Origin of the sequence: Pseudomonas huaxiensis (genome assembly GCF_003231275.1) — a bacterium.
Lineage (GTDB): Bacteria > Pseudomonadota > Gammaproteobacteria > Pseudomonadales > Pseudomonadaceae > Aquipseudomonas > Aquipseudomonas huaxiensis.
Window position 1 is genome coordinate 230,687 of sequence record NZ_QKVL01000002.1, and the last position, 57,671, is coordinate 288,357.

41 protein-coding genes and 2 pseudogenes (2 of these 43 running past the window's edge) are annotated in these 57,671 nt (G+C 64.1%); 29 read left to right on the forward strand and 14 right to left on the reverse strand.

All coding sequences use genetic code 11. The features are described 5' to 3' along the window. The 5 genes in view from DM374_RS04295 to DM374_RS04315 are tightly spaced (at most 14 nt apart) and all read left to right on the forward strand, a layout consistent with a single transcriptional unit that may run on beyond the window. A protein-coding gene (locus DM374_RS04295; protein WP_110968760.1) for a DUF6603 domain-containing protein crosses the window boundary here: on the forward strand, nt 1-1,110 show its 3' end. 3,441 nt of this gene lie to the left of the window's left edge; 1,110 of the gene's 4,551 nt are visible here — the last part of the coding sequence; its start codon lies off the left edge, out of view; it ends in the stop codon at nt 1,108-1,110. Then, nucleotides 1,107-2,624 carry a hypothetical protein gene (locus DM374_RS04300; protein ID WP_110968761.1) on the forward strand — a complete coding sequence of 506 codons (1,518 nt, stop codon included), beginning with the start codon at nt 1,107-1,109 and terminating at the stop codon, nt 2,622-2,624. The genes DM374_RS04295 and DM374_RS04300 overlap by 4 nt, the downstream gene beginning before the upstream one ends. Continuing rightward, complete coding sequence (locus tag DM374_RS04305) at nt 2,621-3,478, forward strand: hypothetical protein (RefSeq protein WP_110968762.1); 858 nt, start codon at nt 2,621-2,623, stop codon at nt 3,476-3,478. The genes DM374_RS04300 and DM374_RS04305 overlap by 4 nt, the downstream gene beginning before the upstream one ends. Further along, nucleotides 3,475-7,152, forward strand: a complete 3,678-nt coding sequence (locus tag DM374_RS04310; protein WP_110968763.1) for a hypothetical protein — start codon at nt 3,475-3,477, stop codon at nt 7,150-7,152. The genes DM374_RS04305 and DM374_RS04310 overlap by 4 nt, the downstream gene beginning before the upstream one ends. A gap of 14 nt (nt 7,153-7,166) precedes the next feature. Beyond that, nucleotides 7,167-8,999, forward strand: a complete 1,833-nt coding sequence (locus DM374_RS04315) for a hypothetical protein (RefSeq protein WP_110968764.1) — start codon at nt 7,167-7,169, stop codon at nt 8,997-8,999. A 493-nt stretch (nt 9,000-9,492) separates the two neighbouring features. Here DM374_RS04315 and DM374_RS04320 read toward each other — a convergent pair whose 3' ends face one another. Next, on the reverse strand, nt 9,493-10,578 hold the full coding sequence (locus DM374_RS04320; RefSeq protein ID WP_225422442.1) for a GlxA family transcriptional regulator: 1,086 nt from the start codon (nt 10,576-10,578) through the stop codon (nt 9,493-9,495). An 85-nt stretch (nt 10,579-10,663) separates the two neighbouring features. Between DM374_RS04320 and DM374_RS04325 the strand changes: the two genes are divergently transcribed. The 4 genes from DM374_RS04325 to DM374_RS04340 all read left to right on the forward strand — a co-directional run bounded on the left by DM374_RS04325 (nt 10,664) and on the right by DM374_RS04340 (nt 16,425). Further along, nucleotides 10,664-11,641 (forward strand): ABC transporter substrate-binding protein, encoded by a 978-nt coding sequence (locus DM374_RS04325; RefSeq protein WP_110968766.1) that lies wholly within the window; start codon nt 10,664-10,666, stop codon nt 11,639-11,641. A gap of 61 nt (nt 11,642-11,702) precedes the next feature. Beyond that, a complete protein-coding gene (locus DM374_RS04330) occupies nt 11,703-12,821 on the forward strand; it encodes an aryl-sulfate sulfotransferase (RefSeq protein ID WP_110968767.1) in 1,119 nt (372 codons plus the stop codon). Nucleotides 12,822-12,899: 78 nt separating this feature from the next. After that, nucleotides 12,900-15,218 (forward strand): TonB-dependent receptor, encoded by a 2,319-nt coding sequence (locus tag DM374_RS04335; RefSeq protein ID WP_110968768.1) that lies wholly within the window; start codon nt 12,900-12,902, stop codon nt 15,216-15,218. Nucleotides 15,219-15,615: 397 nt separating this feature from the next. Then, on the forward strand, nt 15,616-16,425 hold the full coding sequence (locus tag DM374_RS04340) for a hypothetical protein (protein WP_110968769.1): 810 nt from the start codon (nt 15,616-15,618) through the stop codon (nt 16,423-16,425). Between the two features lie 122 nt (nt 16,426-16,547). Here the strand turns inward: DM374_RS04340 and DM374_RS04345 are convergent, their stop codons facing one another. Both DM374_RS04345 and yfcF read right to left on the reverse strand, forming a co-directional pair. Continuing rightward, nucleotides 16,548-17,264: a hypothetical protein gene (locus DM374_RS04345; RefSeq protein WP_110968770.1), complete on the reverse strand. Its 717-nt coding sequence runs from the start codon at nt 17,262-17,264 to the stop codon at nt 16,548-16,550. A 111-nt stretch (nt 17,265-17,375) separates the two neighbouring features. Then, nucleotides 17,376-18,008, reverse strand: coding sequence for a glutathione transferase (gene yfcF / locus DM374_RS04350; RefSeq protein ID WP_110968771.1), 633 nt, complete (start codon nt 18,006-18,008; stop codon nt 17,376-17,378). Between the two features lie 191 nt (nt 18,009-18,199). Here yfcF and DM374_RS04355 point away from each other — a divergent pair, with 191 nt between their 5' ends. Next, the gene (locus tag DM374_RS04355) at nt 18,200-18,631 is read left to right on the forward strand and encodes a hypothetical protein (RefSeq protein ID WP_110968772.1); all 432 of its coding nucleotides are present in this window, start codon (nt 18,200-18,202) and stop codon (nt 18,629-18,631) included. Here the strand turns inward: DM374_RS04355 and DM374_RS04360 are convergent, their stop codons facing one another. Together DM374_RS04360 and DM374_RS04365 are read right to left on the reverse strand one after the other, a co-directional pair. After that, nucleotides 18,632-19,441 (reverse strand): substrate-binding periplasmic protein, encoded by an 810-nt coding sequence (locus tag DM374_RS04360; protein WP_110968773.1) that lies wholly within the window; start codon nt 19,439-19,441, stop codon nt 18,632-18,634. Nucleotides 19,442-19,617: 176 nt separating this feature from the next. Then, nucleotides 19,618-21,822 (reverse strand): OsmC domain/YcaO domain-containing protein, encoded by a 2,205-nt coding sequence (locus tag DM374_RS04365; RefSeq protein WP_110968774.1) that lies wholly within the window; start codon nt 21,820-21,822, stop codon nt 19,618-19,620. 209 nt (nt 21,823-22,031) lie between these two features. Between DM374_RS04365 and DM374_RS04370 the strand changes: the two genes are divergently transcribed. From DM374_RS04370 to DM374_RS04380, 3 genes are all read left to right on the forward strand, one after another. After that, nucleotides 22,032-22,538, forward strand: coding sequence for a sigma-70 family RNA polymerase sigma factor (locus tag DM374_RS04370; RefSeq protein ID WP_110968775.1), 507 nt, complete (start codon nt 22,032-22,034; stop codon nt 22,536-22,538). Beyond that, nucleotides 22,535-23,503 carry a FecR family protein gene (locus DM374_RS04375; RefSeq protein ID WP_110968776.1) on the forward strand — a complete coding sequence of 323 codons (969 nt, stop codon included), beginning with the start codon at nt 22,535-22,537 and terminating at the stop codon, nt 23,501-23,503. The genes DM374_RS04370 and DM374_RS04375 overlap by 4 nt, the downstream gene beginning before the upstream one ends. Nucleotides 23,504-23,603: 100 nt before the next feature. Then, on the forward strand, nt 23,604-26,039 hold the full coding sequence (locus DM374_RS04380) for a TonB-dependent siderophore receptor (RefSeq protein ID WP_110968777.1): 2,436 nt from the start codon (nt 23,604-23,606) through the stop codon (nt 26,037-26,039). 110 nt (nt 26,040-26,149) lie between these two features. On the opposite strand, the pseudogene DM374_RS34250 reads toward DM374_RS04380, so the two are convergent. The 6 genes and pseudogenes from DM374_RS34250 to DM374_RS04405 all read right to left on the reverse strand — a co-directional run. Further along, nucleotides 26,150-26,509, reverse strand: a pseudogene (locus tag DM374_RS34250) (methyl-accepting chemotaxis protein); the annotation flags it as partial. A gap of 195 nt (nt 26,510-26,704) precedes the next feature. Continuing rightward, nucleotides 26,705-27,349 (reverse strand): annotated as a pseudogene (locus tag DM374_RS34255) (PAS domain S-box protein); the annotation flags it as partial. Nucleotides 27,350-27,444: 95 nt separating this feature from the next. Further along, entirely contained in the window at nt 27,445-28,488 is a 1,044-nt protein-coding gene (locus DM374_RS04390) for a GGDEF domain-containing protein (protein ID WP_110968779.1), read from the reverse strand. After that, complete coding sequence (locus DM374_RS04395) at nt 28,472-29,323, reverse strand: hypothetical protein (RefSeq protein ID WP_110968780.1); 852 nt, start codon at nt 29,321-29,323, stop codon at nt 28,472-28,474. Before DM374_RS04395 ends, DM374_RS04390 begins: the two co-directional genes overlap by 17 nt. A gap of 215 nt (nt 29,324-29,538) precedes the next feature. Next, nucleotides 29,539-31,215: a sulfate permease gene (locus tag DM374_RS04400; protein WP_225422447.1), complete on the reverse strand. Its 1,677-nt coding sequence runs from the start codon at nt 31,213-31,215 to the stop codon at nt 29,539-29,541. Between the two features lie 223 nt (nt 31,216-31,438). Beyond that, nucleotides 31,439-31,657 (reverse strand): hypothetical protein, encoded by a 219-nt coding sequence (locus DM374_RS04405; protein WP_110968782.1) that lies wholly within the window; start codon nt 31,655-31,657, stop codon nt 31,439-31,441. Nucleotides 31,658-31,860: 203 nt separating this feature from the next. Here DM374_RS04405 and DM374_RS04410 point away from each other — a divergent pair, with 203 nt between their 5' ends. The 9 genes from DM374_RS04410 (at nt 31,861) to DM374_RS04450 (ending at nt 48,628) form a co-directional block, all read left to right on the forward strand. Continuing rightward, nucleotides 31,861-40,488: a GH36-type glycosyl hydrolase domain-containing protein gene (locus DM374_RS04410; RefSeq protein ID WP_110968877.1), complete on the forward strand. Its 8,628-nt coding sequence runs from the start codon at nt 31,861-31,863 to the stop codon at nt 40,486-40,488. A gap of 82 nt (nt 40,489-40,570) precedes the next feature. Further along, on the forward strand, nt 40,571-41,290 hold the full coding sequence (locus DM374_RS04415; protein WP_110968783.1) for a Crp/Fnr family transcriptional regulator: 720 nt from the start codon (nt 40,571-40,573) through the stop codon (nt 41,288-41,290). A 119-nt stretch (nt 41,291-41,409) separates the two neighbouring features. Beyond that, nucleotides 41,410-42,090: a phytanoyl-CoA dioxygenase family protein gene (locus DM374_RS04420; protein ID WP_110968784.1), complete on the forward strand. Its 681-nt coding sequence runs from the start codon at nt 41,410-41,412 to the stop codon at nt 42,088-42,090. 161 nt (nt 42,091-42,251) lie between these two features. Then, nucleotides 42,252-42,734 carry a (R)-mandelonitrile lyase gene (locus DM374_RS04425; RefSeq protein WP_110968785.1) on the forward strand — a complete coding sequence of 161 codons (483 nt, stop codon included), beginning with the start codon at nt 42,252-42,254 and terminating at the stop codon, nt 42,732-42,734. Nucleotides 42,735-42,741: 7 nt separating this feature from the next. After that, complete coding sequence (locus DM374_RS04430) at nt 42,742-43,578, forward strand: SDR family oxidoreductase (RefSeq protein ID WP_110968786.1); 837 nt, start codon at nt 42,742-42,744, stop codon at nt 43,576-43,578. 81 nt (nt 43,579-43,659) lie between these two features. Beyond that, nucleotides 43,660-44,481: a hypothetical protein gene (locus DM374_RS04435; RefSeq protein ID WP_110968787.1), complete on the forward strand. Its 822-nt coding sequence runs from the start codon at nt 43,660-43,662 to the stop codon at nt 44,479-44,481. 71 nt (nt 44,482-44,552) lie between these two features. Then, nucleotides 44,553-45,098: a sigma-70 family RNA polymerase sigma factor gene (locus tag DM374_RS04440; protein ID WP_404821291.1), complete on the forward strand. Its 546-nt coding sequence runs from the start codon at nt 44,553-44,555 to the stop codon at nt 45,096-45,098. Next, nucleotides 45,098-46,039: a FecR domain-containing protein gene (locus DM374_RS04445; RefSeq protein WP_110968789.1), complete on the forward strand. Its 942-nt coding sequence runs from the start codon at nt 45,098-45,100 to the stop codon at nt 46,037-46,039. Before DM374_RS04440 ends, DM374_RS04445 begins: the two co-directional genes overlap by 1 nt. 75 nt (nt 46,040-46,114) lie before the next feature. Beyond that, a complete protein-coding gene (locus tag DM374_RS04450) occupies nt 46,115-48,628 on the forward strand; it encodes a TonB-dependent siderophore receptor (RefSeq protein ID WP_110968790.1) in 2,514 nt (837 codons plus the stop codon). Nucleotides 48,629-48,844: 216 nt separating this feature from the next. Here the strand turns inward: DM374_RS04450 and DM374_RS04455 are convergent, their stop codons facing one another. Together DM374_RS04455 and DM374_RS04460 are read right to left on the reverse strand one after the other, a co-directional pair. Then, nucleotides 48,845-49,291, reverse strand: coding sequence for a GNAT family N-acetyltransferase (locus tag DM374_RS04455; RefSeq protein ID WP_110968791.1), 447 nt, complete (start codon nt 49,289-49,291; stop codon nt 48,845-48,847). A gap of 69 nt (nt 49,292-49,360) precedes the next feature. Next, nucleotides 49,361-49,861, reverse strand: coding sequence for a hypothetical protein (locus DM374_RS04460; RefSeq protein WP_110968792.1), 501 nt, complete (start codon nt 49,859-49,861; stop codon nt 49,361-49,363). A gap of 122 nt (nt 49,862-49,983) precedes the next feature. Between DM374_RS04460 and DM374_RS04465 the strand changes: the two genes are divergently transcribed. The 5 genes from DM374_RS04465 (at nt 49,984) to DM374_RS04485 (ending at nt 54,611) form a co-directional block, all read left to right on the forward strand. After that, complete coding sequence (locus tag DM374_RS04465) at nt 49,984-50,145, forward strand: DUF2986 domain-containing protein (protein ID WP_110968793.1); 162 nt, start codon at nt 49,984-49,986, stop codon at nt 50,143-50,145. A gap of 118 nt (nt 50,146-50,263) precedes the next feature. Then, nucleotides 50,264-50,443 (forward strand): hypothetical protein, encoded by a 180-nt coding sequence (locus DM374_RS04470; RefSeq protein WP_110968794.1) that lies wholly within the window; start codon nt 50,264-50,266, stop codon nt 50,441-50,443. A 154-nt stretch (nt 50,444-50,597) separates the two neighbouring features. Continuing rightward, entirely contained in the window at nt 50,598-51,110 is a 513-nt protein-coding gene (locus tag DM374_RS04475) for an RNA polymerase sigma factor (RefSeq protein ID WP_110968795.1), read from the forward strand. Between the two features lie 3 nt (nt 51,111-51,113). Beyond that, nucleotides 51,114-52,067 carry a FecR family protein gene (locus DM374_RS04480; RefSeq protein WP_110968796.1) on the forward strand — a complete coding sequence of 318 codons (954 nt, stop codon included), beginning with the start codon at nt 51,114-51,116 and terminating at the stop codon, nt 52,065-52,067. A gap of 99 nt (nt 52,068-52,166) precedes the next feature. Then, nucleotides 52,167-54,611 carry a TonB-dependent siderophore receptor gene (locus DM374_RS04485; RefSeq protein WP_110968797.1) on the forward strand — a complete coding sequence of 815 codons (2,445 nt, stop codon included), beginning with the start codon at nt 52,167-52,169 and terminating at the stop codon, nt 54,609-54,611. Nucleotides 54,612-54,662: 51 nt separating this feature from the next. Here the strand turns inward: DM374_RS04485 and DM374_RS04490 are convergent, their stop codons facing one another. Next, complete coding sequence (locus tag DM374_RS04490; RefSeq protein WP_110968798.1) at nt 54,663-55,757, reverse strand: NAD(P)-dependent alcohol dehydrogenase; 1,095 nt, start codon at nt 55,755-55,757, stop codon at nt 54,663-54,665. 197 nt (nt 55,758-55,954) lie between these two features. Here DM374_RS04490 and DM374_RS04495 point away from each other — a divergent pair, with 197 nt between their 5' ends. Both DM374_RS04495 and DM374_RS04500 read left to right on the forward strand, forming a co-directional pair. After that, nucleotides 55,955-57,148 carry a GAF domain-containing sensor histidine kinase gene (locus DM374_RS04495; protein ID WP_110968799.1) on the forward strand — a complete coding sequence of 398 codons (1,194 nt, stop codon included), beginning with the start codon at nt 55,955-55,957 and terminating at the stop codon, nt 57,146-57,148. 201 nt (nt 57,149-57,349) lie between these two features. Then, on the forward strand, nt 57,350-57,671 hold the start of the coding sequence (locus DM374_RS04500) for an aldo/keto reductase (protein ID WP_110968800.1). It continues 668 nt past the right edge of the window; 322 of the gene's 990 nt are visible here — the first part of the coding sequence; it begins with the start codon at nt 57,350-57,352; the stop codon falls past the right edge of the window.

Genomic DNA, 57,671 nt, shown 5'->3' on the forward strand with positions numbered 1-57,671 from the left:
CACTATGACGCCAGCATCGGCATCAGCCTTGGCGCGTCGTACAAGGTCAACCTGGGCATCACCTCGTTCACCGTCAGCGTCAACGTCGGCGTGCAGGTTCACCTGTGGGGCCCGGTTTTCGCCGGCACCGCCACCGCCGACCTGTTTGTCATCAGCATCACCATCAGTTTCGGCGACAGCGCCAACAGCCAGGTCACGCCCATCGACTGGAGCGACTTCAAGAGTTCGTTCCTGCCCGGTGGCGGCGATGCCCCGCCGAAAAGCGCACCGCACCGCCTGCTGCTGGCCGATCTGCCACAAAGCCTGAACGACAGCACGCCGGTCAAACAGACCGACTCGGTGTGCCTGGTGCGGGTGGCCAACGGCATGCTGCAAGACCTCAAGGGCGTCGGCGGCATGGACTGGGTGCTCGACCCCGAGCGCTTCGAGCTGACCACCTGGTCCGCAGTGCCGAGCAAGCAGGCCAGCTACACCGGCTCCGGCGCGGTCCAGAACATCGCCGCGAGCAACACCGATTTCGGCGTTGGCCCGGTCGGCGTGAACAATGCCAACTTCGCCTCCAGCCACACCGTGGTGATCAGCAAGCTCGACGGCGAAATGAGCGCCGAAGACATCCGTGTGGACGTCAGCGCGGTACTGGAAAACCTGCCCTCGGCGACCTGGTCGACCACCGCCGCGCTGGACCCGAGCCTGGCCAACCTCAACGACACCGCGGCGCGCAGCGTGCCCAACGCCATGACCGGCCTGCGCATCGCCGCCAAGACCGACAACCCCGACGTGACGCCGCTGCCCATCGACCTCGGTGTGCTGCGCGAGGAAATCGAAGACCAGCGCAGCGTGGTCTGGCCGGTGCCCAGCGTGCCCACCGCCACCGGCTACCCGCAAACCGACACCCTGCCGGTGTTCACCAAGGCCCTGGTCGACCCGACCGTCAGCGCCGCGCGCTCGGCGATTCTCGCGCAACTGGCCGTCGATGGCCTGACCACCGCGACCAGCGTCGACGTCAGCGCGCTGGCTGCCAACGCCGCCAACACCTTGCTCCACGCACCGGTGCTGTCGGTGCTCGGCGCCCAACCTTCCTCGTCCACTTCTGGAGCAGCCCGCCCATGACCAGCGCCACGACCACGCCCCTGAGCGACGGCACCGTCCAGTTCGTCGCGCATTGGCTACCGCCCCTGATGGCCGGCGACTACAGCATCACCGTCACTCAACACCTGCAAAACACCGACCCCAAGGCCGGAGCCAAGGCGGCGTTCGATGAAGCCTTCGTCAACAGCCGGCGCTTCGCCGTGCGTGGCGAGCGCTTCAGCCTCAACCCCGATGAGCTGGTGTCGCGGTTTCCGCCTGCGGACAACCAGGGCGAATACCAGAATGTGCTGCCCCATGTGATCTTCGCCCGGCGCACCCTGCCCTGGGAGCGTTCGCCGGAACTTGAAGCCGACAACGCCTCGTGGCTGGCCCTGTTGCTGTTCGAAACCGACGAAGCGCCGACCCTGCAATCGGTGCAGGCCGGCGACCTGCAACGCAAGCCGTTCTATCGCAGCGCCGAAGACGCCGCGAGCCAGGGCACGCCGTCCACCAGCACCCTGCCGGCCACCGCCGCCAGCTACCCCGACGGCTACGCGCTGCTCAGCGGCGCCGATGGCAAGGCGCCGGCCTTCACCCTGTCCACCGGGGAAAACTGGTGGGACCTGTGCCAGGTCATCGATGTGCCGGCGGACCTGTTCGCCGCCATCGCGCCGACCCTCGACGAACTGGACTGGCTGGCCCATGCGCGCAGCGTATCGCTGACCAGCAAGCAGGCCGAAGATGAAGCCGAGCAGGAAGGTTCGTTCTCGGTGGTGGTGGGCAACCGCCTGCCGGCGCCGAACCGCCAGTGCGTGGTCCATCTGGTTTCGCTGGAAGGCCTGGCGCGCTTCCTGCCGACCGCCGATGGCGAAACCGCTGCGCCGCTGACCCTGGCCAGCGGCGGCACCGCGCAGACCCTGCGCCTGGTATCGCTGGCTAACTGGAAGTTCACCTCGCTGGACCCGCAGGAAACTTTCAGCGGCTACCTCGAAGCGGTGGACTGCGCGCCGCTGCGGCGTCCGGCCCCGGCCAGCAGCACCAGCCCCGTGCAACAGACCGTGGCCAACGCCTTCGCCATGGGCTACACGGCACTGAACCACCACACCCGCCTCGGCGACAACACGGTGTCGTGGCTACGCGGCCCGCTGCTGCCGTTTGCCTCGGTGCCGGTGATCGTGCCGCCGCCGGCGGCCACACCGCTGGTTGTCGCCGACCAGGCGGTGAGCTTCAATCCGGCCACCGGCCTGATGGACGTCACCTACGCCGCCGCCTGGCAGATCGGCCGCGGCCTCGGTCTGCAAAACAATCTCTACGCCAGCACGCTCTATGGGTGGAAACGCAATGAAGCCCGTGCCGAGGCGCAGCACAGCGAAACCCTGGCCCTGACCCAACGCCTGCACGCCTCGGTGCAGCCCAATTCGGCACTGCGCAGCGGCGCGGCAGCAGCGCCCGTCGGCCGCAGCGGACTGCGCGGCCTGGCCATCGGCCTGATCGCCGAATCCCTCAGCGCGCAGTGCGCCCGCTCTTCCAGCCCTTCTGCGGAGCAAGACCAATGACCCTGCTCGCCCAACGCAACAGCCAGCTGTTCTCGGTGCAATCGGTGACCAGCCGCGCCAACCTGATGGCCGCCCCGCCCGACAGCGCCCCGGTGCCCGGCGCGATTACCGAATGGCTGAGCAAACTCGCGGTGCTCAAGGGCGTGCCGTTCGGCTATCTGGTGCCGGATGAAGCCATGCTGCCGGCCGAATCAATCCGCTTCTTCGTGCTCGATCCCAACTGGATCAACGCGCTGTTCGAAGGCGCCACCAGCATCGGCCGCTCCAGCACCCGCGACGCTGCCCTCGATGCGCGGCTGGTGGCGCAGCTGTACGCAGCGGTCGCACCTGCCGGCACGGTGAGCGGCTTTGTCCTGCGCTCGAACGTGGTCGCCGGCTGGCCCGGCATCGAAGTCCGCGCCTATGACGCCAACCACAATCGCCTGACCGGCGTACTGCGCCAGGACGTGCTCTCGCCAACGGTGCTGCTGTACATGACCACCGGCCAGATCAGCTATGTGGACATCGGCGAGCCGTCCGAGGCAATGCACTTCGGCGTCGATATCGGCCAGACCAGCAAGTCGCTGCGCTACGTCACCGTACCGGCCGGCGCGCAGCCCAACACCCGGCCCGGCGATCAGGTGGACAAGGCCAGCGTAGCGGTGACCTACCGCAGCGCCGGTGGCGGCAAGCGCGTACTGAAAATCGCCGACCTGGCCAAGGCACTGGAAACCGCACTGGTCGCCAACAACGCCAACCTGGTGCCTGGCACCCAGCAGCAACGCCCCTTCACGCCTGCGGAATTCGCCCTTGAACTGGTCGAGGGCGTCCAGACGGTCCGCTTCAAAAACACCACCCAGGAGGCATCGGCATGAGCGGCAGCGGCCTGATCGTTCCCATCGACGTGACCGCGCTGGTCATCGGCGTGCCCGATGCTGCGACGGTAAACACCTTCGCCGCGGTGGCCAGCGACTTCTCGCTGATGCCCTGGTCCGGCGACGCCGGCCCTTACCTGGCCGAGCCCCTGCTGCCCCGGCCGTTCGACTCGGTCAATGGCACCGAGGCCATGCAGCCCGGCATCCACCTGCACTGGGCCTTGCCCGACAGCATCAACCGTGGCGGCACCGATGGCTCGGGCAAGGTCGAGTTTCTTCAGGCGCCCAACCTGTGGATGGTGACCCGTATCGCGGGTGCCGACGGCAGCACCCAGCAGAATGCCTGGGTGATCGAGAGCGACCAGTTGCAAACCCAGCGCGACGCCAGCCTGCCGCAAAACATCGCCTCACGGGCGGTGCCGATCACCCCGGACCCGAGCAGCCCGGGCAAACCGTTCATGTACCAGGGGCGGGTCTATCGCCAGGCCGACTGGGCCGGGCGCAAGGCCGCGACCTACGCCAGCAGCAACACCACGGTCGGCTACGGCACGCCGTCCTATGCAGCGGCGTATCCGCACTGCCCCAACGTGTTCTCGTTCTGGGACCCGCTGGACGATGCCCAGGCCCAGGGCTTCACCGCGGAAACCCCGCTGTCGTACTCGGTGGTTGGCTGGTACGCCGACAGCAGCGACGATCCGCTGGGCGCGCTGGTGTACCCGAAGGAAGCGACCAGCGTCGAAGACCGTCAGGCCTTTATCGCCCAGCGCCTGAACTGGAGCGTGAGCAACACCTCTGATGTACCGGACCGCACCGTCTGCAGCGGCCAGCTCGGCGGCCTGAGCTGGGACCCGGAGCGCGCCTGGCTGACCCCGCCGAGCGCCGGCGGCATCGACGTGGTCATCGCCGACAACACCGCCGAAGCGGTGGCGGCCCTGCTGCAAGCGCGCAACCCCGGTGTGGCCGACCTGGAAACCCTGCTCAACGTGTTCCAGCAAGGCATGCTCGCCGAACTGGGCAAGGTCGGCGGTGCTGCCGCCGCCGATGATGCCGTGCATCAATCGGGCTTCTCGGCGCTGCCGGGCGGCACCGTATGGGTGGCTCGCCAGATCACCGCGCCGGGCGCCACCCCCGCCGGCAGCAACGGCCAGTTGCCCGATGCCGCCGCCGCGCAACTGGAACAGATCAACCGCCTGCAACGCAGCCTCGATGGACAGAACGGCGACCTCGACGCGCTGCGCCAGCAACTGTTCATCGACTGGGCGAAGTTCATGCTGTTGCAGTTCAACCTGGCCAATCCGACCAACCTCAGCGCCGACCAGGCCCGCGCCTTTATCGGCAACTACGACCTGGCCGCGATCAAGACCCTGAGCGGCGCGCCGACCAGCCCCGGCAGCATCGACACCACGCAAACGCAGATCAACACGGCGCTGGCCACCCTGCGCACCAGCCTCGGCGCGGGGTGGGAGGTCAAGCCGTCTTCGGCGCCACGCTACTGGCAGCCGGCGGACCCGGTGATCCTGCTCGCCGGGCGCCCGACTACCCAGGCCTCGCCTCGCCACGGTGGCGACGGCCGTTTCCACCCCGAAGGCCTGCTGGCGTGCCGGGTCGGCAGCCAGTTGGTCAACAGCGTGAAACTGCGCGGCGCTACCGTGACCCCGCAGGTCAGCCTGGCAGCAGCGCCGAGCGGCGCCAGCTACCCGCCTGAACTGGACGCGCTGCTGGCCGAAACCCTGACCCTCGATCCGCTGCACGCGCCGGCCCTGGCGCGGCAACTGGTCAGCGCCAGCGGCCAGCAACCGGCCAACGCGCTGACCGCCCGCGCCCTGGAAGGACAGATCAGCGACGCCCAGCACGCCTTGCGCGGCGCCAGTAACGCCGACGACGCGAACGTCATCCTGCAAGGCACGGCGCCGTCTCCGGTGGGCCTGAAGACCTGGCAGCAACCGTGGCTGCCGACCTTCCTCAACTGGGAAGTGCAGTTCTCGCCGTACCAGCATGTCGGCCTCTCGGACGGCGGCGGCGACTACAGCGCCGATGCGGTCACCGGGTCCTTCACCCTCGACCCGGACGGCCTGGACTTCAATGCCAATCCCGGCCTGCAACCGTCATCGGCGCTACAGAGTTATTCCGGTACCGTGACCCTGGCCGGACGCACCGAGATCAACCTGCAATCGCAGCTCAAGACCTGGCTCGCCAACTACCCGGACGACCCCAACGCACCGGTGCTGGAAAGCATCCTCGGGCAACTCGACCTGCAAGCCATGGCGCAAAGCCTCAACGGCTTCAACCAAGGCCTGCTGATGTGCAGCCAGAGCCTGCAACTGCCGGTGATGGACGCCCTCAGCACCTCGCTGATCGTGCGCAACTTCACCAATAAACAGGTGGCGCCGCAGGTCGCCGAGGCCAACGTTGCCTCGCCAGCGCCCAACAACGGCTTCAACCCGCTGCGCACCGGTGAGCTGCGAATCAGCAAACTGCGCTTGGTGGATGCCTACGGCCAGGCGGTGGACCTGCCTGCGCCGACACCGATCATCGCCGAACGACTCAAGCAGCGCCTGGCCAACGGCGGCGTTGCCGACAACGGCAAGATCGTCCTGCCGCCCCGCCTTACTCAGCCGGCACGCCTGCAATTCCGCTGGCTGAGCGCCCTCGACGGCCAGGCCGAATGCGGCGACCAGGGCCACGCGCCGATCTCCGGCTGGGTGCTGTTCAACCACCTCGACGACGCGCTGGCGATCTATGACGCCAACGGCGCGCCGATCGGCTCGCTCAACACCCTCGGGCCGCGCTGGCAAGGCGCACCGGGCAGCGACAACTGGACCTTGCCGTTCACTCAGGTGATGGCCTCGATCAACCCGTACCTGGCCAACTTCGTCCGGGCACTCTACGACCAGCCGAAAGGCGTGTCGTTCCTCAACGCGCTGCTCGCCACGCTCGACAACGCCAGTGGTGCCAGCGGCCCGTCGGCGCCCACCGCCGACCCGAGCCTGAGCGTGCTGATCGGCCGTCCGCTGGCGGTGGTTCGCGCGTCCTTGCGCCTGGAGCTGCAAGGCCAGCCGGCCGCCGACGGCAGTTGGGATGCCTTCGCCGCCAGTGTCGCCCTGAAACCGGGTCAGCCACGGCCGAGTGCCGGCATCGGCAACATCAACTTCCCGGTGCGCCTCGGCGACTTCGGTCTGTATGACGACGGCATGGTCGGTTACTTCATCGAAGACGGCAGCGAGAGTCAGTGGACCACCTTTTATTCACCCGCCGCGCTCGGCGGCAACGGCGTGGTGCCGGTGGACATCGACAAGACCGCCGTCACGCCGGTGGCCGCCTCCAGCCCGGGCAACGGCCTGACATTGACCTTGCTGATCGACCCGCACGGCTCGGTCAACGCCACGTCCGGCATCCTTCCGGTGAAGACCATTTCGATTCCGCGGGCGCAATGGCAACCGGCGCTGGACCGCATCGCCGTGACCTTCCTGACCACGCCGATGGTCGGCGCCGGGAGGGTGATGCCGGTACCGACGCCGGAAGAAAACGGCTACTTGTGGCAATGGGTGACGCGCCCGGCCCCCGATAAGCCCTGGGCCAGCGACACGCCTGGCGCGGCGGTTCCGACCGCCACCCTGGTGTCGCCTCAACGCATCGAAGAAGGCTGGCTGCGGCTGGTGCGCACTAACGGTTAAGGGAGCAACAACCCATGTCAGGACTCGATTTCAACGTCGTCAACTCGGATGGCAAACCAGTCGTCTACCTCGGTCAGACCCAGACGCTGACGCTCACCGTGAGCAACACCAGCGGCGCCGACATGGCGCTAGCGGGCAGCCTGCCGCTGCCCGAAGACGACGCCAACAGCAACACCGCGCTGCTCTATCTCTTTCTCGGCAACCTGGTCGCCGACCCGGCCTCGGTGCAAGTGACCTGCGCCAGTTGGCGGGCGCAGTTCCAGAACACCGCGCAAGGGCCTGTGTGGTGCCTGGCGCTTGAAGCCGGCATGACCTTCAAGGCCGGCGCAAGCATTGCGGTGAGCCTCGCGGGGCTCAGCGTCAGCGGACTGCCCGGCGCGCGTCAATTGGGCATCGACGCCTACCTCGCCGACGGCGACGCGGTGCAGTTGCCAGTGTTGGCGCAGAACGACCCGGGCAAGCTGCTGCCGCTGAACATCGACTTCGCGGTGACCGGCGGCAACAGCGTCTACATCACCGAAAATATCAACGCGCCGATGGCCAGCTCCCTGGTGTTTCGCCTGAGCAACCCGTCGCCGAACACGCCGATCGTCCCCGTCGACGTGAGCTGGGGCAGCAAGACCCCGAGCTTCACCCTGTCCTTCGCCTACGCCAGCAAAGGCGGCGCCGGTGCCCTGACCTCGGCGGAAAAGGCCATCGCCTTCACCCGCGGAACGGTCCAGGACTACGGCAACCTCTGGTCGATCAGCGCCAACACCCAGGGCACGCCGAGCTGGACCCTGACCCCGGACCAGTTGAAGAACAAGCAGATCCTCGGTACCGGCGAGGCCGCCAGTTTCGAATTCATCCTGGGTAACATCATCACCCAACTGGACGTCGGCACCACCCTGGCGTACCTGCAATGGAGCAACATCCCCGGCTACCAGGACGGCTACAAGACCCTGGCGCTGGTCAAGGTCAAGCCGCAGCCGGGCATCTTGCGGCTGATCAGCCTATCGCCGAGCGTCATCAAGCAAGGCACACCGGTGCAACTGGTCTGGGAAACCTTCGCCCTCACCCGCCAGACCCTGAGCTGGGCGAAAAACGGCACGCCTTATTCGGTTCCCGTGGGCGCCAGCGCCAGCGCCTATCTACCTGATCCGCAACCGGACGACACCGTGACCTACACGCTGGATGGCTATGACAGCAAAGGTGCCAAGGTCGCCAGCCAGCAACAGACCATCACCGTGATCGCCAATGCGCCGGTGATCAGCGGCTTTACGGTGAAACCCCAGGTCGCCCCGTTCGAAGGCGCCAACCCCAATGTGCCGGTGACCTGCACCTGGACAGTGACCGACCCGGTGTCGCAGGCGGTCAATGGCCAGGTCGGGGTATCGGGGATGAAAGTCGGACTGAACACCCCCGGTACCGTCAACCTGCTGGTCACCGGCCACCAGAACCTGCAGGCATCCGCTTCGCAGCAGGTCTACAGCGTGCCGGGCTATGTGCAGACGTTTGTCTCCACCAGTCAAGTCAGCGGCGGCAGTGGCGGGCCGAAGATCAACAACGTGCTGAGCTTCAACCGCGTCAGCAACATCGGCACCTGGACGTTGAACCGCAGTGATTCGCTGTCGACCCGGACCATCGCCAGCCAGGGGTTTTCCTGGACCACCGACGGGCTGAACGTCTACCTGACCTTCAACGATAAAACCACCACCGCTACCCTCGCCTGCACCTACGGCGCCCTGACCCTGAGCCAACGCAGCGGCAAGGCCGACAGCCATGGTTTGCAACCGTTGGCGATGCTGGTGCAGAACGCGGGGGGGCAGAATTCGCCGGTGTTCAGTGCGCAGACGGTGGCGGTTTAGGGGGGCGTATTTTTATCGCCCGGCCTCATCGCTGGCTTGCCAGCGATGAGGCCGGGTATCTACACATCTTTCGGTCATGTGATGTCTGGAAGGCGCCAGTCAAAAACCGAGTAATGGCCACCAGGCGCATGTCGGGAGTTTTCCAGCGCTCCTGAGATCGAGCGCCGCCCGCGCGGCGCATCGCCGGCAAGCCGGCTCCCACATTTGCTGCAACGCGCCATGGCCTGTGGGATTGGCGTTGCCAGCCTTGGTGCATGGCTGGAGAGTGCGCGGCGGCTTAGACGCCAGCCTCGAAATCGGGCCGAACTAACAAGGCGATCAACCACGGCCTGACAGGCATAGGCGCGTTGCAGTAAATGTGGGAGCCGGCTTGCCGGCGATGCGCCGCGCGGGCGGCGCTCGATCTCAAGAGCGCTGAAGATTTGCCGGCATGCACATGGCGGCCACCACATAACCCAAAGATGTGTAGATACCCATGCAGCGATTAGGCCCATTACAACGCCAAATGATCCAACGCGATCGACACCCCATCCTCATACCGATACCCGGTCTGCCCCGCCACCGGGCTTTCTTCACCCCCGCCCTCGACCCGCGAACGTGACCGATACCCAAGCGGGCTCACCCCCAACTGCCGCTGAAAACTGCGGCGCATGCGCTCTTCATTGCCAAAACCGACCGTCTCGGCAATCCGCTTGATCGGCTCCTTGCTGGCTTCCAGCAACCGACAGGCCGCCTCCAGGCGCAAGGTCTCGACGGTCTGCGCCGGGGTGCCACCGGTGGCGGCGGTGTAGGCGCGGGCAAAATGCCGGGGGCTCATGCCGAACTTTTCCGCCAGCCGCTCCACGCGCAAATCACTGTCGAGGTTGCCGGCGATCCAGGCATGCAGACGCACCAAGCGCTGGTCACGGTCGCTGCGCAGGGCATCGCTCTGCGCCTTGAGCGGTGCGCTGAGCTGGGCCTGTTCCGCCGAGCGGCGCAGGAACAGGGTGAAATAACGCGCCAGGGTCAGCGCCGCATGCGGGCCAAGGTCCTGTTCCAGCAGGGCCAGCCCAAGGTCGATGCCCGCGCTCGCCCCACCGCAGGTCCACAGGTGGCCGTCGTGCAGGTACAGCGCCTCGCGCTCGACGATCAAGGCCGGATAACGCTGTTGCAGTTCTTCGGCAAAGCTCCAGTGGGTCACCACCCGCCGACCTTCCAGCAAACCGGCACCGGCCAGGGCGAAGGCGCCGGTGCCAATGGAACAGAGCCGCCGCGCCCGCGGCGCGTGACGCTGCAGCCAGGCGTTGACGTAGGGGTCGCTCTCCAGCTCCGACACGCCCGGCCCACCGATGACGATCAGCGTATCCAACTCCGCCTCGGCCTCGACGTCCGCCAGGGAGCGGGTCATCACCGCGATCCCGGAAATCGTCTCGATCTCGCCACCCAGCGGCGAGGCCAGCACGATCCGGTACGGCGGGCTCTGTTTCAGCTCGCCACCCAGAATCCGCGGCGCGGCGGCGAACACTTCCAGCGGGCCGGCGGCGTTGAGCAGCAATGCGCCGGGAAACGCCAGCACCAGCACGGTTCGCGGGGCCGACATGGCAGAAAACGAGGGGTGTTTGACATGGTGGCGTTGGACGGGCGTGGACATACTGGCAACACTTTCCGATTCAAGAGCCAAGACGATGCCCAGAAAGTCCTTCCCTGCCAAGCGCCTTCGTCGCCACCTGACGCCCTGGCTGCTACTCGCCTCGCTGCTCGGCGCCCTGCCCGTCCAGGCCGCGCCGGAGCTGGAAGTCGGTGACCAGAGCGGGCTGATCCAGGCGCTGCTGGGCGCCGCCGGTGAAGACCAGGGTCTCGGCTACACGCTTGACTGGCACCCGTTCGGCACCGGCACCGCGCTGATGGAAGCGCTGAGCGCCGCCGCAGTGGATGTCGGCGTGGTCGGCAATGCGCCGCCGGTGTTCGCCCAGGCGGGTGGTTTCGATGTGCGCGTGGTGGCCGCCGCCGAAGGCGCGCAGAACAACAATGCGTTGCTGGTCCAGGCCGACTCGGCCATCACCCGTCCCGCCGACCTCAAGGGCAAGCGCATCGCCGTGGCCAAGGGCACCAGCGGCCATTACCTGCTGCTCGCCGTCCTCGCCGAGGCCGGCCTGGGCATCAAGGATGTGAATGTGATCTACGCCAGCCCCATCGATGCGCAGAATGCCTTTGCCAGCGGCAAGCTCGATGCCTGGGCGGTCTGGTATCCCTTCGTCGGCCAGGCCACTTCCCGCGGCGCACGCAAACTGGTGGACGGTGCGCAATGGCCCGAGACCGGTCTGAACTTCACCGTCGCCAGCCTCGCGGCGCTCAACGATCCGCAAAAAGCCGAACTGCTCGGCGACTTTATCCAGCGCCTGGCCAGGGCTCAGGCCTGGGCCACTGCTCACCCAGACGCCTGGGCCGAGCGTCTGGGCCAGCTCACCCGCCTGCCGCTGCCGCTGTTGCAGGAAATGCTCGGCCAACAGCGCTTGCAGTACGTCGCCCTGGACGCCCGGGTCGCCGGCCTGCAACAACGCCTGGCCGACCGCTTCGCCGAGGCCCGGCTGATTCCCCGTCCGTTGAACGTCGCCGAAGCCTTCGACGACCGTTATAACCGCCTGCTGCCACAACACCCCTGATCTGAAACCTTCGCGCCATGCCGCAGTTGCCGGCAGGGCGCCGCTCATCTGGAGAAAAGTCATGCCTGCACTCGACCGCACCACCCTGCGTCGCCACGCCACCGGCCTGATCGCCGTCGATGCCGAACGTTCGGCCGGTGGCTACACCCTGTTCGCCCCGCAGACCGCGGGCGGCAACGTATTCCTCATCAACCTGCGCGGCGAGGAAGTGCACCGCTGGAAACTGCCGCAACGCCCCGGCCGCGACGCGGTGATCCTGGCCAACGGCAACCTCGGCTACAACGGTAATCACCCGGACTCGCCAGAGCTGTTTCCGGGCTGGTCGGTGTGGCACGGCGGTGCATTCAGCGAGGTGACGCCGGAGGGTGAAGTGGTCTGGGAATACACCGACCTGACCCACCACCACGACGCCCAGTGGCTGGACAACGGCAACCTGCTCTACACCACTGCCGAGCCGTTGCCGCTGGATATCGCCAGTCGCGTGCTCGGCGGGATTCCTGGCAGCGAGGCGCCGGGCGGGGTGATCTACGGCGACGTGGTCAAGGAAGTCGACCGCAGCGGTACGCTGGTCTGGGAATGGCGGAGCTGGGAACACCTGGCGCCGGAAGACTACCCGCTGCACGACTGCTTCGAGCGCTACCACTGGCCGATGACCAACTCGGTGACGCCGGGCCGCGACGGCAAGGTCATCCTCAGTTTGCGCAGCGTGTCCTCGGTGATCGCCGTCGACAAGGCCAGCGACCGCGTGCTCTGGCGCCTTGGCCACGACCTGGTAGCGCAGCAGCATTGCCCGAGCGAGCTGGAAGACGGGCGCATCCTGGTGTTCGACAACGGCATCTCGCGGCCTCATGTGTCCATGCCGCACTCGCGGGTGATCGAAGTCGATCCGCACGCTCAACGCATCGAGTGGCAGTACGCCGACACCCCCGGCTACGCCTTCTTCACTCCGTTCATGGGCGGCGCCCAGCGTCTGCACAACGGCAACACACTGATCACCGAAGCCAACTTCGGCCGGCTGTTCGAAGTGACCCGCGAAGGCGAAGTGGTCTGGGAATACATCAACCCGCATTTCGCCGCCTACCCGGACGCCGCCTCCCGCGCCTACCTGCCGGGCGAGAACAACGCGATCTTCCGCGCGCACCGCTATCAGGCCCATGAGCTGCCCTGGCTGCGCGACTGATTCATAACCCCCAACCCTTCCGATCACGCTTACGCAGACCACGCGCAGCGAGAGGTTCATTCATCACAGGAGTTCATGATGACCATGCCTTTGCAACGAAACAGCCGCGCGTGCGTCTGGCCCCGTTTTCTTCCCGGTTTGCTGGCCCTGGCCTGCTCGCCGGGCTACAGCGCCGAAACCGTCGAGGGCCAGCAGGCCGATGACGCGACCTTGCAGACCATCACCGTCAATGCCCGCCGCCGTGTGGAGGATGTCCAGTCGGTGCCCACCGCGATGACCGTGCTCTCGGCGCAGACCCTGGAAAACCAGCGCCTGTACCGCGTGCAAGACCTGCAACAGGCGCTGCCCAGCGTCAACGTGTCGTTCATGAACCCGCGCCAGTCCAGCCTGTCGATCCGCGGGCTGGGCAACAACCCGGCCAGCGACGGCCTGGAAGGCAGCGCCGGGATCTACCTCGACAACGTCTACCTCGGCCGCCCCGGCATGGCCGTGTTCGACCTGCTGGACATCGAGCAGCTCGAACTGCTGCGCGGCCCGCAAGGCACCTTGTTCGGCAAGAACACCACCGCCGGCGTGCTGAATATCAGTACCCGGCGGCCCTCGTTCACCTCGGAAGGCAGCGTCTCGACCTCGTTTGGCGAAGACGGCTACGTGCAGACCCACGCCAGTATCGGCGGGCCATTGACCAGCCAGTTGGCCGGGCGTTTCTCTGCCTACCGCACCCGGGAAAACGGCTACGTCGAGAACGACTACAACGGCCATACCCTCGGCGGCGGAACCCGCCAGGGCTTCCGTGGGCAACTGCTGTTCGAGCCCAATGAATCCTTCAACCTGCGCTGGATCGCCGACTACAACGAAGAGGACTCCAGCGCCGGCACCCGCTCGCTGTTCAGCACCGGCCCGACCATCAACGGCGTCAACCGCTACGAGCAGCGCGCCGCCGCGGTGGGCGCAAGCCTGGCCCAGGGGCGCCACGTCAACCTCGACGCCGACCAGAACGTCAAAGTGTTCCAGGGCGGCACCTCGCTGGAAGCCAACTGGAGCCTGCCCGGCGACTACACCCTGACCTCCGTCACCGCCTGGCGCTGGTGGGATTTCACCCCGCGCAACGACGACGAACTCAACGTCCCGGTGATGTACAACGTTGGCCAGTCGGCGCGGGACCAGCAATATTCCCAGGAGCTACGCCTGGCCTCGCCCACCGGCGATGTCTTCGACTATGTGCTCGGCGCGTATTACTTCCGCCAGGAAATGCGCAACGAAGTCTTCACCGACTACGGCCCGCTGGCCGACACCTGGAACGGCACGCCGCAGGGCGCACTGAACAACGTCTACAGCCTGGGCAAGGGCCGCATCGACACCGACAGCTTCGCCCTGTTCGCCCAGAGCACCTGGCACCTGACGCCACGCCTGGACCTTACCGCCGGCGTGCGCGGCACCTACGAGGTGAAGCAGGCGCGGGTCGGCCGCTATGCGCCAACCGGCGGCGCGGCAGTCACCGGTGCGGCGGCGAACGTGCGCCAGGGGCGTCTCGGTGCGTATGACTCGGGCGACCTAAGCGTCTACAGCTTCAGCCCGTCGGCGCTGGTCAGCCTGGCTTATCGCTTCAATGATCAGGTGATGGGCTATGCCTCGTTGTCCCACGGCGAGAAGTCGGGTGGGGTCAACCTCAGCGTCGCCAGTGCTCCGGTGGCCGGTGCCGACTCCCTGCTGATCGGCAGCGAACGGGCCAACGACGCCGAACTGGGGATCAAGACCACTCTGCTCGACCGGCGTCTGCTGCTCAACGCCAACCTGTTCTGGACCGAGGTTCACGGCTACCAGACCAACGCCTACGACGACGCCAACCTCACCAGCTACCTGACCAACGCCGGCGCCGTGCGCAGCCGCGGCGTCGAGTTCGAATCGACCCTGCTGCCGGTGCGCGGCCTGACCCTGAACCTCAACGGCTCGCTGAACGACGTGCGTTACCTCGACTACAGCAACGCCCCCTGCCCGGCCGAAGTCGCCTTGCGGCCTGGCGCCCCGGCGTCCTGCGACCTGACCGGACACACCGTGGTCGGCGCTTCGAAGTGGATCCTCAACGCCAGCGGCACCTATGAATGGGAAGCGGGTCCGGTGCGACCGTACGTGAACGCCAGCTACGCCTTCCGCGCCCATGCCGTCGGCACGGTGGACGACTCGGAACATGCGCAATTGCCGAGCTATGCGTTGGTCAATCTCTCGGCCGGGGTACGCGGCGATCTTGCGGATGGGCAGTGGGATGTTTCGCTGTGGGTGAAGAATGCGGCGGACAAGACCTACTACACCACGCTGTGGAACTCGCCAAATGGTGGGTATACGGGGGTGCTGGGAACGCCAAGGACGGTGGGGGTTACGGGGCGGTATGACTTTTAGCGGTTGTGTAGACCGAGTATTGGCCGCCAGGCGCATGCCGAGCGTTTTCCAGCGACCGTGAGATCGAGCGCCGCTTGCGCGGCGCATCGCCGGCAAGCCGGCTCCCACAGGGTCTTGAGCCATGGTTGACTGCCTTGGGGTTCGACGCGATTTCGACGTTGGCGCCTTAGCCGCCTCTCTCTAGCCATTTACCACACTGTGGGAGCCGGCTTGCCGGCGATGCGCCGCGCAAGCGGCGCTCGATCTCATGGGCGCTGACACTCTCCCGACCTGCAACCCAATGATGGGCGGCGACAGCATTCCATCAAATTGACATCACCTGGCAGACCTCTTCACCATTGCGGTTTTCAAACCGAGGGGCCATTTGGCCTCCGCCCCGCTTTTGGAATCGGCTGCAATGGATAGCACCCAACAAACCCTGATCCAGGCCTATCGCGAGATTCTTTCGGACTTGCCAACCCACTGGCTGGACCGCAGCCGTGCCCATGAGGCGGAGTTCGCGGGCCTTTCCGGCCTGTTTCTTCCCGGCACCTCTTCCGCGTACCTGAACGCCCCTCGGCGAATAATGGTGGTAGGGCGTGAAACCCGGCGCTGGAACGTGGTCACTGATACCAGTCCCTTCACCAACCTTGATGACTACATCCTGCGAGCAATGGGTATCCAGCAGCGGCAGCTTTCAACATTCCTGAACAAGTCGACGGACCGAGGAGAGAGTTTCTTCAATCTGCTCCGTGCTCTCGCAAGCCGCCATGGCCCCGACGGTATTGCCTGGGCGAACCTGTTCAGCTTTGCCGTGAATGGCAAATCACCGATGCGCTGGGAAAATTTTGGTCAACTAAGACGACTGTCCGAACGCTTGTTAAAGGCCCAGATCCATATCCTGCAACCCGACATCATCATTTTCGCCAACGGCGCCAGCAGCGCCCGTTGGCGGCAGCGGTATTTTCCGCACAAGGGCGAATCGAGCGTTTGCAGCGAGATGGGGAGTTACCGCGAACAGGGAATCCCGACCAGTCAGTTATGGCGGTTCAGGCTGAACGAGAGCATTCAGTGCTATCGAATTCAACATCCCAGTAGCATCAGTGTGGCTTCGCGGGCGGCAAGGCGGTTTCTTCTGGAGGAGGTGTTGGGCGAGCGTCTTCAACTCGAAAATACGCCTGCTCGATCCGCCGAGTCGTCATCGGTGGCAACTGACGACGTCGTTTGACGGTGACAATTCAAAGCATTTGCCGGGAGGCCGGGTAATGGCCGCCTTGCGCATTACGATAGATCTTCAGCGCCCTTGAGATCGAGCGCCGCCCGCCCCCCCTCAGTTTGTAACGCGTGCAGTCAGTTCACACCCGGCGCCGGCGCAGCCACGCTCGCCACGCCTTGCGCACGATAAAGCGCGAGGTGATTAGCGATACACATGTCGTACGCCTCGACCAGGAACAGGTGCGGCTTGTTCTTCACCGGCGGCACCAGGCAGCGGCTCGTCACGCGCTTGCCAAGCATTTCGGTATCGATGTAAACCAGGTTCACCGGGGTCTTTTCCGGGTTTTCCTGTTCGGTGTACCAGGCGCGGGTGTGCTCCTCATCGCCCTCGGTCTTGTCCAGCAACGCGCTATCAACCTGGGTGGTCAGCACATCGCTGGCGGGAAATTCGTTGTTGCCCATCAACGCCACGCCAATCGGCCCAGTGAAGGCGGCGAGCAGCGAGGTCTTGCGCAAATGCGACTGCATGTTGGCGTAAGCCACGAAGTGCTGCACCTTGATGGTCGGCTGGTCAATCAGTTGCGGGAAGGTTTCGTAGGCCCGGTGCGTAAGCAGGCGCACGCCTGTGGGCTTGGTCCCGCCGTCCGCCACGCGGTAGATGCCGTAGGCGCCGCTGGTGACCAACAGACTGAAGGTTTCCGCCTCGCTTTCGCTCCGCGGACGCAGGTCCTGAACGGTGATCTTGTCGGACTTTTCCAGGCCAGTGTATTCCGGTGGCGGAACCGGCGGCTGGCTGGCACAACCGGCAACGGCCAACGCGGCCAAGACGAGGAGGCTTTTCAGTACGTGCATGCAACATTCCTTTGTCCAGGAGAAAACGGAGGTCTCGCCAAGCCGGATGTCCGGCCCGCGCCGCTCGCGGCCGCAGCAAACGGCCTCAAGCGGTGGCGAGAATACCCTTTCCTACAAAGCAGGGCGAACCTTCTGCACCCACTCCTGCACGCTCGACCGCTGCCACTGGCGCGCCGCGTACTCCTTGAGCCCAGCCGGCACCGGGTCGCCGTTGAGGATCAGGCGGTTGAGCATCACCGCCAGTTCGACGTCGGCGATCGACCACTCGCCGCACAGGTACTCGGCGCCATCGGCCAGCAAGGTTTCCGCCGCGTTGATCAGTTTCTTCGCCGCCGCGACACCTTCCGGCGACAGCGGTCCGGCCTTGACACCGTAGAACACCACCAGGGTGGAACGCTCCTGGCGGATCGGCAGCAGGTCACTGCGCAACCACGCCTGAACCTGCCGCGCCCTCGCCCGCTGCACGGTGTCTTTCGGGTAGACCGCAACCTGCGGATGACGCTCTTCGAGGTACTCGGTGATGGCCGAGGACTCGGACAGGGCGAAACCTTCGTCGATCAGCGTCGGCACGCGCTGGGTCAGCGACAGGCGTGTGTAGTCGTCCGAGAGGTTCTCGGACCAGTCGAGATCGACCAGCACCGTTTCGAACTCAAGGCCCTTCTCCCGCAGCGTCACGTAGGCGGACATGGCGTAGGGACTGGTGAAGCGGGCGTCAACGAAAAGCTGTAGCGGCGAGCGAGACATGACAGGAACTCCTTGTGCGATGCGCTCACGCTAGGGGGTTCGCCGGAAAAAATAAAATTCAAGATATTCATGGGGGCATTCCTCGGTGGAATGCAATGGCGGTACAGTGCGCGCGTTGTCCGGCGCGAGGGCGTTCATCAGCGTTTCAAACCGACGACAGTGGTGCTCAAACCCAGCAAGGAACAGCGCGAATGGACGTCGAACACAACCTGCCCCTCATCATTGCCGCAGTCCTCAGCCTGCTCGCCGCCGTGCTGCACCTGGGGGTGATCATCGCCGGGCCCGCCGGTTATCGCCTGGCCGGCGCGGGACAGCGGTTTGTCCGCGCCGCCGAGAAAGGCTATCGCTTTCCGGCCATCGTCACCCTGGGCATCGCCTTGGTCCTGGCCAGTTGGGCGGCCTACGCGCTGTCCGGCGCGGGGGTGATCGGCGCGCTGCCGCTGCTGCGTCCGGCACTGTGCGTCATTACCCTGGTTTATCTGTTTCGCGGGTTGGCGGGGCCGTTCTTGCTGCTGAACGATGGCCGCAGCCTGCGCTTCGTCATTATTAGTTCGGCCCTCTGCACCGGCATCGGCCTGGTGCATGCCCTAGGCCTGGTGCAGGTGTGGGGGCAGATCGGCTAGCTAGCGCGGCTCCTGCTGGCTTTTCCAGCGCTCCAGATTCTCCGTCACCCACTGTTCCGGCTTCGGTCCGGCAGCGACTTCGCGCATTTTCTGCGCCAGCCGCGCGCGCAGCTCCGGACGATTGCACGGTGAGTCATGGGACAGCGCCAGGTACAGCCCTTCGCTGGAAACCGGCGGGTCGAGGACCTTGAGTTTGTCTTCCATGCCCAGAGTGCGGCTCAGCGCCATGCCGGGATACTGCTCGTAAATCACGTAGTCGTTGCGCTTGAGCAGCAGTTTCTGGAACGCCTGACTGGCGCCGGGCACCGCTTCGAGGTTGAGGTGGTCCCGGGCGTAGTCATCGAACTGCTGGCCATGGCTGTTGCTGACCAGCGTCCCGCCCTTGCGCCCCTTGAGGTCCTCCCAGGTGCGATAGACAAAGCTGTCATCCTGACGCACCCAGACCACGCTCGGCGTATACAGGAACGCGGGCTTGATGAAGTCCATGCTTTGCTGGCGCACTTCGGTGAGGAAATAGCCGGCCAGCAGGTCGACACGGCCGGTGCGCGCCTCTTCCTGGGCGCGGGACCAGGGACCGGTATAACGGACGTCCACCTCCAGTCCCAGCTCGCTGGCCACCTGCTTGAGCAGGTCGGCATTGGCGCCGATCAGTTGGCCCGGATTGTCGGGATCACGCCAGAGATAGGGGGGATATTCGGGGTTACCCGTGGCAGTGAGGTACTTGCACTGATCCGCGGCCATTGTGGACCCGGACATCAGCAGCAGCACCAGCAACAGCCACAAGGAGCGGCGGTAACGACGCTCGATCATTCACGACCCTCGGCACAGGTGAAATTCGGCGGTTTTCACAGTCTGGGCCAGATATGGCCAGATGCCAGAGTAGCAGTGTGGATCGGCGATAGATTGTCGTATGGCAACAAATGTTTCGGTGAACCATCCTTTTGCGGGCCAGAGGGTGGCCCGCAAAATTGACCACGGCGAAGGGCTTAGCCCTTCAGGCCCGCCGCCTTGGCCCGTGCCGCGTGCAGTTTCTTGTAGCTGTCGATCAGGCGCAGGTGCCGGTCCAGACCTTCCAGCTTCATGCTGGTCGGCGTCAGGCCGTGGAAGCGCAGGCTGCCCGCGACCGAGGCGATCACCGCATCCATCCGCTCGTTGCCGAACATGCGGCGGAAATTGACTTCGTAGTCGCCCAGCTCCAGCTCGTTGTCCAGCTCCACTTCCAGCACCACGTTCAGCGCCTGGTAGAACAGCCCGCGCTCGACGGTGTTGTCGTTGAACTGCAGGAACATCTCCACCAGTTCCTTGGCGTCGTCGAACTTGCGCAGCGCGACCTGGATCAGGATCTTCAGCTCGAGAATGGTCAACTGGCCCCAGACGGTGTTGTCGTCGAACTCGACGCCGATCAGCGTCTTGATCTCGGTGTACTCGTCCAGTTCGGACTCCAGCAGGCGCTCCAGCAGCGCTTCCAGCCCGTCATCATCGAGGCGATGCAGGTTGAGGATGTCTTCGCGGAAGAACAGTGCCTTGTTGGTGTTGTCCCAGACCAGGTCGTCCACCGGGTAGATTTCCGAATAGCCCGGCACCAGGATGCGGCAAGCGGTGGCGCCGAGGTCGTCATACACGGCCATGTACGCTTCCTTGCCCATGCCTTCGAGGATGCCGAACAGGGTCGCGGCTTCGTCGGCGTTGGAGTCTTCACCTTGGCCGGAGAAGTCCCACTCGACAAATTCGAAATCGGATTTGGCGCTGAAGAAGCGCCACGACACCACACCGCTGGAGTCGATGAAGTGTTCGACGAAGTTGTTCGGTTCCATCAGCGCATGGCTTTCGAACGTCGGCTGCGGCAGGTCGTTCAGGCCCTCGAAGCTGCGGCCCTGAAGCAGTTCGGTCAGGCTGCGTTCCACCGCCACTTCGAAGCTCGGGTGCGCGCCGAACGAGGCGAACACGCCGCCGGTGCGCGGGTTCATCAGGGTCACGCACATCACCGGGAATTCACCGCCCAGCGACGCGTCCTTGACCAGCACCGGGAAGCCTTGCTCTTCCAGGCCCTGGATGCCGGCGACGATGCCCGGGTACTTGGCCAGTACCTCTTGCGGCACATCCGGCAGGGCCAGTTCGCCTTCGAGGATTTCCCGCTTCACGGCGCGCTCGAAGATTTCCGAGAGGCACTGCACCTGCGCTTCGGCCAGGGTGTTGCCGGCGCTCATGCCGTTGCTGAGGTAGAGGTTTTCGATCAGGTTCGACGGGAAGTACACCACTTCGCCGTCGGACTGGCGCACGAATGGCAGCGAGCAGATGCCGCGCTCGATGTTGCCGGAGTTGGTGTCGTACAGGTGGGTGCCCAGCAGCTCGCCGTCCGGGTTGTAGATCGCGCGGGTGTAGTCGTCGAGGATTTCCTTCGGCAGCGCGTCCTTGCGGCCCGGCTGGAACCAGCGCTCATTGGGGTAGTGGACGAATTCGGCGTTGGCGATGTCTTCGCCCCAGAACTGGTCGTTGTAGAAGAAGTTGCAGTTCAGCCGCTCGATGAACTCGCCCAGCGCCGAGGCCAGCGCGCCTTCCTTGGTCGCGCCCTTGCCGTTGGTGAAGCACATCGGCGATTGTGCGTCGCGGATATGCAGCGACCAGACATTCGGCACGATATTGCGCCACGAGGCGATTTCGATCTTCATCCCGAGGTCAGCGAGGATGGCCGACATATTGGCGATGGTTTCTTCCAGCGGCAGGTCCTTGCCGAGGATGCAGGTGCTGCTGCCCTCCGCGGCGCTCGGCATCAGCAGGGCCTGGGCATCGGCGTCGAGGTTGTCGACTTCCTCGATGATGAACTCGGGGCCGGTCTGCACCACCTTCTTCACCGTGCAACGGTCGATGGAGCGCAGGATGCCCTGGCGGTCCTTGGCGGAAATGTCCGCTGGCAGCTCGACCTGGATCTTGAAAATCTGGTTGTAGCGGTTTTCCGGGTCGACGATGTTGTTCTGCGACAGGCGAATGTTGTCGGTGGGGATGTCCCGCGTCTGACAGTACAGCTTTACGAAGTACGCCGCGCACAGCGCCGAAGACGCCAGGAAATAGTCGAACGGTCCAGGGGCCGAGCCATCGCCCTTGTAGCGGATGGGCTGGTCGGCCACCACCGTGAAGTCATCGAACTTGGCTTCGAGTCGGAGGTTGTCGAGAAAGTTGACTTTGATTTCCATGCGGGATTACCAGAACGGGCTAAACGAAATGGTCGCCAGTATCCGGTTTTTTCCGCGGGAAGCCAGAGAGGATCGTCGGATCAGCGTGTGCAGCGCCGCTTTTGCCGAGGCAAATGCCCCACCATACCGCCACAAGCGGCAATTGCGCTGGCTCTCGTCCCACGGGTAGTATTGAGAACGATTCACACTAACATCGGAAACACCGACCCGTGCAATCTCCTCCGTCCAGCAAGCTGGGATTCTTTTTCAGCGACCATCACCGTTGGCTGCTGCAGCATATCCATCGACACTTGCGCAATCACGCGGACGCCGAGGACACCGCCGCCGATACGTTTTGCCAGTTGCTGGCGGCCCGCGTCGATCCCGACAGCATCGAACAGCCGCGCGCCTATCTGTCGACCATCGCCCGGCGTCTAATCTTCGACCGTCATCGCCGGCGCAAGCTGGAACAGGCCTACCTCGAACGCCTGGCGGCGCTGCCCGAGGCACTGGCGCCCTCTCCCGAAGAGCAGTTGCAACTGCTCGAAGCCCTGGTCGCGATAGACCGGGTCATCGACGGCCTGCCGATGATCGTCAAAGCCACCTTCCTCTACAGCCAGCTCGATGGCCTGAGCTACGTGGCGATCGCGCAGAAGCTCGGGTTGTCGGAGCGCACCGTCAGCCGCTACATGAAACAAGCGTTGCGCCAGTGCTACCTGTGCGAGGTGGCGCCATGAGCAAGGCGCGCCTGGACCGCGTCAGCGAACAAGCCATCGACTGGATGGTCAAGCTGCGCGCCGGCACTCCCGATGCCGCACTGCTGGAGCGTTTCAACGCCTGGCTGGCGCTGGACCGTGCCCACAGTCAGGCCTGGGAAAAACTCCAGGAGCGTCTCGGCGGCTCGTTCAATACGGTGCGCGCCCTTGACCGGCGACTGCCCGGCCAGGCCGGCGAAGCCCGCCAAGTACTGTTGCAACCCCAGGCCTCGCGCCGCGACGCCCTGCGTGTGATCGCCGGCCTGGGTCTGCTCGGTGGCGGCGCCTGGCTGGGCGCCCGCAGTCCGCTCGCCGATGCCTGGCTGGTCGACCTGCACACCGGGCGCGGTGAGCGCCAGCATTTCAATCTGGCCGACGGCAGCCGCCTGAGCCTCAACGCCAACAGCGCTGTCGACCTGCGTTTCGATGACCAGCAACGGCTGGTGATCCTGCGCCGAGGCGAACTGATCATCGATGTCGCCCCCGACGCCAACCGGCCGTTGCGGGTGCGCACTGCCGAAGGTGAGCTGCGCGCACTGGGCACGCGCTTCCTCGTCGCCCAGGAACAGGACGCCAGCCGCCTGGTGGTGTTGCAGCACTCGGTGCAGGCGCAGTTGTTCGATGGCACGACGCAGGTGATCCCGGAAGGTCAGTCGGCATTGCTGTTGCCAGGACGGATTGCCCTGGTCAACGGCGACCAGCGTTACCGCAGCGACTGGCTGAGCGGGCGGCTCAACGTACTGGATGAATCCCTCGATCAGGTGGTCGAGGCGCTGCGCCCTTACAGCCGTGGTTTTGTCCGCGTGGACCCCAAGGTTCGCGGCCTGCGCGTGCAGGGCGTGTTCCCGCTCGACCAGCCGGAGCGGGCGCTGGACGCGCTGGCCGAAACCCTGCCGATCCGGGTGGATCGCTACAGTCCCTGGCTGACCCTGATCGGCCCGAAATGACCGGACGAAAATATTTTCTGAAAATTGATCTTGTTTGTGTCCGGTTTTCATTTCTCGTCCCACCTATCTCCTGACACTTCCACACACTCAGGAGATTGTTGTGATCAACACCTGGCCCAACGCCCTTTCCGTCGCGGTTGCCCTGGCAACCCTGGCGAGCCCTGCCCTGGCACAAGACCTGACCTTCAACCTGCAACCCGGCCCTCTGGCCAGCACCCTCAATGCGATCGCCGGCCAAAGCGGACGCATCATTTCCCTCGACCCGGCGCTGGTCGGCGGCAAACAGGCGCCAGCGGTGAGCGGCCGGATGTCCGCCGAGCAGGCCATGCAGCACGCGCTGTCCGGCAGCGGCCTGCAATTGCGCGTGACCAGCCAGGGCAATTTCAGCGTCGAGCCGGCTGCGGCCAGCGAAGCGGGGCTGCAACTGGGCGTCACCAGCATCGTTGAACGCAGCAACGACCCCACCACCGAAGCCTCGCACTCCTACGCCGCCCGCGCCGTGACCATCGGCAAGGGCACCCACACGCTGAAGGAAATCCCCCAGTCGATCACCGTGATGACCCGCCAGCAAATGGACGATCAGGGCCTCACCGACCTCAAGGACGCGGCCAACATGACCACAGGGATGGTCGGTGTGCAGGGCGTCGGCAAGGGCATGATCCTCACCTCGCGGGGGTTCCAGATCGATCACTGGCAGTACGACGGCGTGCCGATCGTGCGTAACACCTACGCGCTGGGCAACTGGGCGACCCAGGACCTGATCTTCTTCGACCGCCTGGAAGTGCTGCGCGGCGCCTCGGGCCTGTTGCAGGGCACCGGCAGCCCCGGCGGCGCGATCAACCTGGTGCGCAAACGCGGCCAGAACACGCCGACCGTGAGCATCACCGGCAAGGCCGGTTCCTGGGATCACTACGGACTGCAACTGGACGCCGGCGGCCCGCTGAACCAGGCCGGTACTGTGCGTGGCCGTTTCGTCGCCGACGAAGACCAGAGCCATTCCTTCATCGACTACGAATGGAGCAAGACCCACTCACTGTACGGTGCCCTGGACATCGACCTGCGCGACGACACCACCCTGGGCCTGGCGGTCAGCCACACCGACAGTCAGTCGCGGCCGATGATCCGTGGCCTGCCGCGCTACGCCGACGGCAGCGCGGTCGACGTGTCGCGCTCGACCTACACCGGCGCCCGCTGGAACCGCTCCGACATCGACGTCACCACGCTGCAGGCTGACCTGGAGCACCGCTTCAACGATGACTGGACCTTCAAGGTCGGCGCCATCCACATGAGCGAAGACAACCAGGCCAAGAACCAGCGCCTGCAAAGTGCCGGCGACGGCCTCGAAGCCGATGGCACCGGCGTGCAGTACGCCGACTTCGTGACCGACTTCGATGCCTCCAAGGTCGGCCTGGACATGAATCTCAGCGGCCGCTTCGAAGCGCTGTCCATGCAGCAGGAAATCATCCTCGGCGGCAACTTCTCCCGGCAAACCTCGGATGACCGCTTCGCCCGCACCTTCAACAACGCCAGCGAAACCATCTTCGACATCAATCACAACCGTCCCGACATCAGCTACGACAGCCTGATCAACACCGCGGGTGGTCGCGGCACACCGAGCAAATACGACATCAGCCAGAAAGGCGTGTACGGCAGTTGGCGAGTCAAGCCCGTGGAGCAGTTGACCCTGGTGCTCGGTTCGCGGGTGAGTTGGTATGACTACAGCTACAAGTCTGGTACCCAGTTCGCCTTCAGCAACACGGTGATCCCAAATGCGGAGAGCAAGACCAACGAAACCGGCGAAGTCACGCCCTACGCTGGCATCGTCTACGACCTGACCCGCGAATGGGCGGCCTACGCCAGCTACACCGACGTGTTCGAACGGCAGACCACCCGCGATGCCAGCGGCGCCATGCTCAAGCCGATCATCGGCAGCAACTACGAAGTGGGCCTCAAGGGCGAACTGCTCGACGGCCGGGTCAACACCTCGCTGGCGCTGTTCCGCTATGACCACGAAAACCGCCCGGTCAACGATGTGGCTGCGGGCTTTGCCTGCAATGGCGGGTACTGCTCGATTGCTGCCGGCAAGGTGCGCAGCCAGGGCCTCGACGCCGAGATCAGCGGCGAAGTGCTCAGTGGCCTGCAACTGTTCGCGGGCTACACCTACAACACCACCAAGTACCTTGAAGACCCGAGGAACGAAGGCAAGGTCTTCAGCACCTGGACGCCCAAGCACATGCTGCGGGTCTGGAGCGACTACCAGTTCAGCGGCGACTGGAGCCGGGTCAGCACCGGCGTGGGCTTCACCAGCCAGAGCCATACGTTGGGTTACGAGCGCTCTTTCGACGTGCCGGGCTACACCGTATGGAGCGCGCGCGTCGGCTACCAGCTCACACCGGAAATCGGCCTGGCGCTGAATGCCAACAACCTGTTCGACAAGCACTACTACACCGCCGGGTACAACCAGCTCGACGGCAACAACAACTTCGGTGATCCGCGCAATGTGATGTTCAGTGTGAAGTACACGCCGGTGTTCTGAGGCCCGATGACGTGCTCCCGATCTACCGATACCCGCCTTGCCGGGGTCGGAGGTCGGGGCCGTTCTTCACTGGGCTGACGCCCCACGGCCTCGCCCGCAGGGTGCGGCAATCATTTCAGGTCGGTCGCCACCCGGCTGATCGCTTCGACCACCAGCCGGGCCAACTGCTGGATATCCAGCATGGCTACGCTGGACTGCTCAGCCAGTTCCAGAACCTTGCTCGTATGGTCGTAACTGCGCTGGATCTGGCCCAGAGCATCATCGGCCAACGCGCGATTCTGCTTGACCACCTCGACGATCTCGCCAGTAGCCTGGGTAGTCCGTGCCGCAAGCTTGCGCACTTCATCGGCGACCACCGCGAACCCCCGCCCTTGTTCACCCGCACGGGCCGCTTCGATGGCAGCGTTGAGCGCCAGCAGGTTGGTCTGGGCCGCAATCGCGCCGATGGTCTGCACAATCGAGCCGATCACCAGCGACTGGGCCTCCAACGCCTTCATGGTGGTGGTCACCGACCCCATCTGGCCTGCAATGTCCTGCAAGGCCTTGTTCGACTCGGCGAAAATTGTCATCCCCTGATCCGCGCGCTGACCGGTGTTCAGTGAAGTCTGGTAAGCGAGGTCTGCCGCCTGTTTCACCAGATTGGCCTTCTCCACCTGGTCGGTGACGATATTCGCGAACTTGGCGACTTTGTAGACGCGACCGCGCACATCCTCGATCGGATTGTAGGTAGCCTCCAGCCAGACGAGCTGTCCGCGGCTATCGAGCCGGCGAAAGCGGCCGGCAACGAAGCGGCCTTTGTTGAGTGACTTCCAGAATTCCGAATACTCCTGCGAAGCAGCATCTTCGGCCACACAGAACAAACGATGATGCCGGCCCTGGATCTGCGCCAGTGTGTAGCCCATGGCCTTGAGAAACTGCTCATTGGCATCCAGCACCGTACCGTCGAGGTTGAACTGAATGATCGCGGTCGACCGCGTCAGTGCGCGAAACATCTCCAGACCGTCCTTGTCCTGGCGCGGCAACCCGGGTGCAACCGTTCCATAACCCTGGAAAACGCTATCGCGCTCACGTACCCAGAAAAGGTTCATGACCACGGGCAAGCCGTTGGCACTTCGGCAACGCAGCGGCTGCTCCTGCTCCACGCTGGCCATGGTTGCGCAGCCGGGTTCGAGCAACTCGCTCAAACGCCTGCCCGCCAGGGCCTGTGGCGAGTAACCCAGGGCCTCGGCAAACGCGGGGTTGACCCCGATAAGCACGCCCGACTCATCCAACCGGGCCGAGACCAGTCCCTGCTCGAAACGGTCGAACATATCCCTCAAACCGTCGAGTTCTTGTTTGCATTCGAGCAACGCTTGCTCACAACGACGATTGAACACAGTACCTCCAGCCCAAGCGGGTTTTAATATCAGGGGGTGCTGGCCTGCACGCGGTTTTTTCCAGCACTCTTGGCCTTGTACAAATTGCGGTCGGCATGGGTAAGGATTCCCGATGGATCCTCGTCCCTGAAAAAGGGCACGAGCCCTGCGCTGAAGGTGAACATGGCCGGTGCCGTGTCACAGCCACGAACCGCTTCGAGCAGGCGATCGGCGTACGCCAGTGCCTGGTCTGGGTCGACGGTATCGATGACCACCCCGAACTCCTCACCGCCGAGCCGGCCGCTGCAGTAGCTTCCCGGGACGGCACGCAGGCAGTCAGCCAGAGCGCACAGCACCTGATCCCCGGCGACATGTCCAAAGCCATCATTGATTCGTTTGAAATCATCCATGTCTATCATCAGAAAAAAGCCCCCCGGCCGGGACGCGACGAAGCTTTCGAAGCGCTCCATCAATGCACGCCGGTTGAACAACGACGTCAGATGGTCGGTCTCGGCGAGTCGGCGGTAGTGCCGCTCGATATCCAGGGTGGTTTGCAGGGCCTTGATGTAACTGTGGTTGTTGACCCAGCCCAGACACAGCGAAAACACCACGAACAATCCGAGGTAACGCAGGTTGCCCCCCTGCCCTTGCAACCCCGCGTCCGGCCAGATCAAAAGCCAGGTCAGGACGCCACTCACCAGGTAGTCCAGCCGCCCGCGGATCAGCAAGGACGCGCCGACCACCGACAGCACGGCGAACGGCAAGGAGTACTGGGCGTGCAGTAGCGGGTACTCACTGAAGAGCCGCCTGTACCCAAGTACGAAAACGAACAGGAAGACCAGTCCCGAGTAGCGCCAGACCCTGTCGGAGGTGGTGAATGTATGGAGCAGAAACAGCGACGCCAGCAGGGTCAGCGTCATCCAGGGCACGGTACTACCCAGGCGCTCGTACAACATCAGGTTGATGGCCACCCAACTGCCGATTGCCAACAGTTCGGCAGCCACCACACCAGTGCGCAGCAACAACCGGATTCGCTGGTCATGGTTGGCAGGGGCGCCCGTGACCCGTACAGAAAGATCATGATTGTGTGGCATCTTCACCCAGCTCCATGCTGACCCTCACAACGGCAAAGGTGATTGCCATGGTTTGCCTGACCAACAGGGTGAAGCTCGGGCACAGTTCCACCAGGTTGCCGAACGTCTTGAAGTAGCCCTTGTTCTCGCCTTCCCTGACCAGACGCATGACATGCGTGCTGGAAACGCACAACCGGGCCGACAATTGCGCATAAGTCGACGACTTGTAGCCCTTGCTCGTCGAGCGAGACTTCAAGGCATCGACATAGAGCGCCAACATCGGCAAATGGCCGCCATCCTTGTTGATGATCCATTTCGCCTCAGGCTGCAGGGCGTCGAGCATGATATTGGCGTCCAGCAACCTGCGCAGGCCGCAGAAGAAGCAACGGATGATTTCATCGTCTGTTTTGTTGAAAAATTCAACAGCGCCGGGCGCCAACGACATGGCAGGGAGCAGATAACTCTTGATCAGTCGAGCTGCCTCGAACGAGGCCATTTCAGTCGGTGCGTAAGTGCGTTGACGGGCATCCTCCGGGTGAGCCTGCACGTTCATATAACCGGAGATAAAGAAGAACGAAAAATAAGAATCAAGGCTGTTGCGTGACAAATACCCTCTCGCCTCGCAGAACTGCTTAACTTTGGATAACGGCACCAGGTTATCGCTGTAATAAAAACTACACAGCGATAACACAACCATCAGCCGGTCATACTTCAACAGCGTTTTGTAAAAGAAGGGTTTTCTCCGATAGTTCTCAATGATCAACTCCAGGTGAAGAACGATGGCGTCATCGATATCGGCCTCGACCATGCTAGAAATCGTGTTGTCCAGGTATTCCAGCAGCTCGGTTTTTATCATCAATATTCAGACACCCCTCGGATGATTACATAAAGCCATCACTCAATAAGGTTTTGAGTATAAATGCTTTTCCGAGTGGCCCACTTTCTCCCCAAAAATGTTCCAGACGCATCCAGACTAATTATTCATCCCGATAAATCAGTACGATTAATACGGTCATAATTATCTGTCACGGTTTGTACCCGATACTGCGGCATATTCACTTTTCGTAAAAACTAGGGCGTCCAGTCCACCCCATGCTCCTCCAGATAAACATCCACAGCCGCCCCCACCGTTGGCTGGAACACATCACTGCCAATCCGCGCCAGCACTTCCAGGCGCCGCAGCTTGTCCTTCACCGGATCCTTCATTTCGGCAAAACGCAGCTCAATGCCTGCGGAACGCAAGTACTGTTCAAGCTCGATCAACATGTCCGCCGAGGTGACGTCCACGCTGGTGACCGGTTCTGCGGCGATGACTATCCGGCGGACCTGTGTCGGTGACTGTTCGATGGCTTGCAGAACGCAACTCTGGAACTGCTCGGCATTGGCGAAGAACAGCGGCGCATCCCAGCGGAACAACACCAGGCCCGGCACCAGGCGGGCGTCGGGATAGCGGCTGATGTCGTGGTAGCCACGAATCCCGGCAACCCGCCCCAGCACCGCGTAATGCGGGCGCCAGCCGTCCCACAGGAATTCGATTACGGCGATCACCACCGCCAGCCCGATCCCGGGCACGGCACCCAGCACCACCACACCGATGAAGCAGACGATCGACAGCCAGAACTCCCATTGCTGAATGCGGTAAATGCGCAGCAGGTCACGGAATTCGAACAGGCCAATAGCGGCGGCGATAACCACTGCCGCCAGGGCGCTGACAGGCAGATGGCGCAGCAGGTCAGGCGCAAACAGCAACAATAGGCCCACGCCAAGGGCGCCGAACACGCCGGTGAGTTGGCTGCGCGCGCCAGCGGCTTCGGCCACCGGAGTCCGCGATGAACTGCTGCTGACGGGAATGCCCTGGAACAGGCTGGTGGCGAGGTTGGCCATGCCCAGGCCGATCATTTCCTGGTTGGGGTCGGCCGGCGAACGGGTCCGGGCGGCGTAGGTGCGCGACAGCACGCTGGTGTCGGCGAATGACACCAGCGCCACGGCGAAGCCACCAATCAATACGGTGGTCAGTTCGTTCAACCCGATCAGCGGAATGGAAAAACCTGGCAAGCCCTGAGGCAGCGACCCAACCACCTGAACTCCCTCGGCCTCCAGCGCAAAACCCCACGCCGCCAGGGTGGCGAGCACCACAGCGATGAGGATGCCCGGCACCCGCTCGAAACGCTTGAGCAGCAGAATGATCGCCAGGCTGCCGCCACCGAGGGCGAAGGCGTGCCAGTTGGCCTTGCCGTCGAACAGCGCCTGGAACAAGCCGGGTATGTCGTGCAACGGCCCGGCGCTGTCGAGGGAGATGCCGAAGAGTTTCGGGGTCTGGCTGATCAGCACGGTGAAGGCGATGCCGTTCATGTAGCCGTAGCGGATCGGCTTGGACAACAGTTCGGTGATAAAGCCCAGCCGCAGTAAGCCAGCGGCAGCGCACACCAGGCCGGACACCAGCGCCATGGCGCTGGCCAGGGTGATGGCGCGCGCGGGATCGCCCGCAGACAGCGGCAACACCACCGCCAGGATGATCGCCACCAACGCCGAATCCGGGCCCAGCACCAGGAAGCGGCTGGGCCCGAACAGTGCGTAGACCAGCAGCGGAATGATGGTCGCGTACAGGCCGTAGATACCCGGAACTCCGGAAGCCTGGGCGTACGCGATACCGACCGGCACCAGCATGGCGGTCAGCACAATCCCGGCGAGCAGGTCTTTCGGCAGCCAGGCCAGCGGGTAATTGCGCAACATCTCCAGCCCCGGCATCCAGCGCCGCCAGCCGGAGCGAAGGGACGCGGGGGTACGGGGTAGCTGGCCTTGCCGAGGGGGTGTTGTGGAGGGTGGCTGTTCCATGGGGTGTGGTGGCTTCCGTGCGAAATAGGCAGGGAAGCCTAACATCCTTCGCGAGCAAGCTCGCTCCTACGGGGCGAGGCGCGCGCGTCGCTTTTGTAGGAGCGAGCTTGCTCGCGAAAAGACCTAACGCCGGCAATTAACGTTGTCGACTATATCGCTCCGCATTCGACGCCCTGGATAAATCCGGGCGTTCAATCACCGTGGGCTCATCGACGTCTATGTAGTCATCACGGTCCTCGGCGCCTGCAGGTTTGACGTCATCGGTATCCTCACCCTCCTCTGCCGGAAGCCATTCCTGGCCCTCTGTCGGGTCATTGGCACTGTCCGTTTCGCGGTCCTTTTCGTCGCTGACCATAATCACCTCAGGTTATTGACCTCGTCCGGCAAACGTTGCCGGAGAGTTACTGCACTTCGCGCATCCGGGTCACGGTAAATGTATCGCGCACGTTCTTGCAGAGTGGGCGCAATGGCGCGGCGGGTCTGTTCGCTACCGAACAGACCCCGCTGACAGCGATGCCGCAGACTGGACGTCTGACCGATACGACCGGCAAGGACACCATGGAAAACCCCTGGCTTCGCGCACTCGCCTTTGCTCGACACCTGCCCGAGCTCGCCCGGCGCTGGCGCTCACCCTCTCGCTCGTTCACCTACGAAAACCTGCTGCGTTCCGAGCTGTACAGCACCGAACAGATGGCCGAACACGGAAGCTGGCTCGCCGGCCAGCATCGCCTGAGCACACTGCCCGCCGACGATGCACTGCTCGACCGCCTGGCCGACAACGAAAAGACCCTCGCCACCAGTTGCGCCGCCCTCGCCGGCGTCCAGCCCGACTCGCGGCCGAGCCTGCCGGCGGTGCAGTGGCTGCTGGACAACTTCTATCTGGTCGAGACGCATATCCGCATCGCCAAGCGCCACCTGCCCCGCGGCTACAGCCTGCAACTGCCGCGCCTGGACAACGGCCCTTCGGCGGGGTTGCCGCGGGTCTACGACATCGCCCTGGAGACCATCTCCCACGGCGATGGCCGGGTCGATGCACACAGCCTGAGCCGCTTCGTCGAGGCCTATCAGCAGGTCAGCACGCTGACCCTCGGCGAGCTGTGGGCGATTCCGATCATGCTGCGCCTGGCGCTGATCGAGAACCTGCGCCGTGTCGCGGCGCGGGTCATGGCCAACTGGGCCGACCGCGACCTGGCCAACCTCTGGGCCGATCGCCTCGGCGAGATTGCTGAGCGCGATGCCAAGAGCGTGGTGCTGGTGGTGGCGGACATGGCCCGCTCGGCGCCGCCGATGACCGCCGCCTTCGTCGCCGAACTGGCCCGGCGCCTGCACGGCCAGAGCGCCACGCTGACCCAACCGCTGGCCTGGATCGAACAGATGCTCGGCGAATCGGCACTGAGCATCGAGCGCCTCGTACAACTCGACGCCCAACAGCAGGCCATCGACCAAGTGTCGATCAGCAACAGCATCGGCAGCCTGCGCCTGCTGTCGAGCACGGACTGGCGGGATTTCGTCGAGCACCTGAGCCAGGTCGAACGGATCCTCGGCGAAGACCCGGCGGCGGTCTATCACGCCATGGACTTCGCCAGCCGCGATCACTACCGCCATGCCGTCGAACGGCTGGCGCGCCACTGCCTCGCCAGCGAATCGACCGTGGCGGGGCTGGCGGTCGAACTTGCGCAATCGACGCAGGCCGCGCCGGACGAGCCCTCCGCACATGTCGGCTACTTCCTGACGGGCGCGGGCCGGCCGCTGCTGGAGCAGCGACTCAACGCCAGGGTACCCGCGAGCGAACGCTGGCAGCGTCTGCTGCACCGGGCGCCACTGGTGTTCTATCTGGCTCCCGCCGCACTGCTGTCGTGCCTGCTGGGGTGGTACTTCCTGCGCGCCATTCAGGCTGATGGCTGGTCGGCGGCGGTCGTGGTGGCGATGGCCGTGCCGATCCTGCTGACCACCAGCCGCCTCGCCCTCGACCTGATCAACTGGCTGGTGACGCTGACAGTGAAACCGTCGTTTCTGCCGCGCCTGGATTACACCCTGGGTATCCCCGCCGATGCCCGCACGCTGGTGGTGGTGCCGACCCTGCTGGCCACGGCTGGCGATGTCGAAGAACTGCTCGAAGGCCTGGAAGTGCGCTTTCTCGCCAACCGCGATGACCACCTGCACTTCGCCTTGCTCAGCGACTTCATGGATGCACGCCAGCAGACGCTGCCCGAAGACGGCGAACTGCTTGCCCTGGCCAGCGCCGGCATCCAGGCGCTGAACCGCAAGCACCCTGGCATCGACAGCGAACACTTCTTCCTGCTGCATCGCCCGCGGGAGTGGAACGTCACCGAAGAGCGCTGGATGGGCCATGAGCGCAAACGCGGCAAACTCGCCGACCTCAATGCCCTGCTGCGCGGCCATGGGCGCGAGCGGTTCATCGCCATCGTCGGCGACGTGGAGCGCCTGCGCGATGTTCGTTATGTCATCACCCTGGACACCGACACCCAGTTACCCCGCGATGCCGCCCGGCAGTTCGTCGGCACCCTGCAGCATCCGCTGAACCGCCCGCGCTTCGATGCCGCCAGCGGGCGTCTGCAGTCCGGCTACGCGATCCTCCAGCCCCGCGTCGGCATCAGCCTGCCCAGCGCCTCACGCTCGGCCTATACCCGGTTGTTCGGCAGCGACGCCGGAGTCGATCCGTATACCCAGGCGGTGTCGGACGTCTATCAGGACCTGTTCCTCAGCGGCTCGTTCATCGGTAAAGGCATCTATGACCTGGACGCGTTCGAGCGAGCGCTGGACGGCTGCTTCGCCGACAACCGCGTGCTCAGCCACGACCTGATCGAAGGCTGCTATGCGCACGCCGGCCTGCTCAGCGACGTGCAGTTGTTCGAAACCTACCCGCCACGCTACAGCGCCGATATCAAGCGGCGGCATCGCTGGATCCGTGGGGACTGGCAGTTGCTGCCCTGGCTGCTGCCGTGGATGCACACCGGCACCCATGGCCCGACGCATTGCCGGCTCAGCGCGCTGTCGCGCTGGAAGATCGTCGATAACCTGCGCCGCAGCCTGGAACCGGCCGCGCTGCTGGTGGTGCTGCTGTGGGGTTGGCTGGCCGCCGCCTCGCCGCTGACCTGGACCCTCGCGGTGCTCGGGCTGGCACTGACCCGGCCGATACTGGATAGCCTGCTGGAGCTGCGCCGCAAGACCACCGACGTGCCGCTCGGCCAGCACCTGCTGGCCGCGCTGCGCACCTCCGGCAGTGGCTTCGCCCGCGCCGGCCTGGCGCTGGCCTGGCTGCCCTTCGAGGCCAGCAACAGCCTCGACGCCATCGCCCGCACCTTATGGCGGCTGTTCGTCAGCAAGCGCCGGCTGTTGCAGTGGAACCCTTCGCGGGAAGAAGAGCGCAGCGGGGTCAATACCCTGCGGGCGCTGTACCAGGCCATGTGGGTAGCCCCGGCGATTGCGCTGCTGCTGGCCGTTGCGCTGTGGCCACAGCCCGCCACCCTGCTGCTCGCCTCGCCGCTGCTGCTGGCCTGGCTGCTCGGTCCGGCCCTGGCCTGGTGGCTGAGCCGGCCGCAGCGCCGCGCCGCCTTCACGCCACAGGCCGAAGACCTGCGGTTCCTGCACCGCCTCGCCCGCGCCAACTGGGCGTTCTTCGACCAGCATGTCGGCCCCGCAGACAACTGGCTGCCACCGGACAATATCCAGGAACCGCCCTTCGCCAGCATCGCCCACCGCACCTCGCCGACCAACATCGGCATGGCGCTGCTCTCGCACCTTGCGGCCCATGATTTCGGCTACCTGAGCGCAGACCGGTTGTTCGAACGCCTCGGCCGGATGTTCGACAGCCTCGACCGTCTTGAACGCTACAAAGGCCACTTCTACAACTGGTACGACACCCAGACCTTGCTGCCGCTGTCACCGCTGTATGTCTCGGCGGTGGACAGCGGCAACCTCGCCGGGCTGCTGCTGACCTTGCGCCCCGGCTTGCTGGCAATGGCCGACACGCCGGTACACGACCAGCGCGTGACCGCTGGCCTGCTGGACAGCTTTGACGCCTTGATCGAAGCCTTCACCGTCGCAGGGCGTGACACTGAGGAAGTTCAAGCGTTGCGCGATCAGGTCCAGGCCGTTCATGGGCGAACGGACGCCTCGGCGGCGACCCTGTTGCCGCTGTTGGCCCAGCGCCTGCAAACGCTGAACGACCAGCACCCGGACGACCCCAACGACGCGGGATTCTGGTTGCAGGCACTGCACCAACAAGCGCTCGACCTGTCTGCCGAGCTGACACGCCTGCAACTGCCTCCCGGCACCGCCGCGCCGCTCGCGTCCTCACTGAGCTGGCGCCAACTGGCCCAGGTGCCGGCTGAACAGTGGCCGCATGCCGAGCAACCAGCCGTGGCCCGGGTGCAGGCCATCGCCCGCCAGCGCATCGCACAGGCCGAGCAACTGGCCGAGCGCATCACCGCTGTGGCCGAGATGGACTTCAGTTTTCTCTACGACAGCCAGCGGGACCTGTTCGCCATCGGCTACAACGCCGATGAGCACCGCCTCGATACTGCGTTCTACGACCTGCTCGCCTCGGAAATGCGCCTGACCCATTTCGTCGTCATCGCCCAGGGCCAGGTGCCGCAGGCCAGTTGGTTCGCCCTTGGCCGCCTGCTGACCAGCAATGCCGGGGTGCCGGTGCTGCTGTCCTGGTCCGGCTCGATGTTCGAGTACCTGATGCCGCTGCTGGTGATGCCCAGCTATGAAGGCACCCTGCTCGACCAGACCTGCCGCGCCGCCGTCACCCGGCAGATCGATCACGGCAATCTGTCCGGCCTGCCCTGGGGTGTATCAGAGTCGGCGTACAACGCGCTGGATATCCATTTCAACTACCAATACCGCGCCTTTGGCGTACCGGGGCTGGGCCTCAAGCGCGGCCTCGGCGAAGAACGCGTAGTGGCGCCCTACGCCAGCGCGCTGGCGCTGATGGTCGCGCCGACGGCAGCCTGCAAGAACCTGCAGCGGCTCCACGGGAAAGGGCTGGGCGGGCGCTTCGGGCTGTACGAGGCCGTCGACTTCACCGAGGCACGCCTGCCGCCGGGGCAGGACGCGGTGGTCATCCGTTCGTTCATGGCGCACCACCAGGGCATGAGCTTTCTCGCCCTGACCTCGCTGCTGCTGGAGCAACCCATGCAGCGGCGTTTTGCCTCCGACCCGCAGTTCCAGGCAAACATGCTGCTGTTGCAGGAGCGCGTGCCAAAAACCGCAGCACAGTACCTGCACAGCGTTCAGGCGCCGAGCCTGGAGGCCGGCGGCCGCGCCGCCGAAACCCGCCTGCGGGTATTCAACGAACCGAACCGGCGTCACCCGGCGGTGCAGTTGCTGTCCAACGGCCGCTACCACGTCATGCTCAGCAACACCGGCAGCGGCTACAGCCGGTGCAACGACCTCGCGGTGACCCGCTGGCATGAAGACGCCACCTGCGACAGCCTGGGCAGCTTCTGCTACCTGCGCGATGTCGACAGTGGCGCCTACTGGTCCACCACCTACCAGCCGACGCGGCACACCAGCAAACACCAGGAAGCGATCTTCAGCGACGGCCGCGCCGAGTTCCGTATCCGCGCCCATGATTTCGACTGCCACACCGAAATCGCCGTGTCCCCCGAGGACGACATCGAACTGCGCCGCCTGCACCTGACCAACCACAGCGAAGCGTCGCGCACCCTGGAACTGACCAGCTACGCCGAGGTGGTGCTGGCGCCGGCCATCAGCGACGCGCTGCACCCGGCCTTCAGCAAACTGTTCGTACAGACCGAACTGATCCGTCCGCTGCAAGCCATCGTCTGCACCCGGCGACCGCGCTCGCAACAGGACCCGGTGCCGTGGATGTGCCATGTGCTGGCGGTGCACGGCGTCGATATCGATGCCATTTCCTATGAAACCGACCGCGCCCGCTTTATCGGCCGTGGTCGAAATCTGTCGGCCCCGGCGGCACTCGATGCCGAGGTCGAAGCGCTTTCCGACAGCGCCGGTGCGGTGCTCGACCCGATTGTCGCGATCCGCTGCCGCATCACCCTGGCGCCCGGCCAGACTGCAACCCTCGATCTGGTCACTGGCGTTGCCAGCAGCCGCGACGCCTGCCTGCAACAGATCACTCAATACCGCGACCGCCACCTTGCCGACCGCGTCTTCGACCTCGCCTGGCCACACAGCCAGGTGCTGCTGCGCCAGCTCAACGGCTCGCTGGCCGATGCCCGGCTGTTCGAGCAGATGGCGGCGTCGGTGATCTACCCCAACGCCAGCCATCGCGCCGGCAGCACCCTGATCGCCAGCAACCGGCGCAGCCAGTCGGCGCTGTGGGGCCAGGGGCTGTCGGGGGATCTGCCGATCGTGCTGGTGCAGATCGCCGACCCGGCCAATATCCAGTTGGTCAAGCAACTGGTGCTCGCCCATGCCTATTGGCGGCAGAAAGGCCTGATTTTGGACCTGGTGATCTGGAACGAAGACCAGGCCGGCTACCGCCAGCAATTACAGGACCTGATCATGGGCGTGGTCACCTCCGGCAGCGAGGCGGCGCTGCTCGACCGTCCTGGCGGTATATTCGTGCGACCGGCTCAGCAACTGGGCGAAGAGGACCGGATTTTGACCCTCGCGGTGGCGCGCCTTGTCCTCAACGACAACCTGGGCAGCCTCGCCGAGCAACTGCATCGCCGCCGCGCCGCGCCGGCACCCGCGGGTTTCCAGTCAAAACCTTTGTACGCCCGGCCTGCACCTGCCAACCAGACACAGGCGGACGACGCCGCGCTGCTGCTGGAAAACCCCTATGGCGGCTTCAGCGCTGACGGGCGCGAATACATCATTCCTCTGATTCCGGGCCGGCCGACACCGGCGCCGTGGGTCAACGTCCTCGCCAACCCCAACTTCGGCAGCGTGCTTTCGGAGGCTGGCAGCGCCTACACCTGGCATGAAAACGCCCATGAATTCCGGCTGACACCCTGGCACAACGATCCGGTCAGCGACCCCGGCGGCGAGGTCATTTACCTGCGTGACGAAGACACTGGCCACTGCTGGTCACCGACCCCGCGACCCTGTCCGGGGCCCGGCCGCTATCGCACCCGCCACGGCTTCGGCTACAGCGTCTTCGAGTACGCCGAGGAAGGCCTGCGCAGTGAGTTGTGGGTGCATGTCGCGCTGGAGGCACCGGTCAAGTTCAGCCGCCTGAAGCTGCACAATGATTCGCGCCGGGCACGGCGGCTGTCGGCCACCTGCTTTGTCGAGTGGGTGCTGGGCGACCTGCGCAGCAAGACGGCCCTGCATGTGGTCAGCGAAACCGACCCGGTCAGCGGCGCACTGTTTGCCCGCAACGCCCACGCCATCGAATTTTCCGGGCATGTCGCCTTCCTCGATTGCGACCAGCCGTTCCACGGCATCACCTGCGACCGCACCGAATTTCTCGGCCGCAACGGCGACGCCCAGGCACCGGCCGGCCTGCGTCAGGCGCGGCTGTCGGGGCGAACTGGCGGCGGCCTCGACCCGTGCGCGGTGTTGCAGGTCAGCCTGTTGCTGGAAGCCGGCGAAAGCTGCGAAGTGGTGTTCCGCCTTGGGGCGGAACGGGACGCCGGAGCCGCCAGCCGCTGTGTGAAGCAGTTCCGCGGCCTGCGGGTGGCCATGGACGAGTTCGACAAGGTGCAGGCTTACTGGCGGCGCACCCTGGACACTGTGCGGGTCGAAACGCCCGAGCCGGCGCTGGATGTGCTGGTCAACGGCTGGTTGATGTACCAGGTGATCGCTTGCCGCTTCTGGGCCCGCAGCGGTTTTTACCAGTCCGGTGGCGCCATCGGTTTTCGCGACCAGTTGCAGGACAGCATGGCGATGGTCCACGCCGCCCCGGCGGCGGCGCGCCAGCACCTGCTGACCTGTGCCGCGCACCAATACGCCGAAGGCGATGTGCAGCATTGGTGGCATCCGCCATTGCAGCGCGGCGTGCGCACCCGCTGCTCGGACGACCTGCTGTGGCTGCCTTTGGCGACCAGCCGCTATGTGCAGGTCACCGGGGACAGCAGCGTGCTGGACGAGCCTGTGGGTTACATCGAGGGCCGGGCGCTGCATTCCGGTGAAGAGTCCTATTACGACCTGCCCGCCCGTTCGCCGCTGATGGAAAGCCTGTACCAGCATTGCCGGCGCGCCCTCGGCCACGCCTTGCAATGCGGCGTTCATGGTCTGCCGCTGATGGGCAGCGGCGACTGGAACGACGGCATGAACCGGGTCGGCGAACAGGGGCTGGGGGAAAGTGTCTGGTTGGGCTTCTTCGGCCATGAAGTGCTGCAGGCATTCGGGCGTCTTGCCCAGCGCCAGGGCGACAGCGAGTTCGCACTGAGTTGCGCCAAGCAAGCCACGGCGCTGGCGGACAATCTGGAAAAACACGCCTGGGACGGCAATTGGTACCGCCGCGCGTGGTTCGACGACGGTCAGGTGCTGGGGTCGGCGGGCAACCAGGAATGCCGGATCGATTCGCTGGCGCAGAGCTGGGCAGTGCTCTCCGGCATTGCCCCGGCCGAGCGTGCCCGCACAGCCATGAATGCGGTGGACCGTTATCTGGTGCGCCGCGACATCGGCATCGTGCAACTGCTCGATCCGCCCTTTGACCAGGGCGACCTGGACCCCGGCTATATCAAGGGCTACGTGCCCGGCGTGCGCGAAAACGGCGGGCAATACACCCACGCGGCCATCTGGGCCAGCATGGCCTACGCCCGCCTGCGCGACAGCGACAAGGCCTGGGAACTGATGCGCCTGATCAACCCCGTACGCCAGGGCTGCGCAGCGTTGATCGATACCTACAAGGTCGAGCCTTATGTGATGGCCGCCGATGTCTACGCGGTGGCCCCCCATGCCGGCCGCGGTGGCTGGAGCTGGTACAGCGGCTCGGCGGGCTGGATGTACCGCCTTATCGTAGAAAGCCTGCTGGGCTTGCACCGTTGCGGCGACACCTTGCGCATCCGGCCGCTGCTGCCCGCCGACTGGCCGGGCTACACCCTGCATTACCGCTTCGGCGACACGCCGTACCGTATCGAAGTGCGCAACAGTGTTGATGCCGAACTGAGCCTCAGTCTGGACGGCCAGGCCGTTGCCGGGTCCACGTTGCGCCTGAGCGACGATGGCGTCGCGCATCAGGTCATTGCCCGCTGCCAGCCCTGTGCTTCAGCGGTGACTTGAGCCGCCTGGCAGCCCGATGACGATCGACAAAACACGATGAGCTAGGCTTGTTCACTCGATCCGCTGCCCAAAGGTTCCGACCATGCGCCCCGTACCTGAACCTCGGCACAACCACCTGCTGGCCGCACTGTCCAGCCAGACGTTCGAGCGCCTGCTGCCGGATCTGGAGTACATCAAACTGCCGCTGGGCAAGGCGATCTACGAGTCCGGCGACACCCTGCGGCATGTCTACTTCCCCACCGACTCGATCGTGTCGCTGCTGTATGTCATGGAGAACGGCGCCTCGGCGGAAATTTCGGTGGTGGGCAATGAAGGGCTGGTGGGCATCGCCCTGTTCATGGGCGGCGAAAGCACGCCCAGCCGCGCCATTGTGCAAAGCGCCGGGCACGCCTATCGCCTGCCGGGACAGCGGCTCAAGGATGAATTCAACCGCCATGGCGAACTGCTGATGCTGATGCTGCGCTACACCCAGGCGCTGATCACCCAGATGGCACAGACCGCGGTGTGCAATCGGCACCACTCGATCGACCAGCAACTGTGCCGCTGGCTATTGCTGTCGCTGGACCGCCTGCCGGGCAATCAGTTGTGCATGACCCAGGAGCTGATCGCCAACATGCTCGGTGTGCGCCGCGAGGGCGTCACCGACGCGGCTGGCAAGCTGCAGCGGCTGGGCGTCATCGAGTACAGCCGGGGCACTATCAAGGTGCTCGACCGGGCCCGCCTGGAACAGCTCAGTTGCGAGTGCTATGCCGTGGTGAAAAAGGAGACCGAACGCCTGCTGCCCTACTCGCCGCCCGGCTAGGGCCGCCCGCGAACACGCCGCAAAAACCCTGCGCTCAATCAATGGCGGGCCGTCAGCCGATGCTTTAGGCTGGCGGCCGTCATCCAGTACGCCGTGCCGAAAAGGGAATCGAAAGCGCCATGACTGACCGCGAGCAACTTCACCGCCAAGGCTATTTGCTTATGCGCCAGGCAGTTCCTGCCGGTTGGCTGGAGCACCTGCGTGCCGTGTTCGATGCCGGGATAAAACCGTCGGACCAGTGGCCCGCGCCACGCGGCTGGGACTGGCAGCATTCGCAACTGGACGGTGACGCGCAAATTCAGGCGGTGTGCCGTCTGCCGGCGCTACTGGCGGTGGTGGGCGAGTTGATCGGCGACCGGTTCTTCCTGGCCCAGGTCGAAGGCCGCGCCCCGCTCGCCGGGGGCGGTCAACAGATACTGCACCGCGACCTGTCGGCCCAACGTCCGGGCGACAAGGTGAGCGCAATGGTCTATCTCGACAACTACGGCCCCGAAAACGGCGCGACCCGTATCGTCCCCGGCAGCCACCGTCCGGCGCCGGGCGAAGCGCCCTTCGATTTCAATGACGAGTCCGGCGCCGTGCAGCTTTCAGGTAGCGCGGGCGACATCCTGGTGTTCGATGTCGACCTGGTGCACGCGGCCAGCCTGAATGTGAGCGGCGCCAATCGGCGCTCGCTGCTGGTCGGCTATTTCGCCGAGCCGTTGTACCCGATGCACCAGGAAACGGCGGCGCTGCGCGGTGTCACGATGGATACCAGTGATCGTTTCGAGCCTGGGGATTTTGGTTTTTCGGGAGTGTGAGACCGGGCGCCGCTCGCGCGGCGCAGCGCTGGCAAGCCCCCACTCATGAACACGCCTCATCGCTCCTATCTGATTCCTTCGGCTAATCAGGCCAATCCCCCACTGATAGATTGACGAAGTGCCCACCGCACCCATCAATACAGATGCCCAGGGGGATCGTCATGAAACGCCTCGCCGCCACGGCGTTATCGCTGTCATTGCTCGCCCTCGACGCCACCGCCGAGGAAAAACCCGTGCTCACCGTCACGCCCAACGGCTCGCAGCCCTCGGCCAAGGGGTCCGCCGATTACTTCACCGGCACCGTCCGCGTGGACGCGCCGTTCAAGGGCACCCATAACGCCCGGGTCAGCGGCGCCACCGTGACCTTCGAACCCGGCGCCCGCACCGCCTGGCACACCCATCCGTTGGGCCAGACCTTGATCGTGACCGGCGGCGCCGGCCTGGTTCAGGAGTTGGGGCAGCCGGTGCGCTCCATCAAACCCGGCGACACCGTGTGGATCCCGCCGAACGTCAAGCACTGGCATGGCGCAACCGCGACCACCGCCATGACCCACATCGCCATTGCCGAAGTACTCGACGGCAAGGTGGTCGACTGGATGGAACAGGTCAGCGACGAAGACTACGGCCACGGCCGTGAGCACTGAGGTATCGATGAAAAAGCCCACTACAGTCACGGTCGTTATCGGCGCAGGTTCCATCGGTCTGGCGATTGCCCGCCGCGTCAGCGCGGGCAGGCACGTCGTGCTGGCCGACCTGCGCCAGGAAAACGCCGATGCCGCGGCCAGGGTGTTGCTCGACGGTGGATTCGAGGTGACCACCGCCGTGGTCGATGTGGCCTCGCGGGCGTCGGTGCACGCCCTGGTTCAACTGGCGAGCGCCCTCGGTGAGATCACCGGCGTGATTCACGCCGCTGGCGTTTCACCGTCGCAAGCACCGGTGGCAACCATCCTGCGCGTCGACCTGTACGGCACCGCTTTGGTGCTGGAACTGTTCGGCGATGTGATCGCCGAGGGCGGCACCGGAATCGTCATCGCATCGCAATCCGGCCATCGCCTCCGCGCCCTGACACCCGAACAGAACACGGCACTGGCGACCACCCCAGTCGAGGAACTGCTGGCACTGCCGATGCTGCAGGCCGACAAGGTGACCGACCCGTTGCACGCCTATCAGCTCTCCAAGCGCGGCAACTCGCTGCGGGTGATGGCCGAAGCCGTGCGCTGGGGCAAACGCGGTGCGCGGGTCAACACCATCAGCCCCGGCATCATCTTCACCCCGCTGGCCCGGGACGAACTGAGCGGCCCGCGCGGTGAAGGCTACCGGCGCATGATTGCCCTCAGCGCCGCCGGGCGCGGCGGCACTCCGGATGAAGTGGCGGCTGTAGCGGCGCTGCTGATGGGGCCTGAGGGGACATTCATCACCGGTAGCGATTTCCTCATGGATGGCGGCGTCACCGCGGCTTACTGGTACGGCGACCTGGCGGCAGGCTGATCCAGGCTGTTGCCGACGCCTGTTAAAGGCCAGTGCCCCCTGGCCGATATCAAGCCGTCGTCCCTCCAGGAATCATCTGCAATGAAGCAAAAACTGATGCTGCTGAGCCTGCTCGCAGCACTCTCGATGAACGCCGCAGCCGCCAAAGTGACAACGGTCGACGCGATCGAACAGGTCGAAGGCATCATGAACTGCCTGGACGAAACGTCGGCCAAGGCTCTCGCTCAGGCGTGGGCGCAGGGTGGCTACGAAGCTGCGGACGATTACATCATCGAGCACCGTGAGAACTGCTCGTCGATTCCGCCGCGGGAATCCCTCACATATTCGATCGACCTGTCCACCGCCCATGACGGCATCGTCAAACTGGATGCCGATACCCTGGAAACCTCTCTGTGGGTACCGCTCAAGGCCATCATGAGCGACCTCTACGCAAAATTCGGTCAGGAACCCGGCGCCGCCACGGACATGCTGGAAATCGAACTGTTCACCCCGTTGGACGGCCTGTACCTGAGCCGTGGCGTCGTGGACCGCGAAACCGATGCGGTGCAGTTCGTTTACCTGCACGGCGGGCAGGTTCATCTGCTTTGGTACAACCCGAAAACCAACAAGATCCTGCTGACCCATGAGGCGAGTAACGCCAGCTACGACGCGACCACCGGGACGCTGGTCATGGACCAGGCAGGTACGAGCAAACGCTTGACCTACACCCTGCCCGACGCCCACGAACCGCTGCGATTGCGCACCAACGACCACCCGGAAACGGGCAAATACATCCCCACCACCAGCCTCGACCGCTTCAACAACGCGATGCTGCTGCAGACCTTCCCCGCTTCGATCGAGAACCCGATGGCCAGGAACCTGCGGCTGTTCACGTTGATGGCGAACTCCGAGTTGCACCCGTAGCAGGCGCCTGATTCAAGGTTCGCAGGATTGCCGATTGACGCCTTGCGGCTCGAATTGATTTGATAATCGTTATCATTTATGGTGCGCCCATCGCACCGGAGGGTTTACCCGTGATCAACGATGATCTGAGTCAGGTCTACACCGAGCACAATGGCTGGCTCAAGCAGTGGTTGTACCGTCGATTGGGCTGCTCGGCCCAGGCTGCCGATCTGGCACAGGACACCTTTCTGCGGATTCTTCAGGCGCAACAAAAGGCCGGCGCCAGCCTGACCCTGCAACGGCCCCGGGCCTACCTGACCACCGTGGGCCGGCGCCTGGTGTATGACCATTTTCGTCGGCAATCGCTGGAACGGGCCTATCTGGAATTGCTCGCGCAACTGCCCGAGGCCTTCGACCTTTCCGAAGAAGAACGGTTTTCGCTGCAGGAAACCCTGCAGCAACTGGATGTCCTGCTCGATACCTTCAAACCAGCCGTGCGCTCGGTGTTTCTGCTGGTTCAACTGGAGGGTCTGACCTATGTGCAGGTCGCCCAGCGCCTGGGCATCGGCGAACGCACGGTCAAGCGCCACATGGCCAGCGCGGTGGAAGCCTGCATCCTGTTCGAAGACGATTTCTGATGCACGCCAACAGGTCACGCATCAGCCCGGAAGTGGCCCGGCAAGCCGCCCGTTGGTACATGTTGATGCTCGACGAGCAGGTCAGTCCCGCAGAGCGCGACGCCTGTGCTCGCTGGCGCGCCGCCGCCCCCGAGCACGAACGGGCCTGGCTGAAAGCACAACGTGTGCAAGCCCAATTGGGGCTGCTGCCACAACGCCTGGCCATGGGCACGCTCAACCGCGAGCGGCGGCAGACGCTCAAGCAACTGCTGGTGTTGGCCATCGCCGCACCGCTGGGTTATGCGGGCTATCGCCAGGTCGTACCGGCGGCTTCCCACACCACCGCCGTCGGCGAACATCGGCGGGTGGAACTGGCAGACGGCACCATTCTGGACCTGAACACCAACAGCGCCGTGGACGTGAACTTCGATCCGGAGCAACGGCTGATCCGCCTGCTGCGCGGCGAAATCCTCGTCGACAGCGGTGCCGATGCACACAGTGTTCGCCATCGGCCATTACGTGTCGCCAGCAACGAGGGCCTGATGGAGGCCCTGGGCACGCGCTTCCTGGTCCGCCAGCATGAGGGCAGCACGCAATTGACCGTATTCGAGGGTGCGGTGCGGGTGACGCCCGCCCATGGACTGCAGCAGGTCATCGAGGCGGGCCAGCAAGTCGATTTCAATAGTCAGGGATCGGGGGCGGTAGCGGCGGCTCGCGAGCAGGACAGCCTGTGGACACGCGGCCGGTTGATCGCTGAAGAGATGCCATTGAGTGAGTTCCTCAGTGAACTGGGGCGTTATCGCCACGGTTGGCTGCGGTGCGCCCCAGAGGTTGCGCGGCTGCCGATCAGCGGGGCGTTCCAGCTTGAAAAGACCGACCAGATCCTCGCCGCGCTGCCCGCCACGCTCCCGGTGCATGTCGAGTACCGGACGCGCTATTGGGTCACCGTCACCGCCCGCTGAAAATGTTTGGCCCGTTTCCCACCGCTCATCAGTCCTTAGATATGACACTGCCACATACATAGGGACACCTTATCCATGATTCACGCTTCCACAGCGGTCAGCCATACCGTGCCAGCCCTCGATAAACCCTGCGCGCCTCGCTATCGACGGATGCTTGCCTTGAGCGCCCTGACGCTCGCCTTGCAGGGGCTGGGGGTCTGCGCCTGGGCGGCGCCGATTCAGGCGCCGCAAACCTACAGCATCGGTTCCGGCAGCCTGGCTCAGGTGCTGGCGCGGTTCGCGAGTGAAGGCGGGATCACCTTGCAGTACACCCCCGAATTGGCCCGCGGCCTGTCCAGCCCGGGGCTGGAAGGACGCTACGGTATCGAAGAGGGATTTTTGCGGGTGCTTGCCGGCACCGGTTTGCAAGTCATACGCCGTGGGGACGGCGTCTATGGCCTGGAGCCTGCGCCGCTGAACACACCGGCAGGCGCCTTGAACCTGGAGCCGTTGAGCATCACCGGTCGACAAGTCGATGCGACCACCGAGAATTCCGGTAGCTACACGTCCAGTGCGGTCACCATCGGCAAGTCGACTCACCGCCTGAAAGACATCCCGCAGTCGGTCAGCGTGGTGACGCGCAAGGCCATGGACGACCAACGCCTCGACACTCTGGATGAAGTGCTGGAAAAAACCACCGGCGTCACCACGTTCCAGAGTCCGTCCGGCGGCAAGTACATCTACTCGCGCGGCTTCGAGGTGGAAACCATCCAGTACGACGGCGTGCCGCTCGACCGCCGCTACTACGCCATCGGCAGCAGCTTCACTTCCGACACCCTGCTGTATGACCGCGTCGAAGTCCTGCGCGGCGCCAACGGCCTGTTGCAAGGCAGCGGCAACCCCGGCGCGGCCATCAACCTGGTGCGCAAACGCCCGAAAGCCGAGGCCGCGCTCTCCGTGACCGCCAGCGCCGGCTCCTGGGACACCTATCGCCAGACCCTCGACGCCAGCGCCCCGCTCAGCGCCGACGGTGCGTTGCGCGGCCGCTTTGTGGCCGCGCACGAAGACCAGAACTACTTCTACGACACGGCCGAAAGCCGCAAGAACGTTCTCTACGGCATCCTCGAATACGACCTCAGCGACGCCACCACCCTCGCCGCCGGTGTGAGCGTGGAAGACCTGCATGCCGTACCGTTTTTCAGCGGCCTGCCGCGCAACAAGGACGGCAGCGCCGTGAGCGCGGGGCGTTCCACCTTCACCGGCGCCGACTGGAACAAGTGGGACAACAAACAAACCACCTACTTCGCCGATATCACCCATGACTTCAACGAAGACTGGCGCCTGAAAGCCTCCGGCAGTTACATCCGCGAAACCAACTACATCCTCTACAGCTTCGGCCGCGGTTCCGTCGACCCGGCAACCGGCGACGGCATGCGCTCACGCGCTTACCTCTACGACTTCGAAAACGTCAACAAAGGCGCCGACATCAACCTCACCGGCAAATGGCGCGCCTTCGACCTTGAGCACGAAGTGGTGGTGGGCGCCAACGCCAGCGACCTGAAGACCGATGACCTGCAAGGCGGCCTGCTCAACCTAGGAGCGATCAACCTCTACGACCCGGTTTCGCCACAGAAACCCAGCATGGAGCAACTGCTCGGCACCACCTATGCCGGCACCTCCAGGGGCAAGATCAGCCAGAACGGCGTTTATGGCGTGGTGCGCTACAAGCTGACAGAGCCCTTGACCCTGGTGCTGGGCGGACGGGCCAGCAACTACAAATACGACTACGAACTGCACCGCTTCAATACCGCCTCACCCACGCCGGCCCATGCCAGGGAAAGCGGCGAGTTCACGCCGTATGGCGGCCTGATCTACGCGCTGAATGATCAGTGGTCGACCTATGTGAGCTACGCCGACATCTTCAAACCACAAACGGAACTGAGCGAAGACAGTGCCGCGCTGAAACCGCTTGAAGGCTCCAACTATGAGATCGGCCTGAAAGGCGAACTGTTCGACGGCCGCGTCAACACCAATATCGCGATCTTCCGCGTCGATCAGAAAAACCGCGCCCAGTACGACTACAACTCTGTGTGCGGGCAGAACGGCGAAGACAACTGCTACGTGTCCGGGGGCAAGGTTCGCGCCGAAGGCTTCGACGCGGAAATCAGTGGTGAAGTGCTGGCCGGCCTGCAACTCTTCGCGGGTTATACCTACACCACCACCGAGTACCTCAACGACCCGGGCGATGGCACCTCCGCATCCGGTGCAACCTTCAACAGCTACACCCCGCGCCATATGCTGCGGTTCTGGGCCGACTACACGCTGCCGGATGATTTGAACCAATGGACCGTCGGGGGTGGCGCCAGCATTCAGAGCCGTAACTACCACTCCAACTTCGGTGGTACGGACGGCGTCGGAGACATCGAACAGGCCGGCTACGCCATCTGGAACGCCCGCCTTGCGTACCAGATCAACAAGAACTTCAGCGTCGCCCTGAACGGCAACAACCTCTTCGACAAGAAGTACTACTCCACCATCGGCTGGCTGTACGCGGCCAACCACTACGGTGATCCGCGTAACTACACGGTGACGCTGAAGGCTGATTTCTGAGGTTGATGGCGACCTGGTGCCAGGCGACAGTTTTTTAGTGCTTTCAAGATCGAGCGCCGCAGGGGCGGCGCATCGCCGGCAAGCCGGCTCCCACAGTGTTTTGATCCAGCCTCAACATCTCGGGCGTGTTCAAGACCCTGTGGGAGCTGGCTTGCCAGCGATGCGCCCGCCCGCGCGGCGCACCATCTCAAGGGCGCTAAACACTACCATCGACCCTCAAGACAACGGCTTCTCCATCGGCTGATACACCAGCCCAGCGAACTCACCAACGTCCCCTGCCAGAACAAATCCGTACCGCTCGTAAGCAGCCACTGAAGACAATGACGCCCTGACCGTCACGACCTCCCCCCTGGCCTGCTCCAACGCCGCGCTCATCAGGTGCAGACCGATGCCTCGACGCTGCGAGCCTGGCGCGACGAACAGCATCGCCACATGACGCCCCTCCTTGAGCTCGATCAACCCGCTGAGCACCCCTTCCGCGACACACACCAGCATCAGGTTGTCGCCCTCCATACGCTCGGCAAACGCCTGCTCCGATGCCACCTTGGCGAAGGTTTCAACGCCCTGCGCCGACAGGGAGGGCGCAACCGCCGCCATAAATGACGCCTGGCACAGGGCACTGGCGCGGGGCAGGTCGTCGTGGGTCAGTTTGCGTATCTGCATGGCATTTCGTCCGTGTCTGCAAGTTGTGTTCGCCACTCAAAACATCCGAGCCTGGCAAGGCTCCCACCCTCAAAGCGGCTGAACTTTCCAGTTCCAGCCAAAAGTTTGCGCGCAAGGCGCCAACCAACGGCGCAAGTGCGGATTATTCGCCAACGTTTCAGGTTCAACACCGCGAGCACCGATATTGGCATGAGGTAAAAAGCGCACATCCAGGCTCTTTTCCAGTTGCTCGATCAACCGGGGAAAATCCATGAGGCTCGCCAGCCGTGGCCACTTCACGAGTTTTCGATAGCGCAGTTGTTCGGAGTCAATGCGCAGATCATCGTTGGGACGCCACTGGGCCAGGTAGAGGTTGTCATTACGCTCCAACTGGACGCGCCAGTGCCCGGTGCAAGGGACGAGCAGTTCGAGTTTCAAACTCTCAGGCCGCAACTTGTTGCGCTTGTAAAACCAGTGTTCGATGGGCTCGTTGCTCAGCACAACGGAGAAGGTGCTGTCATGCGGCATGGCGCCCAGGTCAAATATCGCGAACCATTGAGCCACCACTGACGGGCTGATTTCTTCCGGCATACATACTCCTTGATCGTCGAACTGAAAACGGCCTTGTCAGGTAGCATGGCGGCCATTCTTGTCAGGAATGAAAAAGCAGCCATCATACGCATCCCGGCAGACGTTCAGAGGGAGTGGAAAACATGAATCGCCGTAAAAAGATCAACCAGCTGTTAAAAGCTCACGCGAAAAAGGCCAGCGCCAAACTGGCGCCCAAGAGCAAACCCAAATACATCAGCAAGGCTGACCGCTTGAAGCTGGAAGCCGAGCCCGCCCAGGACAATACCCTTTCGGCTGAAAGCTGAGCCCCGTTATTACTTTTGCCATAACACAAAGAGAGGATTTTCACGTTCAGGGCGCTTTTCAGATACTCCAACGCAAGGGAATCAGCCCTTACTCAAAGCCATGCAATGGAGTGTCTTCATGTTGAATTCAGTACAGAAATCCGTATTGGTTACCGGTATCACCACCGTGGCGCTGATGGCGGCGCAAACCGCATTCGCGGCCGACGGCCTGGGCGGAGTGCTCGAAGGTTTCGGCGGCCTGTTGGACGAGGTGTTCAACGTTGCGGGAGAAGTCGTTCGGCGTCTGGGCGGTCGTTAACCGACAGCCGCTCCGTCCTTCCCCTGCTCCTGGCTCCTGCAAGGGAGCAGGCGGAACCAAGCCAAACGGATAGATTTGCGAACGATTCTTAATCACTATATTCTTCGCGTTTTCCCGCCGGGCCCTGCCGGCTTCTGGACACGTGAGGTTCGCTTTGGCTGACGATCTGGGCCGGTTGTTTCGCCTTTATCACCGCGACTTGCAAAACATCGCCTATCGCCGTCTGGGCGATCGCGAGTTGGCGGCCGACCTCACCCAGGACACCTTCGTGCGCTACGCCGGCCTCGGCCAGCAGCAGCAAACCGACACCATCCTGAACCCACGCTTCTTCCTGATCCGGGTGCTCGGCAACCTGATCATCGACCTTGCCCGTGGGCGCAAACGCCAGGGCTCACCGGTTGACCTCACGGAAGTGCAGGACGAATTGCTCGACCCGCGTCCCGGCCCCGAACGGCTGTTCGAGTTGCGCCAGCAATTGCAGTGCCTGCACCTGGCCCTGAGCGAACTGCCGGAAAATTGCCGCACCGCGCTGCTGCTCAATCGCGTCGAGGGCCTGAGCCATCAGGCGATTGCCGAACGCCTGGAGGTTTCCGCGAGCATGGTCAGCAAATACATCATGCGTGCGTTGCGTCATTGCGTCCGCAGCCTTGAGCTGCTGGAGGACTGAGCGATGGCAACGATTCGCGCGAAAGACCTCGACTGTCCCCTGCCCGGCCTGACCGATGAAGCGCTGCAATGGTTGGTGGACCTGCACAGCGGCACGGCCGATGACGGCGATTGGGCAAACTACCAGCGCTGGTGCGAGCGCTCCGAGCAGCATCAGGCGGCGTCGCTCGCCGCCGAACGGCTGTGGGAACGCTTGGGCAGTGCGCTGCAACGCCCCGCGCCTCGACGGCGCGCCGGCCCGGTCCTGGGACTCGTACTTGCGCTTGGTCTGGCCAGCGGCGCCGTGTGGCAGGTGCGCGAAGACGGATGGCTGGCCGACCAGCGCACCGGCGCGGGCGAGCGCCGCGAGCTGCAGTTGAGCGATGGCTCGCAGTTGCACCTGGCCCCGCAAACCCGTGTCGACATCCAGATCGAAGGCAACCGCCGCACGCTGCGCCTGTACGCCGGCGAGCTGTTCGTGCAGGTCGCGGCCGACGCCTCGCGACCGTTCGAGGTGCAGGCAGCGGACGGTACGCTGCGCGCCCTCGGCACCGGCTTCGACGTGCGCCGCGGCGGTGCGCGAGTGCGCCTTGTGGTTACCGAACACAGCGTGGGCGTGACCCGTCAGGGCGTTGGTACGCAGACCGTGGTGCAGGCCGGTCAGACCATCACCTACGACGCCAATGGCGTGTCGAAACCGCTCGACGTGGACGCCGACAGCCTGACCGCCTGGCGTCGCGACCGGCTGATCTTCGACGGCCAGCCGCTGGGCGAGGTGCTCGACGAACTGTCGCGGTATCACAAAGGACTGCTGTGGATCCGCGATCCGGCGTTGCGCCAGTTGCCGGTCACCGGCCTGTTCGAAACCCGTGACCTCGACGCGCAACTGGCCTTGCTGCAACAGTCGCTGCCAATCCGCATCCGCAAATTGCCGTGGCTGACGGTGGTGGAGCCGGACGAGCAACGCAAAATTCAATAACCCGAAAATTTTTTCACGTGGCACTGTCAGGTTTGAAATCTTCAGCGTCTTTCCCATTTGAGAGTGATTTTTAATTAGCTGATTTCAGCGGGGAGAGACATGCAACAATCCTTCAAACGTGCCGCGCTCGGCCTGGCGATGAGTACGGCCTGCGGCCTGGCGTTTGCCGTAAGCACCCAGACACTGGCAGCCGATGCCGCGCAAAGCGCAACCCGTGCCTTTGCCATCCCGGCCGGCCCGCTCGGCCAGGCGCTGACGCGGTTCAGCGATCAAAGCGGCTTGCGCCTGATCGTCAACAGCGAGCTGCTGGCCGGGCGCAACAGCCCAGGCCTGAACGGCCATTACAGCGTCGCCCAGGGCGTGCAACGCCTGCTCGCCGGCAGCGGCCTGAGCGCGGCACTGAGCGGTGACACCCTGATGATCACCCAGGCCACACAAGAAGGCTCGGCGATGGAACTGGGCGTGACCCGGATCAATTCCGAGCAACTGGGCAGCACCACCGAAGGCAGCGGTTCCTACACCACCGGCGCGGTCACCCTGGGCAAGAGCGCGCAGAAGCTCAAGGACATCCCGCAGTCGGTCAGCGTGCTGACGCGCAAGCGCATGGACGACCAGAACATCGTCAACCTCAAGCAGGCGCTGGAAAACACCACCGGCCTGAGCGCGATCAAGTCGCCCGGCTCCGGGCTGTTCATTTTCTCCCGTGGCTTCGACATCGAGAGTATCCAGTACGACGGCGTGCCGGTGCCGCGCAACGTCTATTCGCTGGGCAGCTACATCAGCGAGAACATGTCCATCTACGACCGCATGGAAGTCATGCGCGGTGCCGCCAGCCTGCTGCAGGGCGCGAACAATCCGGGCGGCGCGATCAACATGGTGCGCAAGCGCCCGCAGGCCGAGCCGACCGTCACCCTGACCACCAAGGCCGGGAGCTGGGACCGCTACGGCATGCAGCTCGACGCCGGCAATGCGCTTAACGATGAAGGGACTATCCGCGGCCGCGCCGTGGTCGACTACCAGAAGGGCAATTCCTTCACCGACTCGCTGTGGAACTGGGAGCAGACCGTCTACGCCGCGCTGGACTTCGACCTCAGCAGTGACACCACCCTGGGTGTGGGCGCGAGCAACAAGAAGACCCACTACCAGCCGTACATGATCGGCCTGCCGCGCAACCGTGACGGCAGCCGTCTGGACGTCGGCCGCTCGACCTACATCGGCGCCAACTGGAACCGCGCCAGCAGCGACCAGACCGCCGTGTACCTCGACCTCGAACACCGCTTCAACGATGCCTGGCGCTTCAAGGCCTCGGCCCTCGGCATGTTCGAATCCAACGAAGCGGTCTACCAGTTCATCACCGGCGCCGTGGGCCCTGGCCCGGCGCCGATCTATGCCGACTACGGCACCGACTTCAGCAACCACAACCTGGGCCTGGACATGTACGTCGACGGCCAGTTCGAAGGGCTGGGCTTCAAGCAGAGCCTGGTGCTGGGCGCCAACTATTCGAAATACACCACCGACGATGGCTATGCCCGCGCATTCACCCCGGGCGTGGACATCACCAACGTCAACCATGACCGCCCCTACCAGACCTACAACGGCATCGCCGACCGCGCCAACCTGACCACCAGCCAGTACGACGTGCGCCAGAAAGGCATGTACACCAGCTACCGGATCAACCTGCTGGAGCCGCTGACCCTGCTGCTGGGCAGCCGGGCGAGCTGGTATGAAATGAGCTACGACGCGAACAACTACTTCCAGCGCGAGGTCAACGGCGATCCGGTGCACTCCACGGCCCAGAGCACCGGCAAGGTCACCCCGTTCGCCGGCCTGGTGTACGCGCTCAACGAGCAATGGTCGGCCTATGCCAGCTACGCCGACGTGTTCATCCCGCAGAGCGAGCGCGGCCTCAACCAGGCGCCGCTGAAACCGATCACCGGCACCAACTATGAAGTCGGTATCAAGGGTGAGTTGATGGATGGCCGCCTGAACACCTCGCTGGCGGTGTTCCGCTACCTGCATGAAAACCGCGCGGTCGCCGACCTGGGCAGTGGTTTCGAGTGCGATGGCTGGTACTGCTCGATGGCCAGCGGCAAGGTGCGCAGCCAGGGCGTCGAACTGGAGGTGAACGGCGAGGTGCTGCCAGGTCTGCAACTGTCCAGCGGCTACACCTACAACACCACCCGCTTCATGGACGACCCGGAGCTCAAGGGCAAGACGTTCAGCACCTTCACCCCCAAGCACATGCTGCGGGTGTGGGCCGACTACCAGTTGCAGGGTGACCTGGAAGGCATCAGCGTCGGTGGCGGTGTCAACAGCCAGAGCCGGACCATCGGCTTCGACCGCGCCTATGAAGCCAGCGGCTTCTCCATCTGGAGCGCGCGGGTGGCCTACAAGGTCAGCGATCAGGTCAGCGTGGCAGCCAACCTGAACAACCTGTTCGACAAGGACTACCTGATCCCGTCATACGGGACGCTGACCGGCAACAACTACTTCGGCGACCCGCGCAACGTGATGTTCACCCTGACCTACACGCCGACCTTCTGAGGCCCGGCGTCACCCCACGGGACGCCCGCCGCCGGGCGTCCCGCTCCCTGCTTATGGCTTGATCGCAATCTTGAGCACACCGTCGCGCTGATGGGCGAACAGGTCATAGGCCGCGACAATGTCGCCCAGCGGGTAATGGTGGGTCACCAGCGAGCCGAAATCCGCCCGGTTCGACTCGATCACGCTCATCAGCCGGCGCATGCGCTCCTTGCCGCCCGGGCACAGGGCCGTATTGATCCGATGGTCGCCCAGGCCAGCGGCAAAGGCTCCGAGCGGAATCTTCACATCGCTGGAATACACGCCCAGGCTGGACAGCGTGCCGCCCGGCTTGAGCACCTTCATGGCCTGCTCGAACGTCGAGGGCAGCCCCAGGCATTCGATGGAAGAATCGGCGCCGCGCCCACGGGTCAGCTTCATCACCTCCTCCACCACATCGCACTGGTTGAAGTTCAGCGTGATGTCAGCGCCCATGGTCCGGGAAATGCCGAGACGATGGTCATTGCCATCGACCGCGATGATGGTCGAGGCGCCCAACAGCCGCGCACCGGCGGTTGCGCACAGCCCGATCGGCCCCTGGGCGAAAATCACCACGGTGTCGCCGATGCGGATATTGGCGTTCTCCGCGCCCTTGAAGCCGGTCGACATGATGTCGGGGCACATCAGCACCTGTTCATCGGTCAGGCCATCGGGAATCGGCGCCAGATTGCCCTCGGCATCCGGCACCAGCACGTATTCAGCCTGGGTGCCGTCGATCAGATTGCCGAAGCGCCAGCCGGCCGTGGCCTTGTAGCCGTGGCATTCGCAGGCGCCGCGGTCCAGCAGGTAACTGCCGTCCTGCGAGGCAACCCCATCCTGAGCGGCGTAGGAGTTGAAGTTGGGACAGATCGCCCCGGCGATCACCCGCTGGCCTTCCTTGTAGCCCTTGACCGCGCTGCCGAGCTTCTCGATCACCCCCACCGGCTCATGACCGACGGTCAGCCCCTTGGCGATCGGGTACTCGCCCTTGAGGATATGCACATCGGTGCCGCAGATGGTCGTCGTGGTGATGCGGATCAGCGCATCGGTGGGGCCAACGTCCGGGACGGGTTTATCCGCCAGTTCGATTCGCCCGGGCGCTACGAAAACGGCTGCTCTCATCGTGGCCATCTCTCATCCTCCTGACTGCTGAAATGTGCTGAGCCATCAAGCAAAGCCCAGTCAGAGCGGTCTGGCAAACATAAGGGGGGATGTTGTTGGGGATTAAGTGCGTTCAGAACCGCTATTCGAACTTCCGGGCGCCGCTTATTGGCCCGCCTGCAGATAAGGATTACTCTTTCGAAGCACTCACTCGAACGACCCCGCACATGACCAGCCCAGAGTTCTCGCAAGACATCAATGCCGTTCAAGCCATCGAGGCGGTGCCGGTCATCCTGAGCATGGTCAAGCACTACACCGGGATGCGCTTCGCCGCCGTGGCCCGGGTGACCGAAAAGAACTGGGTAACCTGTGCCGTCGATGATTCCATCGAGTTCGGCTTGAAGCCCGGTGACGAACTGGTCCTTGAATCAACCATCTGCCACGAAATCCGCCAGCACCGAAAACCGGTGATCTTTGGCCATGCCAGTGAGCACCCGGTTTTTTCCTTGCACCACACCCCCAGGACCTATGGGCTGGAAAGCTACATCTCCATTCCCATCGTCAAGGCCAACGGCGAGTTCTTCGGCACCCTGTGCGCCATCGACTCGGTTCCCGCCCATCTTGATGAACCGTCCATCGCCCAGACACTGACCCTCTTCGCCCAATTGATCGCGATGAGCCTCGACACCCACAACACCCTTCACAGCACTCAGGTCGCATTGGCGAGCGCCCATGAACAAGGTCGGCTGCGCGAACAGTTCGTCGCGGTGCTTGGTCACGACTTGCGCACCCCGCTCAGTGCCGTGCGGATGAGCGCCGACCTGCTGGAAACCAAGACCACCGATAAACGATCGCTGAAACTGGTCTCGGCGATTCGCAACAGCGCCATCCGCATGGGCGTGCTGATCGAAAACGTGCTGGATCTGGCGCGCGGCCGAATGGGCGGCGGAATTCCGATCAAGCGGCAACTGGTCGATGACCTCGGCCACACCCTTGGCCTGACCCTGAACGAGGTGCAAAGCTCACACCCGCACGTGACGTTCATTCATTCGCTTGAACTGCCGAGCGGCGTCTATTGCGACCCGCTGCGGATCAGCCAGATGCTCTCGAACCTGTTGGGCAATGCCGTGACTCATGGCTCGACCACAACGCCGGTCACTGTCGAGGCCCACGCGCTGAACGATGAAATCGTCATCTCCGTGACCAACCAGGGCCCGCCAATCCCCGCGCAATTGATGCCGTTGCTGTTTGAACCCTTTACCCGCTCAGAGGCAGGGCAACACGGTGAAGGCTTGGGCCTGGGGCTGTATATCGCCTCGCAGATCGTGACGGCCCACAACGGCACCTTGAACGTTGTGTCCACGCCTGAGGCAGGCACCTGTTTCGTCGCGAGATTCCCCGCGAAACTGCAATGGGCCTGATGTGAGCCGAGGGCGGTCAGCCGTGACCGCCCTGCCTGTGATCCCCGCGCGTTACCGCACTGATGAATCATCTTCATAAGTGCTTGCCGATTTATCCGTCTAGTCCCCATCCCCCTCCTCGCTTAGTGTTTTCCCAACGAATGCGCGTCAGGCCAAAAGCTCGCGCGCACGCCTGCCAACGGTTGAACAGGGAAACGGGACATGCAAAAGCGCCAACTCGGCAACAGCGCTCTGGAAGTATCAGCCCTGGGACTGGGCTGCATGGGTCTCAGCCACGGCTACGGGCCGGCCACCGACACTCAACAGGCCATCGCACTGATCCGGGCAGCGATCGAGCGCGGTGTCACCTTCTTCGACACCGCCGAGGTCTACGGCCCTTATCTGAATGAGCAAGTGGTAGGCCAGGCCCTGGCGCCGGTGCGCGACAAGGTGGTGATCGCCACCAAGTTCGGCTTCACCTTCGGCTCGGACAACAAGCAGCAGGTTCTCAACAGCCGCCCGGAGCACATCCGCATCGCGGTCG

Bases quoted from the DNA above. Each gene is read 5' to 3' on its own strand.
- DM374_RS04375 (WP_110968776.1), top strand. From the start codon at position 22,535: ATGAGCAAGGCGCGCCTGGACCGCGTCAGCGAACAAGCCATCGACTGG.
- DM374_RS04390 (WP_110968779.1), bottom strand. From the start codon at position 28,488: ATGCCACACAATCATGATCTTTCTGTACGGGTCACGGGCGCCCCTGCC.
- DM374_RS04485 (WP_110968797.1), top strand. From the start codon at position 52,167: ATGCAACAATCCTTCAAACGTGCCGCGCTCGGCCTGGCGATGAGTACG.
- yfcF (WP_110968771.1), bottom strand. From the start codon at position 18,008: ATGTCTCGCTCGCCGCTACAGCTTTTCGTTGACGCCCGCTTCACCAGT.
- DM374_RS04410 (WP_110968877.1), top strand. From the start codon at position 31,861: ATGGAAAACCCCTGGCTTCGCGCACTCGCCTTTGCTCGACACCTGCCC.
- DM374_RS04420 (WP_110968784.1), top strand. From the start codon at position 41,410: ATGACTGACCGCGAGCAACTTCACCGCCAAGGCTATTTGCTTATGCGC.
- DM374_RS04300 (WP_110968761.1), top strand. From the start codon at position 1,107: ATGACCAGCGCCACGACCACGCCCCTGAGCGACGGCACCGTCCAGTTC.
- DM374_RS04415 (WP_110968783.1), top strand. From the start codon at position 40,571: ATGCGCCCCGTACCTGAACCTCGGCACAACCACCTGCTGGCCGCACTG.
- DM374_RS04395 (WP_110968780.1), bottom strand. From the start codon at position 29,323: ATGATAAAAACCGAGCTGCTGGAATACCTGGACAACACGATTTCTAGC.
- DM374_RS04325 (WP_110968766.1), top strand. From the start codon at position 10,664: ATGCCCAGAAAGTCCTTCCCTGCCAAGCGCCTTCGTCGCCACCTGACG.
- DM374_RS04305 (WP_110968762.1), top strand. From the start codon at position 2,621: ATGACCCTGCTCGCCCAACGCAACAGCCAGCTGTTCTCGGTGCAATCG.
- DM374_RS04430 (WP_110968786.1), top strand. From the start codon at position 42,742: ATGAAAAAGCCCACTACAGTCACGGTCGTTATCGGCGCAGGTTCCATC.
- DM374_RS04345 (WP_110968770.1), bottom strand. From the start codon at position 17,264: ATGCACGTACTGAAAAGCCTCCTCGTCTTGGCCGCGTTGGCCGTTGCC.
- DM374_RS04490 (WP_110968798.1), bottom strand. From the start codon at position 55,757: ATGGCCACGATGAGAGCAGCCGTTTTCGTAGCGCCCGGGCGAATCGAA.
- DM374_RS04355 (WP_110968772.1), top strand. From the start codon at position 18,200: ATGGACGTCGAACACAACCTGCCCCTCATCATTGCCGCAGTCCTCAGC.
- DM374_RS04435 (WP_110968787.1), top strand. From the start codon at position 43,660: ATGAAGCAAAAACTGATGCTGCTGAGCCTGCTCGCAGCACTCTCGATG.
- DM374_RS04360 (WP_110968773.1), bottom strand. From the start codon at position 19,441: ATGATCGAGCGTCGTTACCGCCGCTCCTTGTGGCTGTTGCTGGTGCTG.
- DM374_RS04315 (WP_110968764.1), top strand. From the start codon at position 7,167: ATGTCAGGACTCGATTTCAACGTCGTCAACTCGGATGGCAAACCAGTC.
- DM374_RS04495 (WP_110968799.1), top strand. From the start codon at position 55,955: ATGACCAGCCCAGAGTTCTCGCAAGACATCAATGCCGTTCAAGCCATC.
- DM374_RS04400 (WP_225422447.1), bottom strand. From the start codon at position 31,215: ATGCCGGGGCTGGAGATGTTGCGCAATTACCCGCTGGCCTGGCTGCCG.
- DM374_RS04405 (WP_110968782.1), bottom strand. From the start codon at position 31,657: ATGGTCAGCGACGAAAAGGACCGCGAAACGGACAGTGCCAATGACCCG.
- DM374_RS04310 (WP_110968763.1), top strand. From the start codon at position 3,475: ATGAGCGGCAGCGGCCTGATCGTTCCCATCGACGTGACCGCGCTGGTC.
- DM374_RS04425 (WP_110968785.1), top strand. From the start codon at position 42,252: ATGAAACGCCTCGCCGCCACGGCGTTATCGCTGTCATTGCTCGCCCTC.
- DM374_RS04455 (WP_110968791.1), bottom strand. From the start codon at position 49,291: ATGCAGATACGCAAACTGACCCACGACGACCTGCCCCGCGCCAGTGCC.
- DM374_RS04330 (WP_110968767.1), top strand. From the start codon at position 11,703: ATGCCTGCACTCGACCGCACCACCCTGCGTCGCCACGCCACCGGCCTG.
- DM374_RS04335 (WP_110968768.1), top strand. From the start codon at position 12,900: ATGACCATGCCTTTGCAACGAAACAGCCGCGCGTGCGTCTGGCCCCGT.
- DM374_RS04320 (WP_225422442.1), bottom strand. From the start codon at position 10,578: ATGTCGGCCCCGCGAACCGTGCTGGTGCTGGCGTTTCCCGGCGCATTG.
- DM374_RS04470 (WP_110968794.1), top strand. From the start codon at position 50,264: ATGTTGAATTCAGTACAGAAATCCGTATTGGTTACCGGTATCACCACC.
- DM374_RS04445 (WP_110968789.1), top strand. From the start codon at position 45,098: ATGCACGCCAACAGGTCACGCATCAGCCCGGAAGTGGCCCGGCAAGCC.
- DM374_RS04365 (WP_110968774.1), bottom strand. From the start codon at position 21,822: ATGGAAATCAAAGTCAACTTTCTCGACAACCTCCGACTCGAAGCCAAG.
- DM374_RS04480 (WP_110968796.1), top strand. From the start codon at position 51,114: ATGGCAACGATTCGCGCGAAAGACCTCGACTGTCCCCTGCCCGGCCTG.
- DM374_RS04450 (WP_110968790.1), top strand. From the start codon at position 46,115: ATGATTCACGCTTCCACAGCGGTCAGCCATACCGTGCCAGCCCTCGAT.
- DM374_RS04465 (WP_110968793.1), top strand. From the start codon at position 49,984: ATGAATCGCCGTAAAAAGATCAACCAGCTGTTAAAAGCTCACGCGAAA.
- DM374_RS04460 (WP_110968792.1), bottom strand. From the start codon at position 49,861: ATGCCGGAAGAAATCAGCCCGTCAGTGGTGGCTCAATGGTTCGCGATA.
- DM374_RS04340 (WP_110968769.1), top strand. From the start codon at position 15,616: ATGGATAGCACCCAACAAACCCTGATCCAGGCCTATCGCGAGATTCTT.